The 57,671-nt window shown below is 62.4% G+C and carries 48 protein-coding genes (2 of these 48 running past the window's edge); 14 read left to right on the top strand and 34 right to left on the bottom strand.

Annotation, left to right across the window (positions count from 1 at the left end; genetic code table 11):
• The 7 genes in view from NKH41_RS02395 to NKH41_RS02365 are tightly spaced (at most 57 nt apart) and all read right to left on the bottom strand, a layout consistent with a single transcriptional unit that may run on beyond the window.
• On the bottom strand, nt 1-722 hold the 5' portion of the coding sequence (locus NKH41_RS02395) for an SDR family NAD(P)-dependent oxidoreductase (protein WP_352767204.1). 91 nt of this gene lie to the left of the window's left edge; the window shows 722 of its 813 coding nt (coding positions 1-722); it begins with the start codon at nt 720-722; the stop codon falls past the left edge of the window.
• A complete protein-coding gene (locus NKH41_RS02390; protein ID WP_352767206.1) occupies nt 719-1,720 on the bottom strand; it encodes a sugar phosphate isomerase/epimerase family protein in 1,002 nt (333 codons plus the stop codon). Before NKH41_RS02390 ends, NKH41_RS02395 begins: the two co-directional genes overlap by 4 nt.
• Before the next feature lie 37 nt (nt 1,721-1,757).
• A complete protein-coding gene (locus NKH41_RS02385; protein ID WP_352932019.1) occupies nt 1,758-2,501 on the bottom strand; it encodes an SDR family NAD(P)-dependent oxidoreductase in 744 nt (247 codons plus the stop codon).
• A 34-nt stretch (nt 2,502-2,535) separates the two neighbouring features.
• Entirely contained in the window at nt 2,536-3,633 is a 1,098-nt protein-coding gene (locus tag NKH41_RS02380) for an ABC transporter ATP-binding protein (RefSeq protein ID WP_352448125.1), read from the bottom strand.
• 10 nt (nt 3,634-3,643) lie between these two features.
• Entirely contained in the window at nt 3,644-4,546 is a 903-nt protein-coding gene (locus NKH41_RS02375; RefSeq protein ID WP_352702898.1) for a carbohydrate ABC transporter permease, read from the bottom strand.
• Nucleotides 4,539-5,477, bottom strand: coding sequence for a carbohydrate ABC transporter permease (locus tag NKH41_RS02370; RefSeq protein WP_352767210.1), 939 nt, complete (start codon nt 5,475-5,477; stop codon nt 4,539-4,541). The genes NKH41_RS02375 and NKH41_RS02370 overlap by 8 nt, the downstream gene beginning before the upstream one ends.
• Nucleotides 5,478-5,534: 57 nt before the next feature.
• Nucleotides 5,535-6,800, bottom strand: a complete 1,266-nt coding sequence (locus NKH41_RS02365; protein WP_352932015.1) for an ABC transporter substrate-binding protein — start codon at nt 6,798-6,800, stop codon at nt 5,535-5,537.
• 101 nt (nt 6,801-6,901) lie between these two features.
• Here NKH41_RS02365 and NKH41_RS02360 point away from each other — a divergent pair, with 101 nt between their 5' ends.
• From NKH41_RS02360 to NKH41_RS02335, 6 genes are all read left to right on the top strand, one after another.
• Nucleotides 6,902-8,140, top strand: a complete 1,239-nt coding sequence (locus tag NKH41_RS02360) for an ROK family transcriptional regulator (protein ID WP_352469619.1) — start codon at nt 6,902-6,904, stop codon at nt 8,138-8,140.
• Between the two features lie 112 nt (nt 8,141-8,252).
• The gene (locus tag NKH41_RS02355) at nt 8,253-9,134 is read left to right on the top strand and encodes a 4'-phosphopantetheinyl transferase family protein (protein WP_352767212.1); all 882 of its coding nucleotides are present in this window, start codon (nt 8,253-8,255) and stop codon (nt 9,132-9,134) included.
• Between the two features lie 214 nt (nt 9,135-9,348).
• On the top strand, nt 9,349-18,567 hold the full coding sequence (locus tag NKH41_RS02350; RefSeq protein ID WP_352777018.1) for an SDR family NAD(P)-dependent oxidoreductase: 9,219 nt from the start codon (nt 9,349-9,351) through the stop codon (nt 18,565-18,567).
• A 56-nt stretch (nt 18,568-18,623) separates the two neighbouring features.
• Nucleotides 18,624-19,760: an efflux RND transporter periplasmic adaptor subunit gene (locus tag NKH41_RS02345; protein WP_352767216.1), complete on the top strand. Its 1,137-nt coding sequence runs from the start codon at nt 18,624-18,626 to the stop codon at nt 19,758-19,760.
• The gene (locus NKH41_RS02340; RefSeq protein WP_352767218.1) at nt 19,757-20,905 is read left to right on the top strand and encodes an ABC transporter permease; all 1,149 of its coding nucleotides are present in this window, start codon (nt 19,757-19,759) and stop codon (nt 20,903-20,905) included. Before NKH41_RS02345 ends, NKH41_RS02340 begins: the two co-directional genes overlap by 4 nt.
• On the top strand, nt 20,905-21,630 hold the full coding sequence (locus tag NKH41_RS02335; protein ID WP_352767220.1) for an ABC transporter ATP-binding protein: 726 nt from the start codon (nt 20,905-20,907) through the stop codon (nt 21,628-21,630). Before NKH41_RS02340 ends, NKH41_RS02335 begins: the two co-directional genes overlap by 1 nt.
• Nucleotides 21,631-21,782: 152 nt before the next feature.
• Here NKH41_RS02335 and NKH41_RS02330 read toward each other — a convergent pair whose 3' ends face one another.
• Entirely contained in the window at nt 21,783-22,742 is a 960-nt protein-coding gene (locus NKH41_RS02330; RefSeq protein WP_352469816.1) for a DMT family transporter, read from the bottom strand.
• Between the two features lie 399 nt (nt 22,743-23,141).
• Here NKH41_RS02330 and NKH41_RS02325 point away from each other — a divergent pair, with 399 nt between their 5' ends.
• Complete coding sequence (locus tag NKH41_RS02325; RefSeq protein WP_352767222.1) at nt 23,142-24,473, top strand: PQQ-dependent sugar dehydrogenase; 1,332 nt, start codon at nt 23,142-23,144, stop codon at nt 24,471-24,473.
• 127 nt (nt 24,474-24,600) lie between these two features.
• Here the strand turns inward: NKH41_RS02325 and NKH41_RS02320 are convergent, their stop codons facing one another.
• The 8 genes from NKH41_RS02320 to NKH41_RS02285 form a co-directional block, all read right to left on the bottom strand.
• Nucleotides 24,601-26,109: an aldehyde dehydrogenase family protein gene (locus tag NKH41_RS02320; RefSeq protein ID WP_352777014.1), complete on the bottom strand. Its 1,509-nt coding sequence runs from the start codon at nt 26,107-26,109 to the stop codon at nt 24,601-24,603.
• A 161-nt stretch (nt 26,110-26,270) separates the two neighbouring features.
• A complete protein-coding gene (locus tag NKH41_RS02315) occupies nt 26,271-26,615 on the bottom strand; it encodes a cupin domain-containing protein (RefSeq protein WP_352767226.1) in 345 nt (114 codons plus the stop codon).
• Between the two features lie 23 nt (nt 26,616-26,638).
• A complete protein-coding gene (locus NKH41_RS02310; RefSeq protein WP_352767228.1) occupies nt 26,639-26,986 on the bottom strand; it encodes a cupin domain-containing protein in 348 nt (115 codons plus the stop codon).
• Complete coding sequence (locus NKH41_RS02305; RefSeq protein WP_352469624.1) at nt 26,983-28,257, bottom strand: glycosyltransferase; 1,275 nt, start codon at nt 28,255-28,257, stop codon at nt 26,983-26,985. The genes NKH41_RS02310 and NKH41_RS02305 overlap by 4 nt, the downstream gene beginning before the upstream one ends.
• Before the next feature lie 17 nt (nt 28,258-28,274).
• Entirely contained in the window at nt 28,275-29,348 is a 1,074-nt protein-coding gene (locus NKH41_RS02300; protein ID WP_352767230.1) for an ABC transporter ATP-binding protein, read from the bottom strand.
• A complete protein-coding gene (locus NKH41_RS02295) occupies nt 29,345-30,139 on the bottom strand; it encodes an ABC transporter permease (RefSeq protein ID WP_352539290.1) in 795 nt (264 codons plus the stop codon). The genes NKH41_RS02300 and NKH41_RS02295 overlap by 4 nt, the downstream gene beginning before the upstream one ends.
• Complete coding sequence (locus NKH41_RS02290; protein WP_352767318.1) at nt 30,132-30,974, bottom strand: ABC transporter permease; 843 nt, start codon at nt 30,972-30,974, stop codon at nt 30,132-30,134. Before NKH41_RS02290 ends, NKH41_RS02295 begins: the two co-directional genes overlap by 8 nt.
• Before the next feature lie 106 nt (nt 30,975-31,080).
• Nucleotides 31,081-32,145, bottom strand: a complete 1,065-nt coding sequence (locus NKH41_RS02285) for a polyamine ABC transporter substrate-binding protein (RefSeq protein ID WP_352767231.1) — start codon at nt 32,143-32,145, stop codon at nt 31,081-31,083.
• A gap of 231 nt (nt 32,146-32,376) precedes the next feature.
• Here NKH41_RS02285 and NKH41_RS02280 point away from each other — a divergent pair, with 231 nt between their 5' ends.
• Genes NKH41_RS02280 through NKH41_RS02265 form a run of 4 tightly spaced genes read left to right on the top strand, consistent with a single transcriptional unit; the run spans nt 32,377 to nt 37,298 of the window.
• Nucleotides 32,377-33,315, top strand: coding sequence for a GntR family transcriptional regulator (locus NKH41_RS02280; protein ID WP_352586687.1), 939 nt, complete (start codon nt 32,377-32,379; stop codon nt 33,313-33,315).
• A gap of 5 nt (nt 33,316-33,320) precedes the next feature.
• Nucleotides 33,321-34,616, top strand: a complete 1,296-nt coding sequence (locus NKH41_RS02275; RefSeq protein WP_352767320.1) for a nucleotide disphospho-sugar-binding domain-containing protein — start codon at nt 33,321-33,323, stop codon at nt 34,614-34,616.
• Nucleotides 34,609-35,994, top strand: coding sequence for a glutamine synthetase family protein (locus NKH41_RS02270; RefSeq protein ID WP_352767233.1), 1,386 nt, complete (start codon nt 34,609-34,611; stop codon nt 35,992-35,994). Before NKH41_RS02275 ends, NKH41_RS02270 begins: the two co-directional genes overlap by 8 nt.
• Nucleotides 35,994-37,298 (top strand): NAD(P)/FAD-dependent oxidoreductase, encoded by a 1,305-nt coding sequence (locus tag NKH41_RS02265; protein WP_352767235.1) that lies wholly within the window; start codon nt 35,994-35,996, stop codon nt 37,296-37,298. Before NKH41_RS02270 ends, NKH41_RS02265 begins: the two co-directional genes overlap by 1 nt.
• A 174-nt stretch (nt 37,299-37,472) precedes the next feature.
• On the opposite strand, the gene NKH41_RS02260 is transcribed toward NKH41_RS02265, so the two are convergent.
• The 9 genes from NKH41_RS02260 to NKH41_RS02220 form a co-directional block, all read right to left on the bottom strand.
• On the bottom strand, nt 37,473-37,730 hold the full coding sequence (locus NKH41_RS02260) for a hypothetical protein (protein ID WP_352539285.1): 258 nt from the start codon (nt 37,728-37,730) through the stop codon (nt 37,473-37,475).
• A gap of 332 nt (nt 37,731-38,062) precedes the next feature.
• Entirely contained in the window at nt 38,063-38,602 is a 540-nt protein-coding gene (locus tag NKH41_RS02255; protein WP_352767237.1) for an NADH-quinone oxidoreductase subunit B family protein, read from the bottom strand.
• A 12-nt stretch (nt 38,603-38,614) separates the two neighbouring features.
• On the bottom strand, nt 38,615-40,132 hold the full coding sequence (locus NKH41_RS02250) for a hydrogenase large subunit (protein ID WP_352767239.1): 1,518 nt from the start codon (nt 40,130-40,132) through the stop codon (nt 38,615-38,617).
• A gap of 18 nt (nt 40,133-40,150) precedes the next feature.
• Nucleotides 40,151-41,602, bottom strand: a complete 1,452-nt coding sequence (locus tag NKH41_RS02245) for a hydrogenase 4 subunit F (protein ID WP_352767240.1) — start codon at nt 41,600-41,602, stop codon at nt 40,151-40,153.
• Complete coding sequence (locus NKH41_RS02240) at nt 41,599-42,261, bottom strand: hydrogenase-4 component E (protein ID WP_023675519.1); 663 nt, start codon at nt 42,259-42,261, stop codon at nt 41,599-41,601. Before NKH41_RS02240 ends, NKH41_RS02245 begins: the two co-directional genes overlap by 4 nt.
• Entirely contained in the window at nt 42,261-43,217 is a 957-nt protein-coding gene (locus NKH41_RS02235) for a respiratory chain complex I subunit 1 family protein (protein WP_023675520.1), read from the bottom strand. The genes NKH41_RS02240 and NKH41_RS02235 overlap by 1 nt, the downstream gene beginning before the upstream one ends.
• Complete coding sequence (gene hyfB / locus NKH41_RS02230) at nt 43,208-45,226, bottom strand: hydrogenase 4 subunit B (protein WP_352767322.1); 2,019 nt, start codon at nt 45,224-45,226, stop codon at nt 43,208-43,210. The genes NKH41_RS02235 and hyfB overlap by 10 nt, the downstream gene beginning before the upstream one ends.
• Nucleotides 45,226-45,540 carry a helix-turn-helix domain-containing protein gene (locus tag NKH41_RS02225; RefSeq protein ID WP_023675522.1) on the bottom strand — a complete coding sequence of 105 codons (315 nt, stop codon included), beginning with the start codon at nt 45,538-45,540 and terminating at the stop codon, nt 45,226-45,228. The genes hyfB and NKH41_RS02225 overlap by 1 nt, the downstream gene beginning before the upstream one ends.
• 456 nt (nt 45,541-45,996) lie before the next feature.
• On the bottom strand, nt 45,997-46,146 hold the full coding sequence (locus NKH41_RS02220) for a hypothetical protein (RefSeq protein WP_352469632.1): 150 nt from the start codon (nt 46,144-46,146) through the stop codon (nt 45,997-45,999).
• An 83-nt stretch (nt 46,147-46,229) separates the two neighbouring features.
• Here NKH41_RS02220 and NKH41_RS02215 point away from each other — a divergent pair, with 83 nt between their 5' ends.
• Nucleotides 46,230-47,033 carry an ABC transporter permease gene (locus tag NKH41_RS02215; protein WP_352612811.1) on the top strand — a complete coding sequence of 268 codons (804 nt, stop codon included), beginning with the start codon at nt 46,230-46,232 and terminating at the stop codon, nt 47,031-47,033.
• Between the two features lie 369 nt (nt 47,034-47,402).
• Here NKH41_RS02215 and hpaH read toward each other — a convergent pair whose 3' ends face one another.
• Genes hpaH through NKH41_RS02190 form a run of 5 tightly spaced genes read right to left on the bottom strand, consistent with a single transcriptional unit; the run spans nt 47,403 to nt 52,021 of the window.
• Nucleotides 47,403-48,209 carry a 2-oxo-hept-4-ene-1,7-dioate hydratase gene (gene hpaH / locus NKH41_RS02210; protein WP_352469635.1) on the bottom strand — a complete coding sequence of 269 codons (807 nt, stop codon included), beginning with the start codon at nt 48,207-48,209 and terminating at the stop codon, nt 47,403-47,405.
• Entirely contained in the window at nt 48,206-49,081 is an 876-nt protein-coding gene (locus NKH41_RS02205; RefSeq protein WP_352767241.1) for a fumarylacetoacetate hydrolase family protein, read from the bottom strand. Before NKH41_RS02205 ends, hpaH begins: the two co-directional genes overlap by 4 nt.
• A 25-nt stretch (nt 49,082-49,106) precedes the next feature.
• The gene (hpaD, locus tag NKH41_RS02200) at nt 49,107-50,087 is read right to left on the bottom strand and encodes a 3,4-dihydroxyphenylacetate 2,3-dioxygenase (RefSeq protein WP_352767243.1); all 981 of its coding nucleotides are present in this window, start codon (nt 50,085-50,087) and stop codon (nt 49,107-49,109) included.
• A 15-nt stretch (nt 50,088-50,102) separates the two neighbouring features.
• On the bottom strand, nt 50,103-51,620 hold the full coding sequence (gene hpaE, locus NKH41_RS02195; protein ID WP_352777000.1) for a 5-carboxymethyl-2-hydroxymuconate semialdehyde dehydrogenase: 1,518 nt from the start codon (nt 51,618-51,620) through the stop codon (nt 50,103-50,105).
• Nucleotides 51,621-51,634: 14 nt separating this feature from the next.
• On the bottom strand, nt 51,635-52,021 hold the full coding sequence (locus NKH41_RS02190; RefSeq protein WP_352767246.1) for a 5-carboxymethyl-2-hydroxymuconate Delta-isomerase: 387 nt from the start codon (nt 52,019-52,021) through the stop codon (nt 51,635-51,637).
• 224 nt (nt 52,022-52,245) lie between these two features.
• Here NKH41_RS02190 and hpaR point away from each other — a divergent pair, with 224 nt between their 5' ends.
• Nucleotides 52,246-52,656 (top strand): homoprotocatechuate degradation operon regulator HpaR, encoded by a 411-nt coding sequence (gene hpaR / locus NKH41_RS02185; RefSeq protein ID WP_352539479.1) that lies wholly within the window; start codon nt 52,246-52,248, stop codon nt 52,654-52,656.
• Nucleotides 52,657-52,662: 6 nt separating this feature from the next.
• On the opposite strand, the gene NKH41_RS02180 is transcribed toward hpaR, so the two are convergent.
• Both NKH41_RS02180 and NKH41_RS02175 read right to left on the bottom strand, forming a co-directional pair.
• A complete protein-coding gene (locus NKH41_RS02180; protein ID WP_027027471.1) occupies nt 52,663-53,172 on the bottom strand; it encodes a flavin reductase in 510 nt (169 codons plus the stop codon).
• Nucleotides 53,173-53,182: 10 nt separating this feature from the next.
• Nucleotides 53,183-54,727 carry a 4-hydroxyphenylacetate 3-hydroxylase N-terminal domain-containing protein gene (locus NKH41_RS02175; RefSeq protein ID WP_352767324.1) on the bottom strand — a complete coding sequence of 515 codons (1,545 nt, stop codon included), beginning with the start codon at nt 54,725-54,727 and terminating at the stop codon, nt 53,183-53,185.
• Between the two features lie 91 nt (nt 54,728-54,818).
• Between NKH41_RS02175 and NKH41_RS02170 the strand changes: the two genes are divergently transcribed.
• Complete coding sequence (locus tag NKH41_RS02170) at nt 54,819-55,688, top strand: helix-turn-helix domain-containing protein (RefSeq protein WP_352767248.1); 870 nt, start codon at nt 54,819-54,821, stop codon at nt 55,686-55,688.
• 13 nt (nt 55,689-55,701) lie between these two features.
• Here NKH41_RS02170 and NKH41_RS02165 read toward each other — a convergent pair whose 3' ends face one another.
• Nucleotides 55,702-57,054: an aminotransferase class III-fold pyridoxal phosphate-dependent enzyme gene (locus NKH41_RS02165; RefSeq protein WP_352767250.1), complete on the bottom strand. Its 1,353-nt coding sequence runs from the start codon at nt 57,052-57,054 to the stop codon at nt 55,702-55,704.
• 26 nt (nt 57,055-57,080) lie between these two features.
• Nucleotides 57,081-57,671, bottom strand: partial view of an HAD family hydrolase gene (locus tag NKH41_RS02160; RefSeq protein ID WP_352767326.1) — the 3' portion only. The gene runs 60 nt beyond the window's last position; 591 of the gene's 651 nt are visible here — the last part of the coding sequence; the start codon falls outside the window, past its right edge; it ends in the stop codon at nt 57,081-57,083.

Below are 57,671 nucleotides of genomic sequence, written 5' to 3'. Positions count from 1 at the left end.
TCGGCGATCTCTTCAGGCTCCGCATACCGGTTCAGCGATTTCTTGCTCGAATCCATGCGCTGTGGATCGACCACGCGGCTCGCCTGGAACCGTGCGGTCTTGGTGGCGCCGGGGCTCACCGCATTGACGCGTACGCCATCGTCGATCAGTTCCTTGGCGAGGCAGCGCGTATAATGGACGACAGCCGCCTTGAGCGTCGAGTAGACCACCTCGGGCGAGCAGCCGATATGCGCTGCCGCCGAGGCGATGTTGATCACCGAGCCCGAGCCACGCTTGACCATCGGCGGAACGAACGCCTGGCAGACCAGCATCGTGCCGATGAGGTTGTTCTCGGTTAGAACCTTGATGTCTTCGTAGTCGATGTCCAGTGCGTTGTTGGGATTGGGCTTTACGCCCTTGGCGCCGATGTCGCCGCCGGCGCAGTTTACCAAGACGTGCACGTCGCCGAGCTCCGCCTCGATCTTCCTCTTCATTTCCGCGACAGCTTGCTTGTCGCCGATGTGGCCGGTGACCGCGGTGATGCGCGTCCCGTGCTTCTCCAAGCCCCTGGCAGAGTCGCCGAGGTCCGCGAATTCGCCATATTGAGATGGCCGGGCCCAATCGAGGTCGTGGACCGCGACGTTTGCGCCAAGTTCGGCCAAGTGGTCGGCCATCACGCGGCCGAGGCCGCGTCCCGAGCCGGTGACGAAGGCGGTCAGGCCGCTGAGTTCTCGGGCAGTCATGCTGATTTCTCCATTGCAATGAAATCGAATTTCATCATGTTGGCGGCGCTGCGCCGGATCATGTCGAGCTCGTACGAAACGAGCGCACCGTCATCATCGCGCTCCCATGGCGTGCGGTAGTCGGCGTCGTCCGCAAGGCGGTTCAGGCGCGCAGCGCTCAGGCAGGCCGCGAATTCGCGGGCGGTCTTCGGCGCATATCCGTTCCACCAGTCGTCGGTGAGACAGCGAACGTGACGGGCCTCCAGCGCGCCGGGCTCAAGCACCGCCGTCAGCGTGTCGTGGTGCTCGCCAAGGATGGCTGCCACTTCGGCGAAAGGCACGGCGCCGTCGCCGATCGCGCAGTGGACCAGGCGATAGCCCTCATCCGTGAACTGGACGCGATAGTCCTTGAGGTGAACGTGGCGGACATGGGGCGCGATCCGGCGCGTGAAGGCAAGCGGCGCCTCGCCGACAGGAAAGGTGTTGCCGGTGTCGTAGGTGATGCCGACACCCGGCCCGCCAAGTTCGCAGAACGCAACCAGTTCGTCGCTGCCGAAGTCCTGATGGTTCTCGATGCCGAGCACGCGTCCCTCGGCCGCCGCACGCGGCCCCCATTCCGTCAAGGCAGCGCGAATCGTTGCGTTGAACTCGCTCCATTTCGGACCCCACGCATTGCGGTCGCCGCACAGGACAGGCGTCAGTGCGATGCGGATCGTCGTCGCCTCGAGCAGGCGCGCAGCCCGGAAGGCGGTGTCCAGCGGACCTGCCACCAGCAGTCCGCCGCTCACCACCGGGACGATGTCCAGCGCGGCAAGACGCCTGCGCAGCGCGACGATTTCGGCGTCAGTCAAGTCGGTCAACCAGGGTTCGTAGATCTCGAGCGTGCGTGCGCCCAGTTCCTGCCCCAGCGTGATGAAGCCTTCCAGCCCCGCGCCGTGCGGATTGTGCCGCGGCGTGCCGCGGCCCTGCAGTCCGAGATGATAGGTCAGTCCGTAGGGGTTGAGGCCGAGACGAAGCATCAGCTTGGCGGTTCCAATGGAGAGCGGAGAGGCGTCACTAGCGCAGACCGGCATCGACGGTAATGGACTGTTTGGTGATCATGCGGCTGTCGTCGGCTGCCAGGAAGAGCACCGTGCGTGCAATCTCCTCGCCCAGCAGGACGCGGCGGATCAATTGCCGCTGCACCGTCTGGTCGACTGCCTCCTGCGTCTTGAACCACAGCTCGCGCTGCCGCTCGGTCATGACGGCGCCGGGTTCGATCGCATTGACGCGGATGTTATCCGGTCCGAACGACCGCGCCAACGCACGCGTCAGCGCCACCACGGCCCCCTTGGCGGTGGCATAGGCCACCATCTGGTCCGCTCCGAACCGCCAGGCAATGGAGGAGAAGTTTATGATCGAGCCGAAGCCGAGTTCCTTCATATGCGGATGCACTGCCTGCGCGGCGAAGAAGTGATGCCTCAGATTGATATCGAAGCTGCGGTCCCAATAGTCGGCCGTTATCGCGTCGAGGGGATGGCGCTGATCATTGGCTGCGTTATTCACCAGGACGGCGACCGGACCAAGCCGCGCGCGTACGCGTGCTACCGACGCCTTTAGCGCATCGACGTCGGTCACATCGCAATGGAGATATAACGGAGCCTGCCCGGCGGCACCAGCGAGCTCGCGCACCAACGCCTCCGCTGGTTCGTCCTGCACATCGAGAAAGGCTATCCGGGCGCCGTTCGCCACGAAGGCGCGGACCATATCGGCGCCAATACCGGAGGCGCCGCCGGAGATCAGCACGACCCGATCGGTCAAGCTTGGATAAGTCGCGAATTGTACGGACATCAAACTACAGAAGCGCCTTGGTTGTTGGATCGAACAGACAGGCGCGCGACATGTCGATGCCGAGCGTTATCGTCTCGCCCATGACGGGAGCGTCATCCGGCTCGAAACGGCCGGTGATCTCCAGGTCACCCAGCCTGAGCACGGCAAGCGTCTCGGCCCCGGTAGGCTCGACCAATTCGACCGGCGCCTGCATGGACGCTACAGCAGGTTTGCGCGACTTCAGATCGGTCGTGAAACGGTAGATGTGTTCCGGCCGGATACCGAGCACGACGTCCTTTGGCGCGCCGGCGGGCATCGGCGCGGCAAGGGCGAGGCTGACGTCGCTGCCGTCAGCGGCGCGTACCGAGATGCTGGTCGAGCCCGTAAGCCGGGCGGGAATGAAATTCATCGCCGGCGATCCCATGAAACCGGCAACGAACATGTTGGTCGGCCGGTCGTAGATCCGTTTCGGCGTGTCGAACTGCTGTACCGAGCCCTGGTTCATCACCGCAATGCGGGATGCAAGCGTCATCGCCTCGACCTGATCGTGGGTGACATACACCGTGGTCTTGCCGACGCGATGGTGAAGCTTCTTGATTTCGGTACGCATGTCGACGCGCAGCTTGGCGTCGAGGTTGGACAAGGGCTCGTCGAACAGAAACAGCTTCGGGTCGCGCACGAGGGCACGCCCCATCGCAACGCGCTGCCGCTGGCCTCCCGAGAGCTGGCCGGGCTTGCGTTTAAGCAGCTGTTCGATCTGCAGGAGTGCGGTAACCCGCTGGACAGCTTCCGCCTGCGCCGCTTTTGGCACGCCGCGGCTCTCCATGCCGAAGGTGATGTTCTGGCGCACCGTCATGGTGGGATAGAGGGCGTATGACTGGAACACCATCGCAATATCGCGGTCCTTGGGTTGCACCGAGTTCACCAGCCGGTCGCCGATCCATATCTCGCCCGACGTGACGGTTTCCAGTCCGGCGATCATGGCGAGCAAGGTTGATTTGCCGCAACCCGACGGGCCGACAAGGGCGACGAATTCTCCGGTCTTAGCCTCGAGATCGATGCCGGCAAGAATCTCGAGCGAGCCGTAGCTCTTGTGAAGGTTGCGGATCATCAACGCGGACATGGGCGACGCCTCATTTTATGGCGCCCTGGGTGAGGCCGCGCACGAAGTATTTTCCACCGAACAGATAGATCAGCAGCGGAGGCAACGCGCCGATCAGCACGGCTGCGCTCATCACATCGTAAGCACGCGCGGTCGTGCCGCCGGCCGTGAGCGCGACCAGTGCCGCTGTGATCGGCTGCTGCTGGCCCGATGTGAAGACGACGCCGAACAGATACTCGTTCCAGATGCCGGTGAACTGCCAGATGACGGTGACGATCAGGATGGGCGGCGACAGGGGCAGGATGATCTTGCGGAAGATCCGCCAGAACCCGGCGCCGTCGATGCGTGCCGCCTTGATCAGGTCGTCCGGTATGCTGACGTAGAAATTGCGGCAGAACAGGGTGGTGAACGAGATGCCCTGGACGACGTGGATCAGCACCAGCCCATATGTGGAATTGGTCAGGCCGAGCTTGCCGAGCAGGAACGCCCACGGCATCAGCGAAATCTGGCCGGGCATGAATACGCCGAGCAGCATCAGATTGAAAATCAGTTCAGAGCCCCTGAAGCGCCATTTGGAGAGGATGTAGCCGTTCATGGCGCCGAGAATGGTCGAGATGATGGTGGCGGGGATCGTCATCGCCAGGGAGTTGAAGAAATTGCGCTTCATTCCCTCGCAGGTACCGCTGACGCAGTAGGATCCCCAGGCCTGCGCCCACGCATCGAACCGGAAGCTGCGCGGTACGGAGATGAGGCCGTTGCGGGCAATCTCCGACTGCTCGCGCAATGAGTTGAAGATCACTACCAGCAGCGGCACGAGATAGACGACCGCGAAAAGCGTCAGCACGGCATAGACAAGGAAGCGGCTCCAGAAATGCCGGCGCGTGGCAGCGGCTTCTTCCGGATCAAAACGGGCATTAGGGGCAATTTCAACCATTGCGGCCCTCCGCTCGCCGGCGCCAGACGATCCACAAGGAATACGGCACCAGCACAACCGCGACCGCAGCGAGCATCATCATCGCGGCGGCGGCACCTTCGCCGATTTGGCCGCGCTGGAACATCAGGTCGTAGACATAGATGGCGGGGAAGGTGGTGGACACACCTGGGCCGCCTCGCGTCAACGCCGCCACTAGGTCGAAGGTCTTGATGGCGAATTGTATCTGAATGACCGCCACCGCCAGGAATATCGGAGTGATGGTTGGCAGGATGACCCTCCGATAGGTCCGGAATACCGACGCGCCGTCGATTTGCGCGGCTTTGACGAGATCCGGATCGACCGACCGCAGACCGGCCAGGAAAAGTGCCATTGCGAAGCCGGACGACTGCCAGATACCGGTTATGATCACCGCATAGATCGCAGTGTTGCGGTTGGCCGTCAGGGCGAAGCTGAAGTCGGTCCAGCCAAGTCCGCGAACGAAGGCCTGGATACCATCGACAGGATTATAGAGCCAACTCCACACCGTACCGGTGACGATGAAGGACACCGCCAACGGGTAGAGAAAGATGGTGCGCCAAACCGCCTCGCCGCGGACGCGCTGGTCGATCGCGATCGCGAGCAGCAGGCCAACGGCCATCGAGCCAACGATATAGAAGCCGCTGAACAGGAAGAGATTGGTATAGGCGATGTTCCAGCGCCGGTTTGCCCAGAGCGAAGCGTAATTGTCCAAGCCGACGAACCCATAGGTCGGCAACAGCGACGAATTGGACAGCGAGATGTAGAGCGTCCAGAGCGTGAAGACGAAAACATAGATGAAACTCGCCGCTATCGACGGCGCCAGCACCAGAATGGGCACCATCGTGCCCAGGCGCTCGCGCCACGGACGGGCCGCGGCAGCTGCGGCTGGTACAATCAGATCATGGGTGGACATCGGGCTGCTCCGGCGAGGTCTGGCCGGGAGCTTCGCCCCCGGCCATCATCGGCAGCGTCACTTCTGCGCTTCGGCCGCATCCGCCATCGCATTGGCCGCGTCCTGCGCACTCATATCCGGCGTTGCTACAAACTCCGTGATGCTATCCATTATTGCGCCGCGGACCTTTTGCGGAACCGTCATGTTGTGCGCCATCGAACGCACGAGCGTGCCGGCGGCGATCGAGGCTTGCAAATCCTTTTGCGAGAGTTGCTGGCAGGGATTGAAGCCGTTCGAAAGATCGACATCGAGGCGCGCCGGAATGGACCCTTTGGTCTGATTGAAAATGGTCTGGAATTCGGGCGACAGGATGATGCTGGCAAGCAGCTTCTGTCCCTCGATATAGTCCGGGTCCTTCTGCTTGAAGAACACGACCGAATCTGAATTCAGGATGAAGCCCGGCTTGCCCCAATCGGTCGGCGCCTGGGCGCAGACATAGTCGGTGCCCTCCTTGAAGCCGCCGGCCGTCAGCAGGCCGATCGTCCAGTCGCCCATGATGTGAAAGGCGGCCTCGCCGCGGCCGACCAGATGCGACATGGTATCCCAGTCACGCCCGTTCATGCCAGGGTCCATGTACTTCGAGGTCATGGTGCGGAACTGCTCGAAGGCCTTGACCATGCCGTCGCTGCGCATGGCGTCGACGTCGCCCTCGACGAAGGCTTTCTTGTAGAGATTGAGGTCCTGACCGTACACGACCACTTCGAAGACGGTCGAGTCGGTCCAGTCGGCGGTCGAGTGCGAAATGCAGATCTTGCCGCTGGCCACGATCTTGTCGCAGGCGGCATTGAATTCCGCCCATGTCTTCGGCATCTCGGTGACGCCCGCGTCCTTCATGACCTTCGGCGATGCCCACAGCCAGTTGATGCGGTGGATGTTCATCGGCGCGGCCACCCAATTCCCGGTCGGCTTCATCACCGGCAGCAATTCGGGAGCGACGACCTTCTCCCAATTTTCCGCTTTCGCCAGGTCGTCGAGATTGGCTGTCATGCCCGTCTCGTTCCATTCGGCGATCTCGGGGCCCTTTAGCTGCACAGCGGGAGGGGCGTTGCCGGCGATCACATCGGCACGCAGTTTGGCCAGGGTATTGGCCGTATGGCCCGCGATGGAGGTCTGCTGCCAGGTGCCACCCTTGGCGGTAAACATCTCGCCGAGCTTGGCGATAGCCTGGGCGTCCGATCCGGTGGCCCATTGATGCAAGAGGTTGGTCTTCGGCTCCGCGAGGGCTGTTCCGGTAATCAAGGTGAGGGCGGTAGCGGCCGCAAAGGCCGTCCTCAGGTATTTCATCGTTTCACTCCCATATATGATGCACGGTTCGTATCGACCGCTTGTGGCCCGCGATTTGAGGTCGTGGCCGGCGAGATGCAGTAATCTCCGTTCTTTCCAAGATGACATATCTGGGCTATCAGTCAACGTGCTTTGTGCCCATCATGAACAAACCTTCGCTTAGAAATTGGCTAATCGACAGGCCGTCCGCGTCGCCGGAGAGCCTGATCGTCCGATGCCTGCGCGAGCGCGGCGTGCTTTCTGCGTCGCAAATTACCCGCATTACCGGTTTGGCGCGGTCGACGGTTTCAACCGCGCTCAATGGCTTGAGAAAGTCGGGGATGGTAATCGAATCCCCGGCCCATCATGACGCGGCGAGGGGTATTGGCAGGCCTGCCACGACATTGACGCTCAATCCCGCTGCGGGCACCTGCGTCGGCATCCATCTGGGCCTCGACGAGATGCGGTGTGTCGTCGCTGACGTCTCGCATTCTTTCGTTGCCGAACAAACCATCCCCATGGGTCTGGACTACCAGCCGCAACAAGCGGCCCAGCTCGCCAAGTCAGTAATTGCCCGATGCTATGAAGAGAACGGTCTGCCGATGGCGGGGCTCCTGGGGGTTGGGGTCTCCGTCTCGGGCCCAGTCAGCCGCGAAGGAGTGGTGCTGCGCGCGAGTATCGTTCCGACCTGGGCCGGGGTCAACATCCGCGATGTGTTCGGGCCGGTCCTCGAACAGCCGATCTTCGCCGACAATGAGAGCAACTGCTCGGCCATTGCGGAGCTGATGTGGGGTGCGGCCGTCGGCCAGGACGACTTCGTGTTGTTCAAGGTCGATCTGGGCGTCGGCGGGGCCATTGTCCAGCACGGTCGGCTGGTGAGCGGCATCGCCGGCGGCGCCGGCGAATTCGGGCACATCAGCATCGATCCCGGCGGCGACCTTTGCCGGTGCGGCAATCGAGGATGCCTGGAGCTCTATGCCAGCTTTGCCCGACCGCTCGAGCAGATTTCGCGCATCGTGCGGCGGCCGGTCACGATGGACGACGTGATCATGATGGCCGAGCAGGGCGACGTGAGGGCGCTGCGGATGATCGAGGACACCGCCGAGTTCGCCGGCCGTGGCCTTGGCCTGATCGGTTCGGTTCTCAATCCGCCGCTCATCATCATCGGCGGCCGCATGGCCTTGGCGGGCGACATTCTCCTGGCGCCACTGATCGCATCATATGAACGCCACACGCTCATCAAGTCCCGCGATGTGGCGCCTGCGCTGCGCACGCGGATAATCGTTGGCAAGCACACGGAGAACGACGCATTGCTCGGCGCGGTCGGCCTCGTGCTGCGTCACAACAGCCGACTTCAGTGACCCGGCTTGCTTCGGGTGGCGCTCTGAGGCTCGTTGTTCCAAATCGATGCGCACCCGCATCACAGCCAAGTCCCTCCGGCCTTTGGACTGGTTCACTCTGGCGCGTTAGAGCGTGGCCGATGATGAGCGTGCCGAGAGGTGTCATAAGGATCGAGTGGTTTATGGTGTTAACGGGCAAAGCTTGGGAGCAGTCGTCAATGCCATATTGCTGCAGCAGGCCAAGCCCCACCCCTCGCCCGGCCGGGAAAACCGCAAGATGAAGCAGAGCGGAGTTGTCCTGCCGCACGGTGCTGAGCGGGTGGTGCCGGCTCTCGGGATCGACGTCCATGTGTGGCGGGTTGCCCTCGATGCTCCCCTTTCGCGGTCGGACATGGCCATGCTCAATCCAGCTGAATTGACCAGGGGCGGCCGGTTTGTTTTCGAGCAGGATCAGCGGCGCCATCTGGCAGCTCATGCCGGCTTACGCCGGGTGCTATCCATGTACACCGGCCGAGCGCCGGGAGAGCTTGATCTGCGGGAGACCCCACAGGGAAAGCCGTTCCTTGCGGACGGGCGCCTCGCCTTCAACCTTTCGCATTCGGGGGAGCTTGCCCTTGTGGCTGTGGCTGCCGCCGGGCAAGTCGGCGTCGATGTCGAACGCGTCGCCTCGCGGAGCGGCGAGATGTCCATAGCCCGTTCTCTGTTCGCGCCCGGCGAGATCGCACAACTTGAGTCACTGGCGCCAGAGGCCCGCCGCCTCATGTTCTGCCGGCTTTGGACTTGTCGCGAAGCCGTGCTCAAGGCTACCGGCGTCGGCCTCTCCGGGGTCGGACTCGAGATTGGGATGGACGGGAGCGGCGAGGCCTATATCTTCTCGCCGCCGCTGGAATTGGTTGAACCGCTCGGGCTCATTGAGTTCCGCCCAAGCGCGCACCACGTGGCCGCCGTCGCCTGGAGTGCACGCGGTTCTCAGGCCGTCGCACGCCGCTTCGATTTCGACTTGGGATTGCCTTGACGCTCCGGGACCTCGGTGACCCCTGTTGTTGGCGACGAGGATTGAGCGGACGGGTTCTCTTCAAAAGCAGTCAGATCGGCCTAAAAACTAGTCAAATTGGCCTAAAAAGTAATCAAATCGGCTTAAATGACACATTTTGCGACAAAAATGCTAGCTTGGCGAATTTTGCTCTTGGAGCTTCCCTTGGGACATGCACTTAAATACCGTGACTTAAATGCGCCGTGGGTTGAGCAACCCAGGGTGTATACTAGGCGGGGGTCTGGGCATGAACATTCATCGTGGGGGCGATGCCCCTCAGCAGGTCATTGAGTCAACACAACCAATCGCAGTTATCGGGATTGGTTGCCGGTTCCCCGGAGGGATCCAGGACGCGGACTCGTACTGGAACTTTCTCCTGGAGAAGAACTGCGGCATCGTTGATATCCCGGCGGATCGCTGGAATGTCGATGCTTTCTATGATCCGGAGCCCGATGCTCGGGGAAAGATGCGGACGCGCTGGGGTGGGTTTCTTGCCAGCGATGTTTTCGGCTTCGACCCGAGTTTCTTCGACATGTCGCCCCGCGAGGTGACAACGATGGACCCGCAGCAGCGCCTGGCGTTGCAAGTGGCCTTCGAGGCCGTGCAGGATTCCGATCGCACATTGGCCGACCTGCGCCGCGGGCGCACCGGCGTGTTCATCGGAATTTCGACCAACGATTTCGCGCAGAACCTGCGCCGCGGACGTGTCGGTGGCGGTGATATCTTTGCCGGCACCGGTTCGGCGTTCTCGATCGCGGCCAACCGAATATCCCACCGTTTCGATCTGAAAGGGCCGAGTATCGCCGTCGACACGGCGTGCTCGTCGGCGCTCGTTGCCATCGACCAAGCGGTGCGCCACCTGAGCACCGGCACCTGTGAGACGGCGCTCGCCGGCGGCGTGAACTGCATGCTCGATCCAGGCCCGTTTATCGCATTCTCCAGCGCCAACATGCTTTCGCCGACCGGCGGTATTTACACCTTCGACGAAAGGGCGGACGGGTTCGTTCGCGGCGAAGGCTGCGGTTTCGTGTTGCTGAAGCCTCTTGACCGGGCAATTGCCGACGGCGACCGGATCTATGGCGTGATCCGTCATTCGATGGTCAATCAGGACGGGTATACGCCCACCCTGACCTCGCCGAGCGGGGAAGCACAGCAAGCGATGCTGGAGGCGCTGGTGGAAGGCGCCTCCATCGATCCGGCGGATATCGACTATGTCGAGGCTCATGGGACCGGCACGTCGGTTGGCGATCCGATCGAGGCGACTGCTATCGGCCGCGTGTTCGGTGTGAATTCACGCCCAAAGCCGGCCTATGTCGGTTCGTTCAAGCCTAATCTCGGCCACCTCGAATCAGCGTCCGGCATTGCCGGGTTCATCAAGACAGTGCTGACGGCCGGAAACAGCATCGTTCTGCCGAACCGGAATTTCGAGCGCCCGAATCCGAGCATTCCGTTCGACGCGCTCAACATCGCTGTAGCAACGAAGCCGACGCCGATCGACCACCACGGCCGGCCGGTGCTGGCCGTTGTCAACTCCTTCGGCTTTGGCGGGACCAATGCCTCAATCGCCGTGGAAGGATGGCGGGGGTTGTCCGCGACTACCAACCGTGCGCCAAGGCCGGTGATAGCCGGCCATCCGATAGCCGTCCCGATCTCGGCCGGCAGCACGGCCGGACTGGAGCTGTGGGCAGGCCGTTTGGCCGATGCGCTGGAGGAGGGGGGCTCGCTTTCGGAGACGCCGGTCGAAGACATCACCGCCCATTTGAGCAGCGCGCGCGATAACTTCGCCCAACGGGCCACGCTCATCGTTGAGCCGGAGCGCGCCGCGCTCCAGACCCAACTGCGTGCATTAGCTAAGGGAGCCATCGAGCAAAGCGCGGAAGGGCCGACCATCATCACCGGCAGGGCATCCAACCGTCGGCTCGCCATCGCCTTCTCGGGCCAGGGCGGCCAGTGGTGGGCCATGGCGCGCCGCCTGTTGAAGGAAGACCGTGCGTTTCGCCGAACCGCCGAGATGTTCGACGAAGTGCTGCGTCCGATGGTCGGCTGGTCGACCGTCGAGGAGATGCTGCGGGACGAGACAAAGACCCGCATCAACGATGCCGACGTTACCCAGGCATCCATCTTCGCCACGCAGATATCCCTCTACGAGCGCTGGACAAAGGCCGGCGTGCGGCCTGAGCTTCTGATCGGCCACAGCTTCGGCGAAGTCGCGGCCACCTACGTTTCGGGTATCATCGATATCGAGACGGCGGCTCGCATCATCGCCAAACGCGGCCTCATACCGCTGAAGAGCAGGCGGCGCGGTGCAATGGCCACGATAGGGCTGACGGTCCAGCAACTCGAACCTTTGCTGCCCGGTGACGAAAGCGTCGTCATTGCCGCCTACAACGGCCCGATCGCGCAAACGATTTCCGGCATGGAGAACGCGGTGCTTGGCGTACTGGCCAAGGTCGCGGAAGCCTATCCCGATGCGACGGCCCGCCGGATGACCATGGATTTCGGATGGCACAGCGCGCATCTGGAAGACTGCAAGGAATGGTTCCTAGGCGAGCTGGGTCCGGTCGCCTGGAAAGAAGGCCGTCTGCCGATCATTTCGAGCGTCACCGGCATATTCGAGACGAAATTCGACGCCGACTACTGGTGGGCCAATTTGCGCCAACCCGTCAGCTTTACCAAGGCATTGGATTTCACCCTCGATTTCGGCATCAATACTTTCCTGGAAATCGGTCCGCACCGCACGCTGACGCCGCTCATCCGAGGCATTTCGCAGGAGCGCGGGACAGACGCCGCCGCGGTGAACTCGCTCGATCGCAAAACTGACGATTTCTGGACGCTGGCGCGGGCCGAGGGCAGCCTGCATGTTGCTGGCGTCGAATTCGATCGGCCGAAATCGTCGAGTGGCCACGTGGCCGTTCCCAAGTTACCCTGGAACAACCAGCGCCTGCTGAATACATCCGAGGAAACCAAGAGTTTCCTGTTCGACGCACCCCGGCACGCACTGCTTGGATGGCGCGACTTCACTGCGGGGCCGTCCTGGACGAACGAAATCACGCTCAGAGGCTTCAAATTCCTGGCTGACCATCGCGTCAGCGGCGATTGCCTGTTCCCGGCCGTCGGTTACATCGAAATCATGGGGGCCGCGCTGCGCGACCATTTCGGCTCCGAGTCCGTGGAGCTGCGTGATTTCAAACTGTACGATGCGCTTTCCATCGCGGAGGACGACGTCATCCTGTTTACGACGACGTTCGATCCGGTCGGTAGCAGGCTGCGCATCTCCACGCTCCATCGGGGTTCGGAGGACGGCTGGAGGACGCGTGCCGAAGCCTATGGTTTCAGTCACAAATATGAACTTGCGCCAGCTCCCGCCGATCTCCTGCTGGATCGCCCGAACCTTGTTGAAAAGACGGAATTCTACCGTCTCGCCGAACGGCACGGGCTTGAATATGGTCCCTATTTCCAGTCGGTGAACGCACTCGACATTGTCGGCGACCGCCTGGTTGCCAGGCTGTCGAGCAAGGATCCCAACTTGTCGAAGCAGTATTTCGCCTTCCCCGGATTGCTGGACGCGGTGCTCCAGGCCGGCATCGGCCTGGCTTCGCATCGAGACGGCGTGTGGGTTCCAGGTGAATCGCTGCCGCCGGCTAATGAAGACAAAGCCCAGTATCAGTTGCGCCTGCCAACCGGCGCGCGCAAGATCCTGCTGGGCGCTCCGATGACGCCCGAGGTGATCGTCGATATCCAGCCGGGTCTCGACCCGTACTCGATGCGGTTCAGCGTGTTCTCGCCGGAAGGGCAGCCGCTCATCGTTCTCGACAACCTTCAGACAAAGGCGCTGGGCAAGGTCAGGGGCAGCAGGGCCAAGCAAGGTGCCGGCTCGGGCTCCAGTGTTTTCGAGGAGCATTTCGAGAAGCAGGAAGCCAAACCCGCAGCGCCCTCATTGCGTTGCGCCCACTGGTTGGTGGTGGGCGACGGAACGCAGCGCCTCGAAACGACGTTGGCTGAGTTGGTTAGCCGCGGAGCGACGGTCGAGGTTGCAAATCCCGCACCGTTCCTGAACCTCGATGCGGATGAAGCGCTCGCCACGATCCGGGCGTTCATGACCAAATCGGGTGGGACAGGTGGCATCCTGTTCAGCGCCGCCGCCCGCGAAACGCTCGACGGCAAAGCAGGCGGGGACGAGCTTCTCGCCAGGATCACGCCTATCATCTATCAATTGATCACGCTTGGAAAGGTTATTGACCGGCTGCACAGTTCGTCCGAACCGCGGCCCGAACTGGTCGTCGTCACGTCCGGCAGCCGGCTTGTGCAAGGTGACCAGCCGATGAGCCTTTCAGGCCTGAGTGAAAGCGCCTTAATCGGCATTGCTCGCACAATGGCAAACGAGTTCAAAGGTTTGGGCATCCGCCTTATCGATGCGGATCCCACATCGCTGCAGTCGGGGGTGAGCATTTCCGGTGCCGTGCTGGAGGAAACCGCAGAGACGGAATTCGTCCTGCGCGGTGCCGAACGCTATGTCCCGCGGCTGGAGCAACTGGCTTTGCACGAAGTGGCGCCGTTGCGGCGGACGCTGGAGACCGCGCGGGATTCTTCCAACTTCGCCGTCACCATGACGGGGCCTGGCACCATCGACAACATCGTACTGCGCGAAATCGCCGATCCCGAATTGGCGCCGGACGAGGTCATGGTCGAGGTCGCCGCGGTCGGACTGAACTTCCGCGACATCATGGCGGCAACCAGCATCTTGCCGGACGAGTTGGAGAATGACGAGGCATATTGGCGCAATCTCGGGCTGGAGTTCGCCGGCACCGTCCGCAGGGTCGGCGAACGGGTAACCAACCTCAAGTCCGGCGATCGCATCATGGGCATGGGCAAGGGCTACCTCAGACGCTTCGCCAAGCTCCGGGCGGATCTCGCCATGCGCGTGCCCGACGGCATCGATCTGATCGAGGCCGCGACCCTCCCGACAGCCTTCCTTACCGCTCACTACGCTCTCAAACATATCGGCCGATTGGCACAGGACGAAACCGCGCTCATCCATCTGGCTTCGGGCGGTGTCGGCCTCGCCGCCATCCAGGTCGCGCATGATGTGGGGGCTCGAGTCTTCGGCACTGCAGGCAGCGACACAAAACGCGCCTTCCTGAAGAAATGGGGCGTGGATAAGGTCATGAACTCTCGCGCGCTCGATTTCGCGGACGAGGTGCGTTCGCTGACGCGTGGGCGCGGCGTCGACGTGGTGCTGAACGCGCTGTCTGGCAACGGCATCGACAAGAGTCTGGAGTGCTTGGCGTCCTTCGGCAGGATGGTCGAAATCGGCAAGCGCGATCTCGCCGACGACAAGCCGATCGGGCTTCGCTCGCTTTATCGCAACAACGCCTATTCGGTCATCGATCTCTCGACGCTCCCCGTCGAGAAGGAGAGCCTCTTCAGGCAATTGCTGGCGGAGGTGGAGGCTAAGGTTGCCGCCGGCGTCTATAAGCCGCTGGAGGCGACCCGGTTCCCGGCGTCGCGCGCGGCGGAAGCCATGCGCATGCTTTCGCGAGCGCTGCACATCGGCAAGGTGATCGTCACTTTCGACGAACCTTCCGTGGACATCGAACTTGATCTCGGCGCACAGTTCGCCGTCTCCGCTCAGGCTTCCTACCTCGTCACCGGTGGGCTCAAGGGCTTTGGCGTTGCGATCGCCGAGTGGCTCAGTCAGAAAGGCGCGGGAACCATCATCCTTGCCAATCGAAGCGGTGTTCCAGATGCCGAAGCGGCTGTGGCCATCGAAATCATGGAGCAAGGTGGCACGCGCATCGTTCGCGCCGCGCTGGACGTGACCGATGCTACCGCCGTCGGCAGGCTGATCGGCGAATATGCTGGGGGTGACGCTCCTCTGCGCGGTATCGTGCATGGCGCCGCGGTGATCGAGGACGCTTTCGTCTCGCAGCTCGATGCAGGCAAGATCGACCGCGTGCTGAGGCCGAAGATAGCCGGCGGGTGGAACTTGCATGTCGCCGTTGTCGAACACGATATCCCGCTGGATTTCTTCGTGAATTTCTCTTCGATCGCGCAGGTTATCGGTTCGTCTGGGCAGGCCAACTACACAGCTGCCAACTCTGTTTTGGACGCAATCGCCACGTACCGCAGGGGTCGCAACCTGGCCGGCTCGTCCACCGCCTGGGGCATGATCGCCGGCAGTGGATTCGTTGCCAGGTCGGAAGCAATGACCAACTATCTCGATAGCGTCGGCATCAAGCCAGTTCAGGATTCTGAAGCGGCGGCGGCCCTGTCCTATCTTGTGCGCGCCAGATCGGAGAATCTCGGCTTTGCCAATATCGACTGGGCTGCGATCGCACGCACGAACCCCGGCGCAGCGACGAATCCGAGGATTTCGCCGCTGCTTGGAGACAGAACCGGAGGGCGGTCTCGCATTCAGGCCGAGCTTGCAGCTGCGCCACGCGAGGCGTGGGACGACCTGCTCGCCGACATGATCCGGCGCGAAGTGGCGAAAGTCCTCAAGGTCGAGGCAAGCGCCTTGGCGGATGACCGCAAGCTCAGTGAGCTCGGTCTCGACTCCCTCTCATCGTTCGAACTGAAAAACCGCGTCGAGGCTCAGGTCGAAGTCGACATCCCTGTCGCCAAGTTCCTGCAAGCGCCGACAATCGCGGGACTGTCGCGCCTTGTTGCTTTCGCTTTTGAGGTGAAGCTGAAGGCGTCCGCCTTGCAGGTCCTGGCCGCACAAGCGAGTTCCGATGGTGTTGCAGCGCAAGAAGCCTTCCGGCTTCTTGGACGCCAGATCAATGCGATGATGCTGGATGGACGGCCGATGTCGTCGGCCGTCGCAAAGGCGGACAATCAGATCCTGGTCGAGACGAGTATTGAGCCTGGCGTGTCGCTGGCCGCGCTTGCGGCAAGATTGGCGCGACTGGTCGAGAGACACGACGCGCTCCGGATGACGGGTGCAATATCGACGTCCGGCGCCGTGGAGATCGACTTCGAGGCTCAACCTGTTGTTGAAGTGCTTTCGCCGGGCGGTCGTTTGGGCGGTGTGGCGCTGCCTGGTCCGCTATGGCGGATAGGCGTGTGGCAGCGGCAGGATGGCGGTCACGAGCTACAAATCCGGGCTCATCGCGCGGCTGCCGACACGTTGTCGGTTCATCTTTTGCTCGCGCAGCTTATGCAAGGCGAAGCGGAAGCGGTCGAAGCAGGGCCTAGTTTTACCGACTATGCGCGCTCAGCTCATCCGGTGCCCGGATCGAGCGAGTATCGTCGCGATCTCTCCTATTGGAAGGAGATCCTTCACCACGCGCCTGCGATCGCACCGATCCCCGGCCGCAGTCGTGCCGCGTCTCCCACCGGTATGGGGACGAACAGGGGCCGTGTCGGGTTGCTGGAGATCACGCTTCCCGCAGCAGCATTCGCGTCGAGATCGGAGTTGCCGGCCACGCGCTTTCTGACCGCCTATGCCAAGGCCTTGGCAAACCGCCTCTCGCTCCAATCAATCGTCGTCGACCGCTGGTATTGCGAGCGCGGGGAGGGAGCACCAAACGGATTGATAGGCCCCTTGGATGGGTCCTATCCGATTGTCCTGCGAGCCATGAATGAACCCGGTTACGATCTGCTGAGGAAGGTCGAGCGTGCCGACGCAAACGGCCACGCGCATCGGTCAATGGATACGTCGTCCCTGGAACTGGCGCTTGAAGAGGATCTGCGCCTTCGCCATGTTTCGCTGCGCCAATTCGGCTTCGCTTTTCTCGATGGCAGCCAAGTTACGGCGCTCGCCGCCTTGGACCATCCTCTCGATGCGATCCCCGCATCCGCGCACGAGATTCAACTGTCCGCAGCGACCTGCGAAGCCGGCGTTGTCTGCCGGCTGACCGTGGATCTCGACGTCGTCGAAGAAGCAACAGCGCGGTTGCTACTCGATCAATTTCTCGACGACCTTTCCTCCGAGCTCGAAACGTCAGGCCGCCTGGTGCCCATCGCAATGGGCTGGAGGCTGCGCGAGTGGTCCGGTCAGCCGAGTGGAGGCCAGGATGTCGATCGCTCGCCGCTCGACGGCGTGCCCAACGTCGAAAGAGAGATAGCAGTAACCAGCACGCAAATGGGATTACTGCGTTTCCAGGAACATCCAGACGCGACTTCGCATGCGCGCGCCGCATTCATTGTAAGCAAGGAGTTCAAGATCCGGCCGCAAATGGACGCCGATCGTCTCAGACGAGCGATCGAAACGGTCATGGCGCGCCACGAGGTGATGCGTACCCGGTTCTTCCGCAAGGGGGCTAGATACGGCGCGTATCTGGAAAGGACGCCGACCGATTTCTTCAGGGTCGAGCAGGTCGCCGACGAATCCGAAGCGTTGGAGCGCGCAACCGAACTCGCGCAAGAAGGCATAGATATCCAGGCGCCGATGTTCCGTGTCACCGTCATCCGGTTCGGCTCCGAGAGCGACCTTATCGTCGCCAAGGCACATCATCTCGTCATTGACGGCTATTCCCTCGGCCTCATCGTCGAGGAAACAGTCAAGGCTTATCTCGGCCTGCCTCTTGATCCAGTGGAAATGAGTATCGACCGATTTATCCGGGATTTCGACCATGTTGGAAAACCCGGTTCGTTCGAACGGCGTGACGCATTCCTGCGCAAGGTATTCGCCGAGCCCTTGCCGCAAATTCCCAATCTCGGGCGCAAGGCGAAAGGCCGGCGGACGAATGTCAATCTGATCGATTGCAGCCTTAGCGACGACGTGACGCTCTCAATAGCCGGCGACCAGCAGGATGCGCTGCGCAAGCGTGCCAGGGCAGCCGGCACGACGGAAACGGCTATGATCATCGCGGCTTTTGCGCAGACCATCGGGGCGCGCGGCGGCGTGGACGACATGGTGATGCAGGTTCCAGCAGCCTTGCGCCACGACCGGCGGCTGGAGAACTATGTCAATTTCGTCGCCTCGGACGTCCCCGTACGCGTGCGGCTGTCTCGGTCCGAGACAATCGAAGCGTTAGCCGGCTCGCTCGGAGAAGGGATCGAAGAGGCTATCCAGTTCGCGCCCTTCATGGATTCGAACTACTTCGGAGACGTTCATGACGATGTCGTGGCCGAGGGGTCCTATACTTCGCTCTTCGTCGCCGGCACCCAAACGGTCGACAGATGGACACGGGCCACGCAGTCGGCCCCGCTTCAAAGGGCCCATGCCAGTGGCGAACTTGATCTCGGCATGTTCAAAGTGACGCCCCTGCCTGATATGCGACGAGAAAAACCACGTACCAGCGAGATGGATCTGCGTACCTTTCCGACCGCAAACGGTCTTGGTCTGACCTTGATATTCGACCAATTGGGCTATGACCGTGCGGAAGCAGAAGATATCCTGAGGGACGTAATCGAACGGCTGTTGGCCGGGCAACCAGCGGTCGATGCCGCCGAGCAGGCGGCGATATAGCGATGCGTCGATTCAGGGTCAGCGGGGCCGGTGGAAGCCGGTGCAGGTAAAGGCACGTGATTCGCTTCATCTTAATTTTGTTTGCCGTTCTGGCGGCAGTCGGGCTCTTTTCCGGATGGTATATCTGGCCTGCTCAGGTGGAGTCCTATGTCGCCCAGCGAAGGCTGATCGCGCGTGAAATCGCCGGACCCGGCCTCCTTGGTGCAACCAACCAGGTCGTCGTGACGGCAAGGATCCAGGCATTCCTGGCCGACGTTCGCGTCGACCGGAATGACGAGGTAAAGACCGGCGATATCCTCGCCACGCTAAACGCGACTGAAATCGAGTATCAGCTTGCCGCCGCGGTCGCCAACGACCGGGCCGCGGCGGAGAGCGTGCTCGAGGCCGAATTGGAGCGTGACCGGCTGGCTATCGCCGCCCGTACTGCAAAGGCGGATCTGGATCGCAGGAAGAGCCTGCTCGCCAGCAAATCGATTTCTCAGGCCGAGTTCGACCTCTTCGAAGGCACCCAGAAGCAAGCCGAGGCCGCATTGGCGCGAGCGACCGCTAGCATCGAGCGCGCAAAGGCCCAAGCCGCGGCCGCCTCCGCCGAGGTCGAGCAGATACGGAGCCGTTTCGGCGAAACCTCGATACGCTCGCCTGTCAACGGGGTGGTGGTTTCCCGCAGCCGCACGGTGGGGGACCTGCTTTCTCCCGGCGTCGAACTGATGCAGATCGTCGACCCGACGTCATTGCTGGTCATGGCACGCTTCGACGAATCCGCGATGGGGTCGCTTCGGCCGGGGCAAGTAGCCAAGGTGACCTTCTCATCGGATCCGCAACGGCCCTACGCTGCTTCCATTGCGCGGATCGGCCGGCAGGTCGATCAAGAGACGCGCGAGTTCACGGTCGATCTTAAATTGCGTCAGGTGCCGGCGAATTGGGCTGTGGGTCAGCGTGCAAGTGTCACCATCCAAGCGGAATCGCCGTCACCAGGTATTGCGGTGCCACAGCGGTTCCTGGCGAGAAACCAGGGACGGGTGGGTCTTTGGATTGCACATGACGGGCGGGCCTATTGGGCACCTGTTTCACTGGGCTACTCCAGCGGCACCGATATCGAGATCACGCGCGGGCTAAAGGTCGGCGACGTCGTACTCAGTCCGACAGGCCGCTTCCAGTACCAGGCGGTTAACCTCCAGGCATTGGGCAGGTGAATCTCGCGGTCAAAGATATCAGGCATAACCTGCTGAGGTTCATCCTGACCGTTTTCGGCGTCGGCCTGCTGATGGCGGCGACGATCGGCATGCTGGGCATGTATCGCGGTATCGTCTACGAAGCCTTGATCGTGATCGACGGCATTGGTGCCGACCTCTGGGTCGTCGAAGGGGGAAAGTCCGGACCGTTCGCCGAATCTTCCGCCGTTCCGGCCAATCTCGATCGCCGCGTGGCCGGTGTGGCCGGTGTGGCCGCAACGCGGCGGTTCATCCAATACAACCAGCAGTTCGAAATCGACGGGCTTCCGCTGCGCATGTCGGTCACGGGTGTGGACTATCCAAGCGACAGTGGCAGCTGGATACCGTTGATCGCCGGCCGGTACTTCCAATCAAATCGCTACGAGGCCATAGCCGACAAGACTCTAGGCCTGGTCGTGGGTGACGAGATCCGGCTTGGACGAGATAGCTATACGATTGTCGGCGTGTCGACCGGGCAGGTCGACATGGGTGGCGACGGATTGTTGTTCGTCACCATCCCGGACGCGCAGGTCATCAACCAACTGCTGCCCAGCGAGGCGATCCTCCTCAACCGTGCGGCCAAGGGCAAGACGCGCATGGGTCTCGGCGACGAGACCGGAAGTGTCGCTGCGGTCATCGTCGAAACTCTACCGGGCGCTGACAAGGAGGTCGTGCGTGACTCGATCAAACGCTGGGGCGACGTCGAGGTCCTCACGCAGCAGGACCAGGAAATGCTTCTGCTGGACGGCCGCCTCGGCAAGCTCCGCGTCCAGATCCTGGCTTTCACGACGATGACGCTGCTGATCTGCTGCGCCGTCATAGCACTGACCATCTATACGATGACGATCGAGAAGGTCGCGCAGATAGCACTTCTGAAGCTGATCGGCGCCCGTGACCGGGTGATCATCGGCATGATTGCGCAGCAGGCGGGGTTGATCGGCTTTTGCAGCCTCGTTCTGGCCATAGCCATCTCGTTTACGATCTATCCGAGATTTCCGAGAACTGTGCTGATCACCGAATCCGATCTTGGCGTGTTGTCGTTCGTGCTGATGGCACTCAGCCTTGCGGCCAGCTGGTTTGCGATTCGTCGCGCGCTCGCGGTCCGCGCCCAGGAAGTGTTGGCCTGATGTCGAAGCGCCGCCTCGCCACGCTGGAGGTTCGGAACGCCAGCAAGGTCTACGAGAGCGGCGGCTCGCCGGTCACCGCGCTGGCGGCAGGTTCGCTGACCTTGAGCCCCGGCAATGTTACCGGCATCGTCGGGCCCAGCGGCTCCGGCAAGACGACGCTGCTGATGATCGCCGGTCTGCTGGAGACACCGACCACGGGAGAGGTTCTGTTCGACGGCAAGGTGATTTCGCGTCCCGGTGCGAAGCTCAACGAGCTACGAGCCTTCAGGCGGACCCATCTTGGCTTTGTGTTCCAGAAAGCGAACCTGATTCCCTTTCTCACGGCCGCCGAAAACATTGCCATCGCCATGCAGGTCAACGATGTCGGTCGCCAGCAGGCGCAGGCGCGAGCCAGCCGGCTTCTCGCCGCGTTGGGCATCGAACATCGCGGCTCCAACTATCCTTCCCAACTTTCCGGCGGCGAACAGCAGCGCGTTTCAATCGCCAGGGCCTTGGCAAACGATCCCACCGTTATTCTGGCCGACGAACCTACCGCCGCACTGGATGGTACACGGGCGGAGATGGTGATGAAAGTTTTCAGGCATCTGGCGGACACCCGCAATGTCGCGATCTGCGTTGTGACCCATGATACGCGCTGGAAGACTTATTTCGATTCGATGCTCGAGCTCGAGGATGGGCGGGCACGAGAGCCGTCTCCCTTTGGCATGGTGGCTGAACGGCATTGATCACCGCTCGACGCGGCCATGGCGCGGTATTCCCGCAGAGAAGATGTTAGGGCGATCCAACACGCGCCGCATTCAATGTCATGGGCCGCTCCGGCCGAAGGGACTATCAAAGACTTACGAGTTGCTGGCCGAAGCGGCTATGCTGGGGTTCACTACGCGACACGCACCGTGCGCTGTCTCGGCTTGATCGCGGTGGCGAGCAGCAGGCCGGCGATGATGAAGGCGGCGCCGGCGAGATCGTAGTCGTGCAAGCTTTCGCCAAGGACCAGATAAGCGAGAACGGCGACGAAGGCGGTCTGGAGATAGAGCAGCATGCTGGCGCGCCCCGCACCAAGCGTCTCGACGCTACGGTTGTAGAGATAGTACATCAGAGCGCCGCCGGGGCCGGCAACATAGGCGAGAGCCAGAAGGCCGTTCGCATGCAGCGCCGAACGATCCCCGGAAAACAGTTCCCAGAGATAGAAGGGCAGTGCGGCCAGCGCGCCGGCTCCCAGCAGCAGGACCACCATCGGCAGAAGCTCGATAGCGAATTTGGCGCGACGCAGCAGCACGGTGTAGAGGCCCCAACAAAACGCGCTGCCGACGATCCACAACTCGCCGGGATTGAACTGCAGCTGCATCAGCGCGGCAAGGTCGCCGCGCGCCACGATCACCACCATCCCGGCCAGAGCGACCAGCGCTCCAAGCGCTTTCCAGACACCGAGGGGCTCGCCGAGCACGAAGCGGGCAAGCACCATGGTCATGATCGGCGACAGCGCCATGATGATGCCGGCGGTTGTCGCGTTGGTGTAGTTGAGGCCTGTGTAGATCATGCCCTGACACAAGGTTAGCCCGATAGTGCCGATGACCAGCACCTCGATCACCCGGGATTGGATCAGCACGAGCATTGCCCCGTGATGACGATGGACGATCGGCAGCAGGATCGCGCACGCGAGCGTCAGCCGCCAGAAGCAGAGCGCCCAAGGCGGCATCTCGGGGGCAACCCACTTGGCGGCGATATAGACGCCGGCCGACAGGAGCCAGCAGAGCGTCGCGAGGGAATAGGCGAGCGGAAGTGATGCGCCGGGTGTCGCCTTCGCTACACTTGGATGTGCTATCGGCAGCGATTGGATATCCGTCTCCTCCCACCGCAGACTTTAGCAGATTGGCAGCGTCTTGCTAAGCAGCAACAACAGCTGTTTCACCAGCTGGCGCAATCGGTGGGTCATTGTGGGTCCCGCCGTTCACGGTCTCCTTCCATTCGAACGCATGTTGGCCCATGAGCAACTCGATACCGAAAAGCGCAAGCCGTATCGATTTCGCGCGACACGAATGTGAGATTCATATCGCGCGACAGATATTCGCGCGGTTGCCAGAATCTTCTCGCGCCATATTTCTACCGAGAGCAGATCTGTCGCGAATTCCTGGTTCCTAGGATCACGAGCGCCGCTGTTTCGAAGCAATTGGAAGAATAAGCCACTGACTTCCGTTTACACAAAGAGCGCGACACAGATCCATGCGGAGGACGTCCGATGCATGCCGGCTTCCGAGGAAGCGTACTCGTAGCGGTGTTGGGCACCGTCATGGCAAGCTGCGCTGGCATTCCGGCGCAAAAAACCAGGGCAATAACCGGCTATGGCCCCAACCCCACTTTACCGAAACCAAGACCGACGCTGATCCCGACTGTTAACATCGCCGAGGCGAAAGGCTGGCAGAAAGAAGGTATGCCGACCCCGGCGAAGGGGCTGACGGTGAACGCCTTCGCTACAGGCCTCGACCATCCGCGCTGGCTACATGTGCTTCCGAACGGCGACGTGCTGGTTGCTGAAACCAATGCCCCTGCCAAGCATGATGAAGGCTTCAGTCTTAGAAAGGTCTTCATGGACCTGGCTATGAAGCGGGCTGGCGCCGCGACCAAAAGCGCCAACCGCATCACGCTCCTGCGCGACACCGATGGCGACGGCATTGCGGATGTGCGCACGACGTTCGCAGAAGGCCTCAATTCGCCCTTCGGCATGACGCTGTCCAAAGGCAAACTCTTTGTCGCGAATACCGACGCGCTCGTCGCTTTCCCCTACTCCAATGGCCAGACCCGAGTCAGCACGTCGCCGGAAAAGATCATCGACTTGCCGGCCGGGGACCTCAACCATCATTGGACCAAGGACGTGATCGCAACTCCGGATGGACGCAAGCTCTATGTCACCGTTGGTTCCAACAGCAACGTTGGAGAAAACGGCATAGCCGCGGAGAAGAACCGCGCCGCTGTCCTTGAAGTGGATCGGTCTACCCGCGGCACTCGGGTCTTCGCCTCGGGCCTGCGCAACCCGAACGGGCTCTCCTGGAATCCTGAGACTGGCCAGCTTTGGGTCGCCGTGAACGAGCGTGACGAGATCGGCGACGACCTTGTGCCGGATTATATGACCTCGGTTCGTGACGGCGCTTTCTACGGTTGGCCCTACAGCTACTACGGACAGAACGTCGACGAACGTGCCAAGCCGCAGCGCCCCGATCTCGTGGCGGCAGCGATCAAGCCCGATTACGCCCTGGGCTCTCATACCGCCTCGCTGGGACTGACCTTCTCCAAAGGCGCGCGGCTCGGTCCGGCCTACGGCAACGGCGCCTTCGTCGGCCAGCACGGCTCGTGGAATAGAAGCGTGCATAGCGGCTACAAGGTCATCTTCGTGCCGTTCCATGGTGGCAAACCGAGCGGTCCTCCGGAAGATGTGCTCACTGGCTTCATCGGGCGTAATGACGAGGCGATGGGCAGGCCGGTCGGCGTCGCTATCGATCAGACTGGCGCACTGCTCGTCGCCGACGACGTCGGTAATGTCATCTGGCGGGTCCGCCGGGCGAATGGCCGTTGAGCGCAGGTGGCCTTTCTGATTCCGATCTCACCAGCCTTCGGCTACAGCGCCACGCCCGATATAGCTGCATTCGGCGGAGGCGGATATCCTAAACACTTAGCTAGCAGCACGCCCGAAGATAGTCGTGTCAAACATGCTTGCGCCCGCCTGCCTCGCGGAACCAGCTGTCAGGATAGGGATACCACCAGCCCTGAATCTCCGGTCTGTGGTCGATGATGACCATCTTCGAGCGGCGGAATGCATCCAGACCCTGGCGGCCGAGCTCGCGGCCGAGGCCCGAAGCCTTCCAGCCCCCGAACGGCAACGCGTCATTGTCTATCAGCGGATTGTTGACCCAGATCATGCCGGCCTCGAGCCGCTCCGCGGCCTCATGCGCTTCAGCAAGATCGGTGGTGAAGACCGAGGCGCCGAGACCGAAGGGACTGTCGTTGGCAAGCTCTATCGCCTGGTTGAAATCCTTGACCCGGCAGATTGCGGCGACCGGCCCGAAACACTCTTCGCGCACGATTGCCATATCGGCGGTGATGCCGGTCAGGATGGTCGGCTCGTAGAACCAGCCTACATTATGTGCCGGCGGAATGCGTCCGCCGGTGATCGCTTTGGCACCGCTGCGGATCGCATCGTCGACCAGCCGGATGACCTTCGCACGCGCGGCCTCGCTGACCAGCGGTCCGATCTCGGTTTTGTCGAGGCCGTTGCCGATACGCAGCGCGCGCGTTTTCTCGGCAAACAGATCGACGAAGCGGTCGTGAACGGCATCAACCACGAAGAACCGTTCGGCCGAAGTGCAGACCTGGCCAGTGAGATGGAAGGCAGCCGTGACGCTGCCGGCAGCCGCCACGTCCAATGGGGCGTGTTGGCTGATGATCAGGGGATCGCTGCCGCCGGCCTCGATAACGCAAGGCTTCATGCGCTCTGCACATGCGACGGCGACAGCCTTGCCGGCGGCGACCGAACCGGTGAAAGCAACCGCATGCGTGCGGTCCGAGGCGATCAGCGCCTGCGCCGTTGCTGCTCCGCCTGGCATGCAGGAAACCAGGCCCTCCGGCAGGGAGCGGAACACGGTCATGTAATCCAGCGTCGACAATGTTGTCGCTTCGGCGGGCTTGATCACGCAGGCATTGCCGGCGGCAAGCGAGGCGGCGACGGTCCAGCACATCAACAGGATCGGAAAATTGTAAGGCATGATGTGCACCGACGTGCCGCAGGGCTCGTAGCGGGCATACTGGAACGAACCGGCCTGCGTCGTGCCGGCGATCTTGCCGGCGTCGTCACGCGCCATTTCGGCGTAATAGCGGAAGATCGGCGCGCAATTGGCGATCTCGCCGATCGCCTCCGGATAGGGTTTGCCCATCTCGCGCACCATCAGCTCGGCGCAGTGCAGGAAGTCGGCCGCCTCGATGGCGTTGGCGACAGCGTGCAGATGCCTGGCGCGGCTCTTGGCGTCGAGCTTTTTCCAGGCCGTTTGCGCCTTGGTCGCCGCGGTGAGCACGGCGTCGATCTCGCCGTCGCTGGCTGCGGTGATCGCGCCGACGGTTTCGAGCGTCGCCGGATCGATCACCGGTTTTGCCGCACCGGTCATTGGCCGATAATCCGGATTGACGAAGAAGATCGGCCGGTCAGGTGAAAAGTCCATTCTGTCCTCCCGTGTGCACGGAACCTTTTTGAGAATTCACCCTGCCGAGACAGGCGGCGTGGTTTTCGAGAACCGAAGCGGAGCGGAGGTTAAAGTCCATGAGCATCGGAAGCGGAGAAAACGGCGTCAGGTGTCCGGTAGGGTAGAATTATCGAGAAGGTTCAGCGGATCATGTAGACTTTCTTGATGGTCTCGTGGACGGTGCAGACGCCTTTCCAGTCCTGCGGAAAGAACGCTGCGGTGTCCGGTTCGATCTCGATCACCTCGCCGGATTCGTGGACATAGGTGCAGCGTCCCTCGAGGAAATGGCAGAACTCATCGCGGGCGACGTGGCAGTGCCATTTGCCCGGCGTGCAGACCCACAGTCCGCATTCGGAGCGGCCCTCCGGCCCCTTGTGCAGCAGCTTGCCGGAAGTGCGGGATTCGCCGTCGATCAGGGTGGGGATGACGCCCCAGTCGACCAGGTCGGTGAGGGCGAGCGGCGATTTCATGATCGGTGTCGGCATGTCGGGAGCTCCAGTGGCCGGCTTTAGGCCAGCATGTAAACGTTGCGGATGGTCTCGTGGACGGTGCATTCGCCGGTCCAACCGGCCGGGAACATGACAACCATGGCGGCGGATACCTCGATCACCTCGCCGTCGACCGATCTGTAGGTCGCACGGCCGGCAACGAAATGGCACAATTCGTCGCGCGGAATCGCCAGCCGCCAGCGACCGGGCGTGCAGACCCAGATGCCGGATTCCGGCTGGTTGTTCCGCCCTTTGTGCACCAGCCTGCCGGTGGAGTGCGAAGCGCCTTCCAGCGCGTCGGGCTGGGTGCCCCAGTCGACGAGGTCGGTGCGGGTCGAGGCTTGGTGGAGGTGTGGGGCAGAGATCACAGCAATTTCTCCAGCAAAGCAGCCGCTTTCTCCGGGCCGTTCTGCGACTGCATCTGGGCCGACGTCTTGGCCAGCTTGGCCCTGATTGCCGGGTCGGTCAGGCAGGTTTCGATCCTGGCGATGAGCTCGGCGTCGCTCCAGTCGTAGCGCGGCATGCCGAAGCCGTGGCCGGTCTCCTCGACCCGCGTCGCATTGTCGTGGCCGTCCCAGACGTAGGGCATGATGATCGCCGGCTTGCCGAAATACAGGCACTCGGTGAACGAATTGTTGCCGCCATGATGGATCACCGCATCGACCTGCGGGATGACCGATGGCTGCGGGAACCAGCTCTCGACGATGACGTTTTCGGGCACTTGCGCGTACTGCTCCTTGTAGCCGCCGACATTGACCAGCGCCCGGTAGCCCGTCTTGCCCAACATTGCGACGATGCGCTTCAGCAGATCGACATCGCCGGCGCCAAGGCTGCCGAAGGAAACATAGAGCAGCGGCCCGTCATTATTCTTCGCAAAAACCGGCACGGTGTAGGGCTTCTCCTGCCGCACGCAGCCTTCCAGATATTGGAATTTTGCCGGGTCAAGCGGATAGCGGCGCTTGAACTTCGCCGCCTCGGGATAGAGCAGCAGATTGAGGTACGGCGAGGCCTCGAAAAACTGGCCGATCGGATACGGCGCTTCGTTGTTCGCTTTCAAAAACGCATTGAAGTCGTCATGGATCGGCTTGATGACGGCGTTGAAACGGTCGCGGTAACGCCGATGGCAGGCGTGGTCGTTCTCGCCGCAGCCGGACAGATGTGGCGGGATGTCCTCGTCCTCGATCTCGTTTTCCGAGCAGGAGATGACGCGCACCCAGGGCTTGCCATACTGCTTGATCGCCGGGAACAGGATGACGTTGTCGACGCAGATGACGTCAGGCTTGATCGTCGCAAGCACGCCAGGCAGATCCTTCTCAGCCCATTTGGCGCTATCGACGATCGCCGTCCAGCAATCCTTCACGTAATTGTCGACCTGGTCGTAGGGCGATTTGCGGAAGTTCGGGATGTGGCCATTGATGAAGTCTTCCCAGAACTTGGCCATCTGTTCCGGCGGCATCGGCTCGGACAGGTTCACCGGATGAGCCTCGAAGCCGTAGCCCTTGTAGACGTCGACGAAACCGGGGTCCGACAGGAACACCGCTCTGTGGCCGCGCGCCTCGATCGCCTGGGCTATGCCGACGGAATTGAGCGCGGGGCCATAGGCGGCCTCCGGAAAGAACGCGATCGTCTTCTGCGCCATGAGAGGTTCTCCTTCGATCAATCCGCGAAAATTCTGACGTCAGCCGCATCCCAGCCGAGCTCGACTGTATCGCCCGACGAGACCGGGCGGCGGTCGGCGGCGTCGGCGGTGACGCGCACCAGGAACGGCTTTGGCGACAGGGCGGTGCGGACGTGCAGCTGCAGATCGAGTCCCTGATAGGCCAGCGCCTCGACCGCGCCGAAGATACGGTTGGCCGTTTCTGCCGACGGGAACAGCCGGATGCGTTCGGGCCGCACTGAAGCTACCGCCGCAGCGCCGGGCGAAATTGTTGCGGGAACATCGCCGGCGATCCGCATGCCGTTGCTTGCCAGCACGCCATCGCCGGCGGCTTTGCCCGGTACGAAATTCATGACGCCGATGAAGTCGGCGACGAAACGGTCCCCCGGATGCTCGTAGACCGCATGGGGTGTATCGCATTGCAGCAGCTTGCCGTCCCTGAGCACTGCCATACGGTCGGCCATGACGAGCGATTCCTCCTGATCATGGGTGACGATGACGAAGGTGATGCCGACCTCGTGCTGCAGCCGCTTCAGCTCGAGTTGCATGGCCCCGCGCAATTTCTTGTCGAGCGCACCGAGAGGCTCGTCGAGCAGAAGCAGCCGTGGTCGCTTGGCCAGCGCTCGGGCAAGCGCGACGCGCTGCTTCTGGCCGCCGGACAATTGCTCCGGCTTGCGGTCGGCGAAGGCAACGAGTTCGGTCGTCGCCAAAATGGCGTCGACACGGGAGCGGATTTCCTTTGCAGGCAAGCGTTCCATTTCGAGGCCGTAGGAAACATTGGCCCTGACGCTCATATGCGGAAACAGCGCATAGGACTGGAACATCAGATTGACTGGCCGCTTATTGGGCGGGGTCCTGGCGATGTCGCGGCCGTCGAGCAGGATGCGCCCGTCATTGGGCGTCTCAAAGCCGGCCAGCATGCGCAGCAGCGTTGTCTTGCCACAGCCCGAAGGTCCAAGCAAAGCGAAGAACTCGTTCTCGCGGATATCCAGCGAAACGCCGTCGACCGCCGTCACCCGGCCGAACTTCTTCGACACGTTGTCGATCGCCAGCAGCGTGCGGGGCTCGTTCATTGGCCGATCACCCCACGGTTGAGCCGCTGCGACAGGGTCAGCGCGGTGATTGAGACCGCCATGACGATAGTCGCCAAGGCATTGATCTCCGGCGTGATGCCGAAGCGAATCATCGAATAGATCTGCATCGGCAGCGTGGTCGAGGCGCGGCCGGCGCCGGCGGTGAAGAAGGCGATGATGAATTCGTCGACCGAAAGGGTGAAGGCGAGCAGCGCGCCGGCGACGACGGCAGGCAGGATCACCGGCAACATCACCCGCCGAAATGTCGTGAGCGCGGAAGCACCGAGATCGGCAGAGGCCTCGACGATCGACCAGTCGAAGCTTTTCAGCCGCGCGCGCACCACGGAGCAGACGAAGGCGAGATTGAAGACGACATGGGCGAGGATGATGGTGTGCAGGCCCAAGGTGAGATCAAGCATCGAGAAGAAGCTGAGCAGCGCGATCGCCAGCACGATGTCGGGAATGATCATCGGCGCAAAGATCAGCGCCTCGAGACCTTTGCCGTATTGCCGGCGTATTTCGACGCCGATCGCCAGCAGCGTGCCGAGCAGCGTGGCGATGGCGGTCGAGACAAGCGCCACGATCAATGTGTTGAGCGCGGCAGAAAGGATTGCGGCGTTTCCGATTAGCGAGACATACCATTTCAGCGAAAAGCCCGACCAGACGGTCGGCAGCCCGCCTTGGTTGAACGACAGCGCCACCAGCACGGCGATCGGGATGTAGAGGAAGGCCAGGACCAGTGAAAGCACGAGCCAGAGCGCGCGCCTCGTGGCGAGGGAGCGCTCACCCATCGGCGCCTCCTCTCGCTTCGGCGGCACGGCCCGAGGCGCGATCAGCAGCCAGGGCCTGCGCCGTCAGCACCAGCAGCATGATGGCGATCAGCACCATTGCCAGTGCCGCACCGAAGGGCCAGTCATTGGCGGTCAGGAACTGCTCGTAGACGACATTGCCGATCATCTGGAAGCGCCCACCGCCGAGCAGAGCAGGGGTCACGAAATTGCCGATCGACAGCACGAAGACGAAAACAGCGCCGGCGGCGATACCCGGCACGGTCAGTGGCAGGATGACCCGGCGAAATGTGGTCACGGCCGACGCGCCGAGATCGCGCGAGGCCTCTGCGAGCTCCGGATTGAGCCGCGACAGCGGCGTGTAGCAGGCCAGGATGACGAAGGGCAGATAGTTGTAGACCAGACCGGCGATGACGGCGCCTTCGGTATAAAGCATCGACGGCGGCTCGCCGGTGTAGCCGAACCAGCGCAGCAGTTGTGTGATCAGCCCTTCGCGGTTGAGCAGCACGATCCAGGCATAGGTACGGATCAGGTAGTTGGACCAGAAGGGCAAGACGGCAAAGAACAGAAACACCGGCTGCAGTTGCCGGGGTGCTGCCGCGGTCGCATAGGCGGCGGCATAGCCGATCACCACCGCGACCAGGGTTGCCGTGCCGGCAATGCGCGCCGAATTGAGGAAGATGCCGGCATAGAGCGGGTCGAACACCAGCCCGAAATTCTCCAGCGTGAAAGTGTAATCGATGCCGCCATAGATGCCGCGCCGGAAGAAGGCGAGCGCCAGCACCAGCGCGCATGGCACGACCATCAAGGCGGTGAGCCAGGCCAGCGCCGGCGTCATCAGCAAGAATGAGCGAAGTCTTGTTTGGGACAAGATTGCGGTACCGCATTCAACGGTCGGCGGCGAAAACCCCGCCGTCGACCGGGATCTCTGATTTTGATGTCGGTTATTGCGCGGCCTTGATTTCGCTGACGATCTTCGAGTAGTCGCGTTGGGCATCGCCGACATCGCGCAACTGCTCGAACTTGACCAACTCTGCCACCGGCATGCTCATATTGGGAAATTTGGCGAGAAAATCCGCCGGCAGGCTTTCCATAGCCGGCTTGTTCGGTACCTTGTAGTCGATGTTCTGGGCCGCCCAGGCGTGGTTCTTGGCGTCCAGCATGAAGTTGATGAACTGGAAGGCGGCGTCCTTGTTGGCCGATGCCTTCATCACGACCATCGTATCGACCCAGAGATCCGAGCCTTCTTTCGGTATGGTGTATTTAATTTGTGGATTCTCGGCGATCCCGTAATTGCACCAGCCATCCCAGGCCTGAACCATCAGCGCCTCGCCCGAGACCAGCTTTGAATAAAAGGTCGTGTCGTCATAGGCCAGCAAAGTCTTCTTGGCCGAGATCAGCAGGTCCTTGACTTCGCCGAGCTTTGCCGGATCGGTCTCGTTCACCGAATAGCCCTTGGCGAGTTGGCCGGCGGCAAGCAGCCAGCGGTCGGTCGCCAGCATCGTCGTCTTGCCCTTGAGCGCATCGGACGGGGCGAGAAGGTCGTTCCAGCTGACCGGCTCCGCCTTCACCAGATCCGAACGGTAGCAAAGGCCGGTGGTGCCCCAAGTGTAGGGCACGGAAAAATTGTTGCCGGCGTCGTGCGGCAGCTTCGCCGCCTCGGGATAGAGATTGGCGAGGTTAGGGATCTTGGCATGGTCGATCGCCTCGATCAGGCCGAGCTTGTTCAGCACTTCGGCGAAGGGCGAGGAGACGAAGACCACGTCATAGCCCTTGCCGCCGGACGCGACGAGCTTGCCCATGATCTCCTCGTTAGTGGCGTGAACCACGACTTCACCGGAGACACCGGTCGCCGCCTTGAAAGCTTTCATGGCATCCGGCGCCATGTAGCCGTCCCAGTTGGAGATAACGAGGTCGGAGGCAGTCGCCGGCGCTGACAGCGTCAGGCCAAGGCCAAGTGCGATCAAGGATTTCCTTAACGGACGGTGCCGCAGGGTGGTGGTGGTCATGACAGACTCCCATTCTGGTTGATCATCGAACTTAGTCGTCGGACCAGCGCTTGCAGCCGTAGCCGCTTTGATCCTGTTCCCCGGTCTTTTTATTGCCGATTGATCTCACAGTACTATTGCAGAAAAAAGTACGTCAATCCATAATTTGTCAAACTACGGTGAATCCCGGCCGATCGCATCCGCAAGGGCAATCGGCCAAACCTCCGCCGCCCGTCCTTCATGAGAATTGCCATGCAAGTTGCAGCCCGACGTCCCCGCACCAACCATCTCGACTTGGCACAGCGCATTCTCGATGTGGCCCGGAAACGCGGCTTTGAACCCGGCGCTCATCTCCCGGAGCAGCAGATCGCTTCGCTCTGCAATGTATCCCGAACTCCGGTGCGGGCCGCGCTGCGTCTGCTCACTGAAAAAGGCGTAGTTCAATGGGAGGCTGAGTCCGGCTATCGCTTGGCCGTAGACCTCACAAGCCAGGCGACCGTCGCCGCCGACCTGCCGAGCGCCGAGGAGGATGAACTTGCCGACATGATCCTGCGAGACCGCTCGGCGCGCCGGCTGGACCAGACGGTCACCGTCGGCGCGCTGATGCGACGGTATAATGCCGAGCGCAGGACGGTACTAAAATCGCTGAAGAAACTGGCCGAGGAAAATCTTCTGGACCGCGCGCCGGGGCAGTCCTGGCTTTTCAGGAGAGTGCCGGACGATCCTGGCGCACAAGGGGAGAGCTATGAATTCCGGCTGTTGCTGGAACCCGCCGCCCTTCTGGCGCCTGGATTCCGGCTGGATGGGACGCGCGCGGCAGCCTTGCGACAGGGCATGGAAATGCTGCTGGCTCTGCCCGACGCGGCATTCGATTCCAGAGAGTTCCAACGGCTGGACATCGATTTTCACGGGATGATTGCCGGTGGCTCCGCCAACCGCTTCGTCGCCGAGGCGTTGGCCGATCATCTCAGGCTGCGCCGGCTGCCGGGAACGTATGCCGGCGTCAATGTCTTCCGGCTGAAGCAATCATTGCGCGAGCATCTGACCATACTCGACCATCTGGAGAGCCAGCAGTACGAGGTTGCAGCCGATCTGCTTCGGGTCCATCTGCGGCTTTCACGCAGCCAGCGACCGCAGGCGGCCAGTCGCGGGGCGCCCGCGCTGTTCGGCATGATCAGCCGGCCGGAATAACGAGGATCATGCGCAAAGGCAGCCCGACCATCGCACTGTTTCCGGAAGCGAGCTTCGGCGCTGCGCTGAATTGCGTTGGCATAGCGCAGGCCCTGCGCGCTCGTGGCGCCCGTCCGGTGTTCATCTGCCATGCCGGCTTTTCTGGCGTGTTCGCCGACTATGGGTTTCAGGAATACCAGTTGCCGACTGACGATCCGTTGACCGACAGCGAACGCCAGAGCTACTGGCAGGCCTTCGTGCGCCGTCATCTGCCGCATTTCAGGCTGAGCCCCATCGATCAGCTCGAAACCTACGTTGCCCCGACCTGGCAAGCAATCGTAGACACTGCGGTCAACGCCGAGGCGCCGCTGCGCCAATTGCTGGCGCGGCTGAAGCCGGACGCCGTGGTGCTCGACAACGTCGTCATGTTCCCGGCATTGGCGACAGCCGGCTGCCCGTGGGTGCGCGTCGTCTCCTGCGCCGAAACCGAGCTTCCCGATGCCAATGTGCCACCCTATCTGTCCGGTCTCGCCGCCGACGACCCGAGCCGCGCGGCGTTCGAGGCGCGCTACCTGGCAGCGGTCGCTCCGGCCCATGACCGCTTCAATCGGCTTCGGACCGACGCCGGTCTTGCGCCCTTGCCGACGGGTCTTTTTCTGGAACCTTCGCCCGCCCTCAATCTGCTGCTGACCCCAACGATTGTGCGAAGGCAGCGCGCCGAGCCGCTCGACCCTGCCAGCTTCGTCTATCTCGAAGGCTGCGTCCGCTCGGAAGGGCCGTTCGACGTGCCGGTCTTTCCGCGCAATGGCGGACCGCTGGTTTATGTCAGTTTCGGTAGTCTTGGCGCCATGGATGTCGGCCTGATCCAGCGCATGCTCGCCGCTTTCGACAGGCTGCCGGCCCGCTTCATTGTCAATGCCGGAGGTCTGCGCGACAGCTATCGCGCCGTTCCGGACAATGTCTATCTCGATGCCTGGTTTCCACAGCCTTCGGTCGTGGCGAAATGCGACCTCTTCATTCATCATGGCGGCAACAACAGCTTTTGCGAAGCACTGCGTTTCGGTGTGCCGTCGCTGGTCATGCCCTATTGCTGGGACGGGCATGACAATGCGCAACGTGCCGAGGAAACCGGCGTCGGGCGCCACATCAGCCGCGATGGCTGGACGGAAGACGAATTGGCGCGAAGCATTCTTGGCCTGATGGCCGATGCCGCAATGCGCGCACGCCTCCGGGAGAATGCAGTGCGTATGGCGCTGACACCCGGAACGGACGTGGCTGCCGAAGCCATTCTCGCTCTCGCAAGGACCCGACCTGATGCTTGACACCACAACAACCGATGCCTCGACCATGAACGGCACCAACGACCCGAAAGACTGGTTGGCCGCTCACGCTGTCAGCGAGGTCGAGTGCCTGGTGCCCGACATGAACGGCGTGCTGCGCGGCAAGGCCCTGCCAGCGGCCAAGTTCCTCAAGGCGATCGAGGACCGAGCACTCTATCTGCCGAGCAGCGCGTTCCTGGTCAGCATCGACGGCCGCTATTCCGGTTCCGTCGACGAGGGGTTCGCCTACCAGGACCCCGACATGCGGATGGTGCCGGATGTCGCAACACTCTGTCTGGCGCCCGGTGGCGGGCCAGGCAAGGCCTATGTCTTCGCCGATGCGTTCCACATGGACGACCGGCCGTGGATGGCTTCGCCGCGGCACGTGTTGCGGGCCGTGCTCGATCTATATCGCCAGCGCGGCTGGCGGGCGGTGGTGGCGCCGGAGCTTGAATTTTATCTCACCGCGCCCAATCCCGATCCCGACAGGCCGGTGATGGCGCCGGTCGGGCGCAATGGCCGCTCCGAAAGCGTGCAGCATCCCTATGACATGGCGGCACTGGAGCAATTCGAGCCGGTGATCCGGCGCCTCTATGACTATGCTGACGCAGCCGGACTGCCGCTCGACACGCTCATCCATGAATCGGGCACGGCCCAACTGGAGATCAATTTCCTGCATGGCGACGCGCTGCCGCTGGCAGACAAGGTGTTGCTGTTCAAGCGAATGACGCGCCAGGCCGCGCAGGAAGGTGGCATGCAGGCGACCTTCATGGCCAAACCGATAGCCGCACAAGCCGGCAGCTCAATGCATCTCCATATGTCTGTCGTCGACGAGGCCGGCAACACGCTGTTTGCCGGGCGTGACGGCGCCGACACCGAGATGTTCGGGCATTTCATCGGCGGCCTGCAGAAATACATTCCCGAGGTGATGCCGCTGTTTGCGCCGAACGTGAATTCGTTCCGCCGCATCCGACCGAACCACAGTGCACCCGCCAACATCGAGTGGTCGCACGACAACCGCTCCTGCGGCCTGCGTGTGCCGACCGGCGGGCGCACCGCGCGGCGCGTGGAAAATCGGCTGCCCGGCGCCGATGCCAATCCCTATCTGGCGATAGCCGGCTCGCTGCTTTGCGGTTATCTCGGCGTCGAGAAGAAGATCGCTCGTTCGACGGAAGCGTCGGGCAATGCCTATCGCAGCAGGAGCACGCTGCCCAAAACCATGGAAGAGGCGCTCGACCGCTTCGCTGCGTGCGATCCGCTTCGGGCGGTGCTCGGGGAGGATTTCTTCCAGACCTATTTGCGCGTCAAGAACGTTGAGCTCGACCTGTTCCAGAGCGTCGTCACCTCTTGGGAACGCGACCATCTGCTGCTCAAGGTGTGATGATGGGCTTCAATTCTGGGGGCTTCAACTCCGGCCTGGATATCGGCAAATCCTACTATGTCGCGACGGCCAATCCGGCTCCGGACCATCCGGCGCTGCAGGGCGACGTCGACGCCGATCTGGTGGTGGTCGGCGGCGGTTGTACCGGCCTCTCCGCAGCCTTTCATGCAGCCGAACGCGGCCTGAAGGTGGTGCTGCTCGAAGGCGGCAAGATCGGCTGGGGGGCGTCGGGGCGCAATGGCGGCCAGATGATCCCCGGCCTGCGCAAGGGCGCCAAGGGGCTGGTCAAGCTATATGGGCCGGAACGGGGGAGGGCGCTGTTCGATCTCGCCTTCGAGGCGCGGGCCCTCGTGCTCGGTCTGATCGAGCGCCATGCCATCGATTGCGACCTCAGGCTCACCGGCCATCTGGCTGGTGCGGTCAACGGTTCCGACCTGCGCGACCTCGAAGAAGAGGCCGAGTGCCTTTCTACGGTGATGAACTTTCATGATGTCGAGATGCTGTCGGCAGCGCAGGCGCGCGGAATGGTGAACACACCTTATCACGGCGCGATGTACGAGAAGCTCGGTGGCCATATGCATCCGCTGAACTACACGCTCGGTCTTGCTCGCGCCGCGGCTGCGGCGGGCGTCACCATCCACGAGAATTCGGTGGCGCTGCGGCTGGAGCGGGAAGCTTCCCCCCGGGTTTCGACGGCCAAAGGCTCGGTCCGGGCCAGGCATGTCGTACTGGCCGGCGATGCGCTGCTCCACGGGCTTGAGCCGCGCGTCAACAGTCGCATTATGCCGGTCGGCAACTACATCATCGCCACCGAGCCGCTGGGCGACACGAGCGACGTCATCCCAAGCAATGTGGCCGTCTCCGACACGCGCTTCGTCGTCAATTACTACCGGCTGTCGGCGGATGGACGCCTGCTGTTCGGCGGCGGCGAGCGCTATACGCCGTCGCCGCCCGCCGACATTGCCGGCTTCGTGCGGCCGCACATGGAAAACACCTTTGCGCAATTGCGCGGCCGCCGCATCGATCACGCCTGGGGCGGGCTGGTCTCGGTGACGACATCGCGCCTGCCGCATGTCGGTCGCTATGGCGACGTCTATTTTGCGCATGGCTATTCGGGCAAGGGGGTGATCCTGTCGACGCTGTCGGGCAAGTTGCTCGCTGAGGCGATCATCGGTGATGCTTCGCGGCTCGATCTGTTTTCGACCCTAAGCCCGCTGCCGTTCCCCGGCGGCACGGCGCTGCGCGGCCCGCTCTATGTGCTCGGCATGCTTTGGTACGCAATGCGTGACCGCATCAAACATTGAGCGCAGGCATGCGCAATGAGGCCGAGCGCCGCCACCAAGCGATTAACAGCTGATTTCGCGGCAGCGTCCGACTTGATCGATGCTTGAACATGGTCCGCAGGCAATGGTCGCGAGTCGGTTCGTGCCCTGCTCCCGAAGCCTGAGCGCCGATAGACCTGCCTGCTATTTCCTCAGCTAATAGATCGATATGATTGCAGGATTAACTGTTTCATAGCCCAGGCGCGGCTCCGATTTGTCTTTCGAAATCGCGCTGGAGACAGTTCCGGTTGAACTGCAATCCAATTTTGTTTCCCTGTTTTTCTTGATCGTGCTGCCCGACAGGTCGGCGCCGGCCGACGTTACTTCTGTACTGACCACTCTCTTTTTCTCGTGGGCAACGGCGGCGGTGGATACGGCAATCACAATTGCCGCGCAAACAATCGTCAATCTCATTGTTTCCCCCTTAGAGCACCGCAAAAATGTGGTCGACTGCCTTGAGACGCCGGCGAAGGCGGTATTCGCGCCTGGCCGGCCCATGCAGCTTCCGACTGCACAAGATTGTAACTACATTAGCTGCAGCGCAAGTAACCATTTCGGACTAGGGAACGGTCCCCTTCGATCGAAAGCGCTGGGCTGCCGGCGAAAAAGCAGGCGTTCTAGCCGTTCTCGCCGCCGAGCGCCTTCCAATTTTGGGACAGACGTTGGCTGATGCCCTTAAACTCACGGCTACTCATCGGTTGGATCTATGCAGCGACAAGGCCAACCTTGGCAAAGCCTCTACATAGTCACCTTCGGGCAGCACCAGTCTTGGAATTCACGCCGTCAAGCAAGGCGAGCAGGCCTTTCAGAATTTCGATTGGCGGCGGCGGACAACCTGGAATGTGCAGATCGACAGGCAAGGCCTCGGACACTCCGCGCACCACCGCATAGCTGCCGGAGAAACAGCCGCCATTGCCTGCGCAATCTCCCAGTGCGACCACCCATTTTGGGTTGGGGGTTGCGTCGTAGGTCAGCTTCAATGCCTCGCGCATGTTTTTTGTGACCGGCCCGGTGACGAGCAGTACATCAGCATGGCGCGGCGATGCGACGAACCGGATCCCAAAACGCTCGATGTCATAGAAGGCGTTGTTCAGCGCGTGCATCTCAAGTTCGCAGCCATTGCAGGAACCGGCATCGACCGCCCGGATCGACAGGCTTCGCCCCAATCGTTTGTGGGCAGCCCCATCGAGCGCGCGTGCGAGTTCGTCGACTGCCGTGCTGCTTGCCAACGGCGGACGCTCGGTGAGAGGGGGGCGTATCAGGCTTTCAAAAAGAAGCTTGCGCATGACAGCGTGCCTTCAGAGATCATGGCCCGAATAAGAGCAGTTGAACGATTTGTTGCACAGCGGAAAGTCGGCAACGATGTTTCCTTCGATCGCCGCTTCAAGGAGCGGCCATTGAAACCATGACGGATCACGGAGGTGACAGCGCTCGACCAAGCCGCCCTTGCCAATGCGCAGCCAGGCCAGAATGTCGCCGCGGAAACCTTCGACGAGCGCCATGCCTTCATGCGATCGGTTTGTCTGCGCGAAATCGACACGGATCGGTCCGTCTGGCAGTTGTCGCAGGACTTGTTCGATCAGAGACAGGCTCTGTTCGACCTCGTGGATACGAATCCATACACGGGCGTTCACATCGCCTTCCTGGAGGAGAGGTACATCGAAGGCGAGTTCGCCATAGGGTGGATAAGCGAGATTGCGTCGGGCATCGAAGTCCCGACCGGAGGCCCGGCCAACGTAGCCTCCGGCGCGATATTGACGAGCGAGTTCCACCTTCAGCCGGCCAGTTGCGACAGTCCGATCCTGCAGCGACGCCGTGTTGTCGTAGAGCTCGACCAGCGCGGGAAACCGCTGCCTGATCTCTGCGGTCAGGGACCTGAGCGCTGTCGTGCCCTCATCGCTCAGGAAGCTTGCCACGCCTCCGGGCACGATGCAGTCGCGCATCAAACGGTGACCGAAGGCAGCATCGCTTGCCCGCAATACGCGCTCACGCAGCACCCCACACTGGGCATGCATGAGCGCGAAGGCGGCATCATTGCAGATAGCGCCGATGTCGCCCAGATGATTGGCCAGGCGCTCCAACTCGGCCATGAGCGCTCGCAGCCAGACCGCGCGTGGGGGAACCTGGACACCCAGCGCCGCCTCGACCGCGCGGGCAAAAGCGAGGGAGTATGCCACGGTACTGTCGCCAGAGGTTCTGCCCGCCAATTTGGCTGCACGGTCGATGTCGGACCCCGCCATCAGGCCTTCTATACCCTTGTGCGCGTATCCGAGGCGCTGCTCCAGCCGGACGACCGTTTCACCGCTCGCCGTGAACCGGAAATGGCCCGGCTCGATGATGCCGGCATGCACGGGCCCGACTGGGATCTGATGCAGGCTCTCCCCCTCGGCAAGCAGGAAACTGTACGGGAAGGCAGTCGCAGCAGACGTCCGGACGCGGGTACTCAACGGATAGCTGACACCCCAGTGGCCATGATCAAGCCACCGTCTCATATCAGGCGCGCCTTGTGGCAGGAGCCCGAACAGGTCAGCAGCCGCACGTTCGAGCCGCAATGCGGGCGGATGCAGCCGGCCGACCGATGGGTAGCGGCCACTGGGGCATTCCAGGCTGACGACGCCGATGTCCCCGGCGCTTTCATCGAGAAGTGCCATGTGGACGGCGCCTGGCTCACCCCATAGGCCGAGCAAGCTCCAGTGGCCCTCGGCCAGTTGCTCGACGGCAAAGCCCCATTTTTTCGGAGTCACCACGGCGCGCGACCACGGGAAATGATTTTCGACACGTTGGCCAGCAAGGATGAGGTCGATCAGCGCGGGCATGCTCTTTCTCTCCTCTGCTCACCCCAGGATACTTGCGACGTGCTGGAACCATGTGACCAGCGGTGGCGGCAGATAGATGCCGGCGGCAAACACCAACGCCAAGTGGGAATACATCGGAATGTAGGACGCCTCGGCGGGTGCAGTGCTGCCGCGCGGTTCGCCGAAAGCGACGCCGGTCAGTCGAAGCAGCAGGGCGCCGAAAGCGAGCAGAATCCCGAAAACCAAGGGCATCGCCAAAAGAGGGTGTCTTGCAAATGTCGAACTCACGACCAGGAATTCGCTCATGAAGATACCGAGCGGAGGGAGGCCGGCAATGGCAACGACGCCGATGACGAGCGCCCAGCCAAGGGCAGGATGTGTTTCCGTCAGTCCCCGGATTTCGGCGATGTTCTGTGTCCCCTTGACCTGGGCAATGTGGCCGACCGTGAAAAAGATCGCCGACTTGGTCAGGCTGTGCATGACCATGTGCAGCAGCCCGGCAAAATTGGCGAGCGGGCCTCCTATGCCGAAGGCGAACACGATGATGCCCATGTGCTCGATCGAGGAGTACGCGAACAGGCGTTTGATGTCGCGGCGGCGGTAGAGCATGAAGGCCGCGAAGACAAGCGACGTCAGTCCCATCGTGATCATCAATGGCCCAGGTGCGATCGCTTCCGGGCTTGCCGCGAGCAACAGCTTGAAGCGCAGCACGGCATAGAGTGCGACGTTTAACAGCAAGCCCGACAGCACTGCGGAAATCGGCGTTGGACCCTCAGCATGCGCGTCTGGCAGCCAGGCATGTAAGGGCGCAAGGCCGACCTTCGTCCCGTAGCCGAGCAGCAGAAAGATGAAGGCGACATTGAGCAGAGCCGGATCGAAGCGCGCGGCGTGAGCGATGAGCACCGTCCAGACCATCGCATTCGTCCCCTCGCCAACAACCGGCTGTGCAGCCATGTAGACGAGGATGGTGCCGAACAGTGCGAGCGCGATGCCGACGCTGCCCAGAATGAAATATTTCCAGGCTGCCTCCAGCGCTTCGTGCGTGCGGTAGATGCCGACCATGAGCACGGTGGTCAGCGTGGCAAGCTCCACCGCCACCCACATCAAGCCAATATTGTTGGACACGAACGCCAGGTTCATGCCGAACATCATGACCTGGTACATTGCGTGATAAAACCGCAAGTTCGGGACTGTCAGCCGCCCGGTCTCCAGTTCGTGGGCAATGTAGGAAGCGCTGAAGACGCTGGTGGTGAAGCCGACGAATGTGTTGAGCACGATGAAGACGATATTGAGATCGTCGACGAGCAGATACTGCCCAGGCTGCGGGCGGTCGGTGACAAGAAGCGACAGTGCGGCGAGCACGGTCAGCAAGCTCGCAGCGACATTGACGCCCGCCGATATCCGGTATTTCGGCAGCGCCGCCAGAAGTGCGGCCGCGAAGACCGGTATCAGCAAAATGGCGGCCACCGCATCGAGGGAAAACGCGGTCAACGGTGTTCTCCCCTGTAGTCGTCGAGCGCGCCGACATCCACCGAGTCGAACCTCTCGCGGATGCGGAACAGGAAGACTCCGATGACGATGAAGGCGATAAGGATCGAGAAGGCGACACTGATCTCGACGACCAGAGGCATGCCCTTGGCCCCCGTGGCGGCGAGGACCAGACCGTTCTCGAGCGACATGAATCCGACAACTTGGCTGACGGCGTTGCGGCGGGTGACCATCACCAGCAGCCCCAGCAAAATGATGGACAGCGCGAAAGCCAGGTCCTCGCGGGCGAGGGGATCAGCCTCGGGAGTGACGCGCAGCATCAGGACCATGGACAGGGTCACCAGGCCTATCCCCGCAAGCATCGTCGTACCGATGCCGACGGCGGTCTCGACGTCACGATGGATGCCGAGCCGCTGAATGATGCGATGAAGCCCGACAGGAATGACGATCGCCTTGAAGACGAGGGCGATTGCCGCCGTGACGTAGAGATGATGCGCGTCCTGAATGTATGCCTGCCAAGCTACGGACAGGGCCAGCACGATTGCATGAAGCGCAAAAACGTTGATCAGAGCAAAGAGGCGATCCTGATACAGCATCATGAAACTGACCAGCACCAGGCCGCCGGCGAGCAGGTGAGCGATGTCGAAGGTGAGGCCGTTCATCAGAGGCTCCGTGAGACGAACAGCAGGAGCGTGCCGAGCAGGGCCAGCATCAGCGCTGCCCCGAGGAAATCCGGGACGCGGAAGACGCGCATCTTGGCGATGGCAGTCTCAAACACGGCGAGGAGAACGCCACAGACGGCAAGCTTGCCGACATAGGCGACGACACCCGGAGCAAGGGATTCCAGTCCTGCACCGGCGCTCGCCAGTCCCCAAGGTAGGAAGACGCAGGAAATCAGCGACACATAGAGCAGAAGCTTGAGGAAGGCGGCAAACTCGATCATCGCCAGATGGCGACCGGAATATTCCAGCACCATCGCCTCATGAACCATGGTGAGTTCCAGATGGGTCGATGGGTTGTCCACGGGTATGCGGGCGTTTTCGGCGATCGCCACCATCACGAGGGCGATGAGCGACATCCCGAGCGACACCCGCAAGCCAACCTCCGGTGACCCCATGAAGGCGGCGACCGTTGAGAGTTGCGTAGCACCCGCGACGAGCGCCAGGCTGAACACGATGAGCAGCATGGCGGGTTCGGCCAGCGAAGCGATCATCACCTCGCGGCTCGAGCCGATGCCGCCGAAGCTCGTGCCGACGTCCATGCCTGCCAGCGCCAGGAAGAACCGGGCGCTTCCCAGCAGTGCGACAATGGCTATGAGATCGGCGGTCCAACTGAATGTGAGGCCGGCGGCGAATGTCGGGATGAGCGCCGCGCCGACCCAGGTGGTGGCAAAGATCAGATAGGGCGTCACGCGAAACAGCCAGGATGCGTTGTCCGCCAGAACGACTTCCTTGCGCATCAGCCGCAAGAGATCGCGGTAAGGTTGGATCAGGGAAGGACCCTGGCGGCGCAAGAGCCGTGCCTTCACCTTGCGCACGAATCCGGTCAGGAGCGGCGCCAGCAAAAGCACCAGCGCCATCTGCGCGCCTTGAACGGCCAACTCGAGAATCACGGCCATAGTGCGAGCACCAGGAGCAGGACAATGAGAAAGAGAAAGACGAGGGTCAGGTAGCGCCTGATCGTCAGGAACTGCAGATGGTTGAGGTGGTCGGTCGCAAAGTCGAGGGCCCGGCCGATAGGCAGGTACAGCGTCTCCCAGATCACATCATGCATTTCGACATTCAGACGAGCCGGACCGGTCTCGCCAGGTGCCGGCATTTCGACGGTTTCCCTTGCACGGAATACGAACGTGCCGAAGACGCGGCGGATAGGCTGCGCGAAGCTGACGGCCGTGTACTGCGAGCTCGGGACCACATCCGGGAAGCCACAACCCCAGGCGGGACCCCGACGGAGTGCATGTGATGCAAAGCGATGGATCACATATGCCGCAGCGGATGCGGAAAAGGCGATGAACAGGAACACCAACAGGCCGTTGTAGGAACTGCGGCTCGCTGCAATCGGCACGATAGACAGCCAGGGCTGGGCCACCTGCACAGGCATCCGACTGCCGATCAGTGGCAGTGTCACCGATGAGAGGCCGTCTATCACAAGACCGGGCAGAATGCCGGCCAGGAGACAAAGGGCAGCGAGAATGAACATTGCCGCCAGCGAGTAGCGGTCGACCTCATGCGGCAGTTCCACCGCGGCCGAGCGTGGCCGGCCGAGGAATGTAATCCCGAACGCCTTTACGAAACAGGCCGCGGCCAGTGCCGCCGACAGCGCCAGCAGACCGCCAACGGCGGGCACCATGACCTTCAGTCCCCATTGTGGCAGATCGGGGCTCTGCAATATGGCCTGAAAGGCCAGCCATTCGGAGACGAAGCCGTTGAAGGGTGGAAGTGCCGAGATCGCGACGCAACCGACGAGAAAGGCAAAACTTGTAAAGGGCATGCGGTGGATGAGACCGCCCAGCTTCTCCATATCCCGCTCTCCGGTTGCCGTCAGCACGGCGCCTGCGCCGAAAAACAGCAGGCTCTTGAAAAAGGAGTGGTTGAGGACGTGGAACAGCGCGGCGGTGAGGGCCAGCGCTGCAGCCGATGGCATGGCGTTCGCCTTGAAAGCGAGCGCGAGACCAAGGCTTACGAAGATGACGCCGATGTTTTCAATGGTGCTATAGGCAAGCAGTCGCTTCAGGTCCTTTTCCATCAGCGCGTAGAGGATGCCGAGAACCGCCGTCAGGCCGCCAAGGAAAAGCACGCTAACACCCGACCACCATGCCGGCTCACCGAGCAGATCGAAAATAACGCGTATGAAGCCATAGACTGCGACCTTGGTCATCACGCCGCTCATGAGAGCCGAGACGTGGCTTGGCGCGGCCGGATGGGCGAGTGGCAGCCAGACGTGCAGCGGGACGAGTCCGGCCTTGGAGCCGGCGCCCAGCAGCGTGAGAACCAGGACGAAAGCAGCGGCGAACGGGGTGGGATCGGCGGCTCGCATCGCGTCGAATGTGTAGGTTCCATCGGATCCGGCGAGCAGGCCGAACGCAAGCAGCAGCGCCAGTGTGCCGAAGCTCGCCATCACGAGATAGATGTAGCCCGCCCGCGCATTGTCCTGCTTGCGATGGTGCGCCATGACGAGCGCCCAGGAGGCGAGCGACATGAATTCCCAGGAAAGCAGGAAAGTGAAGGCGTCGTCGGCCACCACGACAAGGTTCATTCCGGCTAGGAAAGCCGGGAAGAACGGCAGCACCCGATGCGGCGCAGACTCATGCCTGCCGTAGCCGAGGCCATAAAGACTGGCCATGGAGCCGCCGAAGTTGACGACGATGAGGAAGAAAGTCGACAGCGCGTCCAAACGGAAATGAGCGCCAATCCATGGCAATCCAAGAGGTAACACCACAGTCGACGGGGTGACGGGATTGTCGGCGACGCGGCTCGCGAGAACCATGAGCACGGCCGCCGATATACCTAGCGTCAAGCCGTAGATCAGGCGTGTTCCCGAGTCGGATCTGCGGCTTTCCGCAATCGCAAGCACCGCAGTCCCCAGGAGCGCAGCGACGCCCCACAGGAGGACCGCGGCCCCCGAAATCACGCCACGCTCCTCACGGGGAGTTTGGCATCCGTATCGACTCCGCCAAGGATTTTGGCGGGGTCAAAATCCGCTTTCAGTCGCACGCCGCGCCCGCCGATTTGGCTGGAGGCGCCTTCAGCGATCAATTCCACGCCGGCGAGGTCAAGTGCCCCGATCAGCTTCATGAGAGAATCGACGTTACCCCGAATAATCGACTCGCTGGCTTCCATGCGTTGAATTGTCGGCACGGAAAGACCGGACAATTCGGCAAGCCTGCGCTGGTCGATGCCAAGGAGCGCCCTCGCGGCACGCAACTGTGGAGCAGTTATCACGGTCGCATCCCCCTTTTTGATCAGCTTTGAGATATTATCTCTACGTCTTGCAGCATATATTAAAATGCGGCGCATTCAATTAGTGATGCGTGACGCATCTGTCTTGAGGCTGTAGAAAACCGGGCGATACGCCCTGCCTCGAACCAAAGCCATGCGGCCATTCCCGTCACGGCCAGTCTTGTCGCCAGCCATCTCGGATTTGCGCGTGATGGGGCTGGCAATGGGCCCTTATCTCGGCCGGCCACTCGATTGGAGCCGCCGCGGGCGCGTCGGCTATCTCTTCGACCTCACTCTACGCTATGAGTGGGTATGGCTGAGTTCGCTTGCTCTTGTCGTTGGGCCGGTCTCATCGTGTTCGTGCTTCAGGATCGGCCAAAACAGATAGCTGCCGAAATCCAGGAACAGCGCCTTCGCGAATGTGCTGCCAAATCTGGCATGCGGCAAAGCTCTGCAGCGCTACTGCCAAAGCCGCCTCATGCGAACGGAGACGTCCTCCAGGACTGGCATGGAGGCCAGCACGAGGAGAATGGCCGCCAGAAACAACGTCGCCGCGAAGCCGACATGCTTGAAACCCACAGCGCCGACGACGCCGCCGAGAAAGAACAATGCTGGTCGTCACGCTCTCGCTTTATGCCATCCAGAACGCGCTGCTCAGCCGCAGCGGCGCCGGTCTGCGCTAGGAGGCCCGGATGTCCTCCCCGCGATCAACCACCACCAGCCGGCTTGGCCGCTTCGGCCTCGGGCTGACGGCCATGATGGTGCTGGCTTTCCTCATGGCGCCGCTGATCATCATCGTGCTGTTCTCGTTCAAGAGCAGCGGCGATTTCACCTTTCCCATCACCGGCTGGTCGCTGAAATGGTACCGCGAGTTCTTCTCGATGCAGACCTGGATGGATGCCCTGCGCAACAGCCTGGTTCTGGCTGTCTCGACGACACTTTTGGCGACGCCGCTAGGCACCATGGCCGCGCTCGGCCTCGCGGCGCCTAATCTGCCAGGTCGGCGCACGATCTCCGCCTTGCTGCTGGTGCCGATGATCGCGCCGGTGGTCATCGTCGGCGTCGGCATGTATTTCGTCTTCTCGATGGCCGGCCTGACCGCGACCCTTCCCGGCCTCATCCTCGGCCATACCTCGCTCGCCGTTCCCTTCGTCGTGGTGACCGTCTCGGCCGTTCTCACCGGTCTCGACAGGCGGCTGCTCTGGGCGGCCGCCAGCATGGGGGCGCCACCCTTCCTCACCTTCCGCAAAGTCACGCTTCCGGTCATTCTGCCGGGCATCGCGTCGGGCGCGCTGTTTGCCTTCGCCACCTCGCTCGACGAAGTCGTGGTGACGATGTTCCTCGCCGGTCCCGGACAACGCACCTTGCCGCGCGAGATGTTCACCATCGCGCGCGACACACTGACGCCGACCATCGCGGCTGCTGCCACAGTGCTGATCGCCGCCTCGATCGTTTTGCTGATTGCGTCCACAGCGCTCGGCCGCTCGAATCGATAGCGCCGGCCGTCCCGACAAGGAACCCCTCGGCTTCTGGCCACGGGTTTGTCGATCAAACGCATGTTGCCCAAAACTGCACAGCGGCTCGGGACAGCGGCTCGGATTGAAACAGGAGCGCAAAAGCGCGTCAGCGGATCGTGGTCTATCGCGTAATAAAGCCTTTCAGGAACGCGGCCAGCGATGGAAGTCGAGTTAATCCTGATCGTCCAGCAAAGCGATGGCATCGAACGGTTGTTCGCGCGGCACCCGGATTTCGGCGCCGATACTTTGAAGGCTGGCAAGGAGTGCCGACACCCTTTCGGGCTCTTCCGGGTTCTGTTTCAGCGCGCCGCCGGCAAGTCGGGTCAGCGGGCTATGGAGGAATTGCCGCTAGCGGGCAAAGGTGATGCGGATCGCTCCATAGGGTCCGAAATCGGCAGCGATAGTGTCACTGTGGCGACACTCCACGGGCCGGATGAACGAGCCCGACAGCACGACCTGTCCGGCGGATATCTGCATGCCGTACTGATGCAGCCGGTTGGCCAGCCAGGCGATGCCCTTCGCCGGATGATCGAGCACCCCGGCGCCGAGCCCGGTCTCTTCGACCTCGCCATTGCGCGACAGGATGGCGCCGATCCAGCGCAGGTCGGCCTCGCGCGGTCCGGCACGACGGCCGCCGACGACGACGCCGGCATTGGCGGCATTGTCGGAGATGGTGTCGAAGAACGTCCGTATCCTGCCGCTCTCCTTGTTGACGCGCTCGATACGGGTGTCGAGGATCTCCAGCGCCGGCGTGATGTAGTCGGTGGCGTCGAGCACGTCGTCGATCGACACGTCCGGACCGGCCAGCGACGCCTTCATGACGAAGGCGATCTCGGCCTCGATGCGCGGCTGGATGAAGCGGCCGGCTGGAACAGTGCCGCCGTCATCGAAGAACATGTCGTCGAACAGCACACCGGAATCCGGAATGTCGATGGCGAGCGCCGACTGCATCGCCTTGGAGGTCAGGCCGATCTTCCAGCCTTTGATCGTCAGGCCCGAGGCCACTTTTCGTTTCACCAGCGCCGCCTGGACGAGATAGGCGTCATCCATCGTCGCCCCGGGGAAATCAAGGCTGAGCAGCCTGATCTGGCGACGGTCGCGCTCGGCCTCGAACAGCCTCGCGGCCGCGTCTTCGACCTGTTCCGGCGTCATCATCGGCCGGTCCCTTCGTCGACGACGCCGTTGCTGAGCAAGCCAATGCCGTCGGCCTCGACCTCGATCACGTCGCCCGGCTTCAGCCAGATTGGCGGGTCGAACCGGGCGCCAGCGCCGGTCGGCGTGCCGGTGACGATGACGTCGCCCGGCGCCAGCGTGGTGAAGGTCGAGATGTAGTTGATGATCTTGCGGAAGGAAAAGATCATGCGGCCGGTGCGGTCCTGCTGGCGAACCTCGCCATTGACGCGCGTGGTCAGCGCGATGTCAGCGATCTGTGCCTCGTCGGTGAACGGCACAAGCCAGGGGCCGATAGAGCCGGTCCGGTCGAAGTTCTTGCCCTGCGTGACGTTGAACTTGGCATGCCGCACCCAGTCGCGGATGGTCCCTTCGTTGCAGAGCGAAAGTGCTGCGATATGGCCCAGCGCATCCGCCTCGGCGATCCTGCGGCCGCGCTTGCCGATGACGATGACGATCTCGCCCTCATAATCGAGCTGCGGCGATTCCGACGGCCGCACCAGGGGCGTGCCATGGCCGACGAAGGAGCGCGGGAAGCGGATGAACAGCGACGGGTTCGAGGGTGCGGCCTGTCCGTCCTTGTACTCCTCGTTGCGGTCCGGATAGTTGACGCCGACGCAGATGATCTTTTCGGGCGAGGGGACGGGTATCTCGTAGGCGATGGCATCGAGCGGGAAATCGGCGGCGAAAGCGTCCGCCTCTTCCGCCAGCCGTCGCAGTGCGCCGGCCTCTATCACCTCGCGCAAACTCGGCCACTGTGCGTGTCGCGCCGACAGGTCGACGCCGCCCTTGTCGGTGATTGCGCCGTAGCGCGTTTTGCCGCCAACGGTGAAGGTGGCGAGACGTGCCGCGCTCATTTGTTTCCCCTGCAGTTAGCCGACGTCACGGCGCGACGATCGGCGAGGCCGCCAGATCGGACTTGCGCGGCTCGACGCCGGCAAAGGTGCTGCCTTCCTCGAACCAGCTCTTCGGCGCCGGTGCGCCCCACAGCGTCTGGCGCTGCGGGTCCTTGAGGTCCCATTTGATCGGCTCTAGGTCGGGATCTACCGTCTGGTAGTCCGAGCAATAGATCTCGATGCGGTGATTGTCGGGATCACGGATATAGAGGAAGAAGGCGTTGGAGATGCCGTGCCGGCCGGGGCCGCGCTCGATGTTCGGCAGCCAGCCGGTGGTGGCCATCAGGTCGAGCAGATCGATGATGTTGAGCGGTGTCGGCACCCAGAAGGCGACGTGGTGCAGGCGTGGGCCAATGCCGTTGGTGAAGGCGATGTCGTGGACACCGCCCTTGCGGTGCGTCCATGCCGCCCAAAGTCTTCCGGTCGCGGCATCCTCCGTGTACTCGGTCACGCGGAAGCCGAGCTCGTTGTAGAACGCCACCGATTCATCGACATTGGGCGAGAAGCAGTTGAAGTGGTCGATGCGCAGCGGCTTGACGCCTTTGTACAGCGCATACTTCTGATGGATCGGCGGCAGCCGCTCCATTCTGGAATAGAATTCGAGCGGAATGCCGTGCGGGTCGTGGGTGCGGAAGGTACGCGACTGGTAGGGCCGCTCGACCCATTTCACAGGCAGACCCCTGGCTTTGAAGAAGTGCTCGGCCTTGTCGAGATCGTCGTCGGAAAACAGCTTGAAGCCGAGGTCGCGGGCTTCCGGCGCGGCACCTTTCCTGAGCACGATGCAATGGTGGCCGCGCTCTTCCATGGCGCGCAGATAGATGGCGTCCTTGGTCTCGTCGGTCACCTGCAGGCCGAGCGTGTCGACATAGAACGCGCGCGACTTACCGAGGTCCGTAACAGCCAGCTCGACGTGGCTGAGCCGCACGATGTTGAATGCCGGGTAGAGATTGGGTGTGGGCAAGGGCATCGTTGGGGTCTCCGGTCAGCCGCCGAGCTTCTGGATGGAATGCGGCGCCGTGGCGAACGCGATGTTCTTGGTTTCCATGTAGAAATCGAACGACCAGTCGCCGCCGTCGCGGCCGATGCCTGAGTTCTTGGCGCCGCCGAACGGCGTCGGCAGGTGGCGCACATTCTCCGAATTGACCCAGATCATGCCGGCGTCGAGCGCGTCGGTGAAGCGGAAGGCGCGGGTGACGTCCGAGGTCCAGAGATAGCCGGTCAGGCCGTATTGCGTGTCGTTGGCCAGCGCCAGCGCCTCGGCCTCGTCCTTGAACGAGATGGCGGTCAGCACGGGTCCGAATATCTCTTCCTGGGCGATGCGCATCTTGTTGGTGGCGCCGACGAACAGCGTCGGGCTGACATAGCAGCCGCCGCCCGGACCGGCGAACTTGCCGCCGCCGGCGGCGACGACAGCGCCTTCCGACTTGCCGATCTCGATATAGGACAGCACCTTTTCCTCATGCACCGGATGGATCAGTGGGCCAACCACGGTTTCGGGGTCGAGCGGATGGCCTATCCTGATGCGCTTGGCCTTCTCCGCCACCAGCGCGGTGAACTTGTCGTAGATGCTTTCCTCGACCAGCAGGCGTGAGGACGAGGTGCAGCGCTCGCCGTTCAGCGAATAGATCATGAAGACGGCAGCGTCGGCGGCCCGCTCCAGGTCGGCATCGGCAAAGACGATGACCGGGTTCTTGCCGCCGAGCTCGAAATGCACGCGCTTCAGCGTGTCGGCACCCTGCTTCATGATCATCGAGCCGGTGCGGCTTTCGCCGACGAAGCCGATCGCCTTGATGTCGGGGTGTTCGGTCAGCGCTCTGCCGGCGTCCTCGCCAAAGCCGTTGACGAGGTTCCACACGCCCTTCGGCAGGCCGGCCTCCTCGGCGATCTCGACCAAAAGCCGCGCGGTCAGCGGCGAGAACTCGGCTGGCTTGTGGACGATCGTACAGCCGGCGGCGAGCGCCGGCGCGATCTTCCAGGTCGACAGCATGAAAGGTGTGTTCCACGGCGTGATCACGCCGACCGGGCCGACCGGCACGCGCGTCGTCATGTTGACCTGGTTCGGTGCGCGGATCGTGTGGCCGTCGCGGGCCTCCGGCGCGCGGTCGGCGTAGAAGCGGAAGTTCTCCGCGCCGCGCAGCGCTGCCTTGGCCATGAACTTCAATGACTGGCCGGTGTCCATGCATTCGACGAAAGCGATTTCCTCGGCCCGCGCGACGATGGCGTCGGCTATTTTGTGCAACTGCTTCTTGCGGGCGTCGCCTGATATCGCCGCCCAGTCGCGGAAGGCAGCCTTCGCCGCCTTGGCGGCGCGGTCGATGTCGGCGGCCTTGCCGCGTGCCACCTTGGCGATCGGCTTCAGGTCGATTGGCGACAGCGTCTCGTATGTCGAGCCGTCGGCGGCCGGCACGGCTTCGCCGCCGATCTGGTTGAGCACGCCAGCGCTTCTGAAGCGCTCGAGATAGGCCTCGGCCTTTCTCAGATTGTCGTCCAATGCCGCCATGATATGGGTTCCTGTCACTTGCCGCGCAGGCGCGGGTGGATGGCATTCTTCTTCCAGCTTAGTTCGGCATCGATCTCGCGGATCTCCAGCGACAGCGCGAAATGCGGCGTCGTGAACAGAGATGCGAGATGATCCGAAACAGTAGTGAAGATCGCCTCGCCGGTGCGTTTCTTTTCGTCGGCACTGCGGCCCTTGCCGATGCGGAAGTTCATGTCGATGAACCCGTTCTCCGAGAGGCGATCGGCGATAGCGTATGCCTCGGCGCGGAAAGCGCGTACCCTCACCGCGCCATGTTCGAACAGGCCGGTTTCGAGGATGGTGCGAGCGACCAGCGTGCAAAGCGCGCTGATGTCGACCTTGGCGTCGAGATTCGCCGAATATTCGATCGCCATATGTGGCAAGGTTTCCTCCACCTTGTAATTAACATGTGAATTACATCTTGACGGCGGAATGTCAAGTGTCGTTCTCTATGCAGGTACAGCTCCCGATGGTGGGATTGCCGCCCCCGGCAAAATCGCGGATATAGCTGCGATCCGAGCCTCATTGTGTGGTGCGAGTCGTACCGGAATTGGAATTTTTTGGAGACCTGACCTTGCTACCGCCCAGCACCCGCCGCTCCCTGCCCATGGCTCTGCTTCGCGCCCGCGAAGTGATCATGGCGCATTTCCGGCCGATGCTTGCCCGCCACGACATCACAGAGCAGCAATGGCGTGTGCTGCGTGTGCTTGCCGAAGCCGGGCCGCTCGAGGCAACCGAACTTGCCCATCGCGCCTCGATCCTTCCGCCCAGCCTGACCCGCATCATCAAGGCGATGGAGGAACGGCAGTTCATCACCCGCAACAAGGTCAAGGATGACGGTCGCCGGGCGCTGCTCGCAATCAGCCCGGCCGGGCTGGCGCTGATCGAGGATTTGTCGCCCGAGCGCATCGCCATCTACGATGCGATCGAGCAGCGCTACGGCGCCGAACAGCATGAGCACCTGCTCGACCTGCTCGAAAGCCTGATCCAGTCGGAATCTTCCGAAAACCAGACTTGACAGCCTCTACCCGCCAAAACTGCCGAGTGCGCTCGGCTGCATGTAGTTGCGGCCGACATAGAGCAGCGCCGCCTCGTCGCTGCCGTGGCGGATGTCGACGACGCGGCCGAACATCACATTGTGCGTGCCAACCTTGTTCACGTCGCCGATCTCGCAATCGAAGCTGACGATGGCGTCGAGCAGCGCCGGCATGCCGGACGGCATGGTCTGCCATCTTGCCGCATTGTAGCGCTCGCCCATGTCGCGGATCGTACCGGCGAACTTTGCCGCCAGATGGGTGTGTAACTGCGTCAGCACGTTGACGCAGAAACGCTGGTTGGCGAGGAACAGGCCGGTCTGCGCCGAGCGCTCGTTCATGCACACAAGCAGCGTCGGCGGATCGTCGGAAACGCTGCACATGGCGGTCGCAGTGAAGCCGCCGCGGCCGGCCGGACCATCAGTCGTGACGATGTTGACCGGCGCACAGACCCGCGCCATCGCCTCACGGAACTCCAGCCTTGCAACTTGTGGCTCCATGGCCGGGACCTCAGCTTGCGCCAGCCGGCAGCGGCGGCAGCCAGGTGTCGCCGGTCCAGCCCTTTTCGTCGTAGTCGGCCATGCAGGTGTCGACCAGTTCCTCCATCGCCCTCAGGCGCCCGCCGCGCTCAGCGCCCTTCAGCACCTGCAGCCGCACCTCTTCCGGCGCACCGGCATAGTTGAGCTCATAGAGCGCGTGGCGGCCGCCGAACTCGGTGCCGGTCGCATCCCACAGCAGCTTCATGATCTTGATGCGTTCGACATGGCCCATGTCATTGGAGCCGCGCACGTACTGGGCAAGGTACTTGTCGATCTCCGGATTGTCGAAATCCTTTGCCGAGGACGGCAGGTAGATCAGCCCCGAAGCGATGACTCGGCGCACCGTATCGATAACGCGCGGATAGGCCTCCGACATGAAAGTGCGATAGGCGAGCGCCGCTTCGAGATTGGGCAGCACGGCGCCGTTCGCCCATGGGATCGGGTTGTGCGCCATGGCGTTGGAAAAGCTCCAGAATATGTGGCGCAGCGCAATTACTTCGCCGAGCGCCGCCTGGTTGCCGCGGAAGGCATCCCCGCCCGTCGCGCGCAGCGCCTTCGCCAGCAGGCCTGCGAGGAAGTCGAGCTTGACGGCGAAGCGCGTGCAGCCCTGAAAACAATAGCCGTGCATGAAGCCCGACGCCGGGTGGAAGGAGAGGATCTTCTGCGCATCGCGCAGCACCAGCACGTCCTCCCAGGGGATGAAGACATTGTCCAGCACCAGGATCGCATCGTTCTCGTCGAAACGAGACGACAGCGGATAGTCGAAGGGATGGCCGACCGTGTTGGCCGTCTGCTCGTAAGAGACGCGGCAGAACATCTTTATCCCCGGCGCGTTCATAGGCACGATGAACATCACCGACAATGACGGGTCCTCGGTGACCGTCGCCGAGCTCTGCGCCAGGAAATTGTAATGGGTGAGCGCTGACGACGTCGCCACCACCTTGGCGCCGGACACCCAGATGCCGGCGTCGTTCTCCTTCGTGATGTGCACGAACACGTCCTTCACCTGCTCGGCCGGCTTGTGGCGGTCGATCGGCGGGTTGACGATGGCATGGTTCATGAACAGGGCCGCTTCCTGGGCGCGTTTGTGCCAGGCGAGTGCATTGTCCCTGAACGGGCCGTACCACTCGGCATTGGCGCCGAGCGTGTTCATAAGTGCTGCCTTGTAATCGGGCGTGCGCCCCATCCAGCCGTAGGACATGCGCGACCAGTCGGCGATGGCGGTCTGCTGTGCGGCGAGATCCGCGGCGGAATGGGCGACGCGGAAATACTTGTGCGTGTAGCCGCCAGAACCGGTGTCGGTCGGCGAGGTCAGCGCCGCCTGCCGCGCCGGATCGTGCAAGGCATCGTAGAGGCGGGCCAGCGAGCGCGCCGAGTTGCGCATCGCCGGATGGGTGGTGACGTCGGCAATCCGCTCGCCATTGATATAGACCTCGCGCCCGTCGCGCAGGCTCTGCAAATATTCGGCACCGGTAAACGGCCGTTTCGTGTCGGCCCGGAAATCTTCCGATCGCATCATGATCCTCCGTTAACGCGTCAACTGTAGCGATCGTCGTGACAAAGGTTTATGGACGAAAGTATAGAACCACTTGGATTTTTTCGCCGTGATGAGCCAGACTGCCATTCCCGAATTCTTCGTCTACGGCGAACCGGCGCGCGCGCTCGACGTCGGATTCCTGCATGTCGAGACTGTTCTTGCACGTGCGTCCGTGCATCGCGGCCAGGTTCTCGCGCACAGGCACCCGCAAATGGCGCAGATCACCTTCTGGACCGGCGGCAGCGGCATTTATCGGATCGAAGACGAGACCTGGAGTTTCTCGGCGCCGACGGTGAGCTTCATGCCGAGCGGCGTGGTCCACGGATTCAGCATCGAGACGGGCGCCGACGCCATCGTTGTCTCGGTCGCCGATGCTGCCCTTGCGGCGATCGCTGAGCAGTCCGCGCTGCCGCTCGACCAGCCGGTCTTCGTCACCGGACGCGGTGAAACGGCCCTCTGGGAAAGGTTGGGTGATACGGTTACGATGATCCAAGCGGAATATGCCGACAGGTTGCCCGGTATGGAGAAAATCCTGCCGCCGCTGATCGCCGTGGCATTGTCGGGCATCGCCCGCCTCGATGCGCAGTCGCATGCTGTCGCGGTGCCGGCGACGGTGGCGCTGGGCGGCCGGCTGCGGCGTCTGATCGACCGACACTTTCGCGACGACTGGCCGGTCGAGCGCTATGCCGCCGCGCTCGGCACCACGCGCCATCTGCTCGACAAGGCAGCGCGGCAGGTGCTCGGCGCGGGCGTACGCCAGGCGGTTGGTGAGCGGCGGCTGGTCGAGGCCAAGCGCCTGCTGCTGTTCACCGTGCGCCCGGTCGAGGACATCGCCTATGAGACCGGGTTCAACGACCCGGCTTATTTCTCGCGCTTCTTCCGCGCCGCCGTCGGCCTCTCGCCGGCGGCGTGGCGACGCCTGCGGCTCGGTCAGGACTGAGCGTCACCGTCGCTCAGGCGGCTGCCGTCAGTCCGGCGTCGAGAGCCTCGGCGATCTTTGCCACATCAGCGGACGAGATCACCAGCGGCGGCGACAGGATGATGGTGTTGCCGGAGACGCGCAGCATGACGCCGGCCTTGTAGGCGGCCTCTGCGGCGGCATTCATCGTCTTCTTGTCGGCCGGCTTCTTGGCGGCACGGTCGGAAACCAGTTCGAGCGCCGCCATCAGCCCTTGGTAGCGCACATCGCCAACCAAAGCGTGCTTCGCCTTCAGCGCCTCCAGCGCCTTGCCGAGCTCGACACCGCGCGCCGCCGCATTCTCGTTGACGGCAAGCCGCTTGGTCTCGGCGAGTGTGGCCAGCCCCGCCGCGCAGCCGACCGGATGGCCGGAATAGGTGTAGCCGTGCCCGATCGAGCCGAAGCTGGTCTTGTCGGCCTCGAAGACGTCGGCAACCTTGGCGCTGATCAGCGTGGCGCCGAGCGGGAAGTAGCCTGAGGTGATCGCCTTGGCGATAGTCATGAAATCCGGCTTCACTCCGGAGAGCCGCGAGCCCGACCAGGCGCCGGTGCGACCGAAGCCGGTCACCACCTCGTCGGCGATGAGCAGGATGTCGTGACGGTCGCAGATCGCCCGCACCATCGGCATGAAGCTCTCATGCGGAACGATCACACCGCCGGCGCCGAGCACTGGCTCCATGATGAAGGCGGCGATCGTGTCGGCGCCCTGGAAGGCGATCTCGTCTTCGATCGCCCGCGCGCAGAGTTTCGCCAGCTTCGCCGGATCGGTCTCGTCGAACGGATTGCGGTAGGTCCATGGCGCCGGTGTGTGGAAGACGCCGGGCAAAAGCGGCTCGTAGTTGCGCCGGAAATTGGCATTGCCGTTGACCGAGGCGCCGCCGAAATGCGTTCCGTGATAGCCCTTCTTCAGCGCCAGGAACTTCGTCCGGTCGCCCTGGCCCCTGATCTTCCAGTATTGCCGCGACAGCCGCAGTGCCGTCTCGACCGAGTCCGAGCCGCCGGAGGTGAAGAAGGTCCGTACCATGCCCTCGGGAGCGAACCAGTCGCACAGCTCATAGGCAAGCTCGATCGACGGTCCGGTCGAGGTGCCGCGAAAGCCGGAATAATAGGGCAGGGCGTCGAGTTGTGCTGCGATCGCCTTCTTGATCGGATCGCAGCTGTAGCCGAGGTTGACGTTCCACAGGCCCCCGACTGCATCGAGGACGGTGCGGCCTTCGGCATCGGTGACCGAGAGGCCTTCGCCCTTCATGATGATCTTTGGCGGCGTCGCGCGCATCTCGGCCGGATGCGCCATCGGATGCCAGATCGGCTTGGCGTTGTTCTCGGTGAGGAAGTTGATGTCGCGCATCGGTGGGAACTCCGTTTCTTGAATTCTTAGGCCGCAACGCCGAAATGGCCGAGCGCCTCTGCATAGCCTTGCCCCGGTTGGGCGACGTCGAAATGCACGGCCAGCATGCCGGCGGCGACCGCGCCGTCGACGTTACGCTTCTGGTCGTCGACGAAGACGCAAGCCGCGGGCGGCAAGTGCAGTGCTTTGCTCACCATCGCATAAGCGCGCGGATCGGGCTTCAGGATATGCGTGTAGGTGGCGTCGATGATGGTCTCGAACAGCGACAGCAGCGGCAGGCGCTCGCGAAAGCTGTTGCCGTAGAACAAGTCGAGCTCGTTCGAGAGGATGGCGAGCCGGATGCCAGCTTCATGCGCCACACGGATCGCTCGTTCCGCCTCTGGCCGCACCACCGCTTGCGGGTCGGCGCCGCGCGCCCGCTGCACGAAAGTCGACATGTCGTCCCAGTCCTCGCCGACGAGACGGCCGACTTCACGCGTGCGCGTCTTCCAGTAGTCGCGCTCGCTGATCTCGTCGGCTTGCATGGAACGCCACAGCGGGTCGGATTCCGAATCGAACGGCCCGCGCCAGCCGAGCGTGCCGGGCGTCAAGTCCAACGCGCGTTCGGTCAGCGCGTG

Source organism: Mesorhizobium sp. M1169 (genome assembly GCF_040318345.1).
Classification (GTDB): domain Bacteria; phylum Pseudomonadota; class Alphaproteobacteria; order Rhizobiales; family Rhizobiaceae; genus Mesorhizobium.
The sequence above is the reverse complement of the archived record's forward strand: the minus strand, read 5'-3'. Positions and strand labels throughout refer to the sequence as shown.

Excerpts from the sequence above, each read along its gene's own strand:
- NKH41_RS02350 (WP_352777018.1), top strand. The coding sequence starts at position 9,349 with ATGCGCCGTGGGTTGAGCAACCCAGGGTGTATACTAGGCGGGGGTCTG.
- NKH41_RS02255 (WP_352767237.1), bottom strand. The coding sequence starts at position 38,602 with ATGCGCAAGCTTCTTTTTGAAAGCCTGATACGCCCCCCTCTCACCGAG.
- NKH41_RS02325 (WP_352767222.1), top strand. The coding sequence starts at position 23,142 with ATGCATGCCGGCTTCCGAGGAAGCGTACTCGTAGCGGTGTTGGGCACC.
- NKH41_RS02165 (WP_352767250.1), bottom strand. The coding sequence starts at position 57,054 with ATGCGCGACATCAACTTCCTCACCGAGAACAACGCCAAGCCGATCTGG.
- hpaD (WP_352767243.1), bottom strand. The coding sequence starts at position 50,087 with ATGCCCTTGCCCACACCCAATCTCTACCCGGCATTCAACATCGTGCGG.
- NKH41_RS02380 (WP_352448125.1), bottom strand. The coding sequence starts at position 3,633 with ATGTCCGCGTTGATGATCCGCAACCTTCACAAGAGCTACGGCTCGCTC.
- NKH41_RS02365 (WP_352932015.1), bottom strand. The coding sequence starts at position 6,800 with ATGAAATACCTGAGGACGGCCTTTGCGGCCGCTACCGCCCTCACCTTG.
- NKH41_RS02215 (WP_352612811.1), top strand. The coding sequence starts at position 46,230 with ATGTCCTCCCCGCGATCAACCACCACCAGCCGGCTTGGCCGCTTCGGC.
- NKH41_RS02265 (WP_352767235.1), top strand. The coding sequence starts at position 35,994 with ATGATGGGCTTCAATTCTGGGGGCTTCAACTCCGGCCTGGATATCGGC.
- NKH41_RS02290 (WP_352767318.1), bottom strand. The coding sequence starts at position 30,974 with ATGACGCCGGCGCTGGCCTGGCTCACCGCCTTGATGGTCGTGCCATGC.
- NKH41_RS02240 (WP_023675519.1), bottom strand. The coding sequence starts at position 42,261 with ATGAACGGCCTCACCTTCGACATCGCTCACCTGCTCGCCGGCGGCCTG.
- NKH41_RS02295 (WP_352539290.1), bottom strand. The coding sequence starts at position 30,139 with ATGGGTGAGCGCTCCCTCGCCACGAGGCGCGCGCTCTGGCTCGTGCTT.
- NKH41_RS02285 (WP_352767231.1), bottom strand. The coding sequence starts at position 32,145 with ATGACCACCACCACCCTGCGGCACCGTCCGTTAAGGAAATCCTTGATC.
- NKH41_RS02260 (WP_352539285.1), bottom strand. The coding sequence starts at position 37,730 with ATGAGATTGACGATTGTTTGCGCGGCAATTGTGATTGCCGTATCCACC.
- NKH41_RS02250 (WP_352767239.1), bottom strand. The coding sequence starts at position 40,132 with ATGCCCGCGCTGATCGACCTCATCCTTGCTGGCCAACGTGTCGAAAAT.
- hpaR (WP_352539479.1), top strand. The coding sequence starts at position 52,246 with ATGGCTCTGCTTCGCGCCCGCGAAGTGATCATGGCGCATTTCCGGCCG.
- NKH41_RS02205 (WP_352767241.1), bottom strand. The coding sequence starts at position 49,081 with ATGAGCGCGGCACGTCTCGCCACCTTCACCGTTGGCGGCAAAACGCGC.
- NKH41_RS02315 (WP_352767226.1), bottom strand. The coding sequence starts at position 26,615 with ATGCCGACACCGATCATGAAATCGCCGCTCGCCCTCACCGACCTGGTC.
- hpaE (WP_352777000.1), bottom strand. The coding sequence starts at position 51,620 with ATGGCGGCATTGGACGACAATCTGAGAAAGGCCGAGGCCTATCTCGAG.
- NKH41_RS02360 (WP_352469619.1), top strand. The coding sequence starts at position 6,902 with ATGACATATCTGGGCTATCAGTCAACGTGCTTTGTGCCCATCATGAAC.
- hpaH (WP_352469635.1), bottom strand. The coding sequence starts at position 48,209 with ATGATGACGCCGGAACAGGTCGAAGACGCGGCCGCGAGGCTGTTCGAG.
- NKH41_RS02370 (WP_352767210.1), bottom strand. The coding sequence starts at position 5,477 with ATGTCCACCCATGATCTGATTGTACCAGCCGCAGCTGCCGCGGCCCGT.
- NKH41_RS02280 (WP_352586687.1), top strand. The coding sequence starts at position 32,377 with ATGCAAGTTGCAGCCCGACGTCCCCGCACCAACCATCTCGACTTGGCA.
- NKH41_RS02375 (WP_352702898.1), bottom strand. The coding sequence starts at position 4,546 with ATGGTTGAAATTGCCCCTAATGCCCGTTTTGATCCGGAAGAAGCCGCT.
- NKH41_RS02235 (WP_023675520.1), bottom strand. The coding sequence starts at position 43,217 with ATGGCCGTGATTCTCGAGTTGGCCGTTCAAGGCGCGCAGATGGCGCTG.
- NKH41_RS02170 (WP_352767248.1), top strand. The coding sequence starts at position 54,819 with ATGAGCCAGACTGCCATTCCCGAATTCTTCGTCTACGGCGAACCGGCG.
- NKH41_RS02320 (WP_352777014.1), bottom strand. The coding sequence starts at position 26,109 with ATGGACTTTTCACCTGACCGGCCGATCTTCTTCGTCAATCCGGATTAT.
- NKH41_RS02270 (WP_352767233.1), top strand. The coding sequence starts at position 34,609 with ATGCTTGACACCACAACAACCGATGCCTCGACCATGAACGGCACCAAC.
- NKH41_RS02305 (WP_352469624.1), bottom strand. The coding sequence starts at position 28,257 with ATGGCGCAGAAGACGATCGCGTTCTTTCCGGAGGCCGCCTATGGCCCC.
- NKH41_RS02300 (WP_352767230.1), bottom strand. The coding sequence starts at position 29,348 with ATGAACGAGCCCCGCACGCTGCTGGCGATCGACAACGTGTCGAAGAAG.
- NKH41_RS02180 (WP_027027471.1), bottom strand. The coding sequence starts at position 53,172 with ATGGAGCCACAAGTTGCAAGGCTGGAGTTCCGTGAGGCGATGGCGCGG.
- NKH41_RS02335 (WP_352767220.1), top strand. The coding sequence starts at position 20,905 with ATGTCGAAGCGCCGCCTCGCCACGCTGGAGGTTCGGAACGCCAGCAAG.
- NKH41_RS02390 (WP_352767206.1), bottom strand. The coding sequence starts at position 1,720 with ATGCTTCGTCTCGGCCTCAACCCCTACGGACTGACCTATCATCTCGGA.
- NKH41_RS02175 (WP_352767324.1), bottom strand. The coding sequence starts at position 54,727 with ATGCGATCGGAAGATTTCCGGGCCGACACGAAACGGCCGTTTACCGGT.